At 62.9% G+C, this 52594-nt stretch carries 68 protein-coding genes and 1 pseudogene (2 of these 69 running past the window's edge); 33 read left to right on the top strand and 36 right to left on the bottom strand.

Annotated features, from left to right (window positions below; all coding sequences use genetic code 11):
• A protein-coding gene (locus NKJ28_RS06325) for a N,N-dimethylformamidase beta subunit family domain-containing protein (protein WP_023676192.1) crosses the window boundary here: on the bottom strand, positions 1–12 show its start. It extends 2055 nt beyond the left edge of the window; only the first 12 of its 2067 coding nucleotides appear in the window; it begins with the start codon at positions 10–12; the stop codon falls past the left edge of the window.
• A gap of 198 nt (positions 13–210) precedes the next feature.
• On the opposite strand from NKJ28_RS06325, the gene NKJ28_RS06320 reads away from it, so the two are divergent.
• From NKJ28_RS06320 to NKJ28_RS06280, 9 genes are all read left to right on the top strand, one after another.
• Positions 211–984 carry an SDR family NAD(P)-dependent oxidoreductase gene (locus NKJ28_RS06320; RefSeq protein WP_023676191.1) on the top strand — a complete coding sequence of 258 codons (774 nt, stop codon included), beginning with the start codon at positions 211–213 and terminating at the stop codon, positions 982–984.
• An 80-nt stretch (positions 985–1064) separates the two neighbouring features.
• Positions 1065–2387 carry a histidinol dehydrogenase gene (gene hisD / locus NKJ28_RS06315; protein WP_352569218.1) on the top strand — a complete coding sequence of 441 codons (1323 nt, stop codon included), beginning with the start codon at positions 1065–1067 and terminating at the stop codon, positions 2385–2387.
• Between the two features lie 15 nt (positions 2388–2402).
• Complete coding sequence (locus NKJ28_RS06310) at positions 2403–3425, top strand: zinc-dependent alcohol dehydrogenase (RefSeq protein WP_352634585.1); 1023 nt, start codon at positions 2403–2405, stop codon at positions 3423–3425.
• 31 nt (positions 3426–3456) lie between these two features.
• On the top strand, positions 3457–4188 hold the full coding sequence (gene hutC, locus NKJ28_RS06305) for a histidine utilization transcriptional repressor HutC (protein ID WP_023676188.1): 732 nt from the start codon (positions 3457–3459) through the stop codon (positions 4186–4188).
• Between the two features lie 225 nt (positions 4189–4413).
• A complete protein-coding gene (locus tag NKJ28_RS06300) occupies positions 4414–5415 on the top strand; it encodes an ABC transporter substrate-binding protein (RefSeq protein ID WP_502896457.1) in 1002 nt (333 codons plus the stop codon).
• Between the two features lie 97 nt (positions 5416–5512).
• Positions 5513–6310, top strand: coding sequence for an ABC transporter permease (locus tag NKJ28_RS06295; protein WP_352634742.1), 798 nt, complete (start codon positions 5513–5515; stop codon positions 6308–6310).
• A gap of 10 nt (positions 6311–6320) precedes the next feature.
• Positions 6321–7103 carry an ABC transporter ATP-binding protein gene (locus NKJ28_RS06290; RefSeq protein WP_352634583.1) on the top strand — a complete coding sequence of 261 codons (783 nt, stop codon included), beginning with the start codon at positions 6321–6323 and terminating at the stop codon, positions 7101–7103.
• A 204-nt stretch (positions 7104–7307) separates the two neighbouring features.
• Entirely contained in the window at positions 7308–7709 is a 402-nt protein-coding gene (locus tag NKJ28_RS06285) for a YciI family protein (protein WP_352578795.1), read from the top strand.
• Between the two features lie 86 nt (positions 7710–7795).
• Positions 7796–9052, top strand: a complete 1257-nt coding sequence (locus tag NKJ28_RS06280; protein WP_352634581.1) for an RNA polymerase sigma factor — start codon at positions 7796–7798, stop codon at positions 9050–9052.
• A gap of 87 nt (positions 9053–9139) precedes the next feature.
• Here NKJ28_RS06280 and NKJ28_RS06275 read toward each other — a convergent pair whose 3' ends face one another.
• The 4 genes from NKJ28_RS06275 to NKJ28_RS06260 form a co-directional block, all read right to left on the bottom strand.
• Positions 9140–9547, bottom strand: coding sequence for a PIN domain-containing protein (locus NKJ28_RS06275; RefSeq protein ID WP_352578797.1), 408 nt, complete (start codon positions 9545–9547; stop codon positions 9140–9142).
• Positions 9537–9767 carry an AbrB/MazE/SpoVT family DNA-binding domain-containing protein gene (locus NKJ28_RS06270; protein WP_023676182.1) on the bottom strand — a complete coding sequence of 77 codons (231 nt, stop codon included), beginning with the start codon at positions 9765–9767 and terminating at the stop codon, positions 9537–9539. The genes NKJ28_RS06275 and NKJ28_RS06270 overlap by 11 nt, the downstream gene beginning before the upstream one ends.
• 107 nt (positions 9768–9874) lie before the next feature.
• A complete protein-coding gene (locus NKJ28_RS06265; protein WP_352634579.1) occupies positions 9875–10303 on the bottom strand; it encodes a type II toxin-antitoxin system VapC family toxin in 429 nt (142 codons plus the stop codon).
• Positions 10300–10542, bottom strand: a complete 243-nt coding sequence (locus NKJ28_RS06260; RefSeq protein ID WP_352468031.1) for a type II toxin-antitoxin system Phd/YefM family antitoxin — start codon at positions 10540–10542, stop codon at positions 10300–10302. Before NKJ28_RS06260 ends, NKJ28_RS06265 begins: the two co-directional genes overlap by 4 nt.
• Positions 10543–10736: 194 nt before the next feature.
• Here NKJ28_RS06260 and NKJ28_RS06255 point away from each other — a divergent pair, with 194 nt between their 5' ends.
• The 6 genes from NKJ28_RS06255 to NKJ28_RS06230 all read left to right on the top strand — a co-directional run bounded on the left by NKJ28_RS06255 (position 10737) and on the right by NKJ28_RS06230 (position 13209).
• The gene (locus tag NKJ28_RS06255; RefSeq protein WP_023716560.1) at positions 10737–11060 is read left to right on the top strand and encodes an ArsR/SmtB family transcription factor; all 324 of its coding nucleotides are present in this window, start codon (positions 10737–10739) and stop codon (positions 11058–11060) included.
• Complete coding sequence (locus tag NKJ28_RS06250; protein WP_023676179.1) at positions 11057–11467, top strand: SRPBCC family protein; 411 nt, start codon at positions 11057–11059, stop codon at positions 11465–11467. The genes NKJ28_RS06255 and NKJ28_RS06250 overlap by 4 nt, the downstream gene beginning before the upstream one ends.
• A 71-nt stretch (positions 11468–11538) precedes the next feature.
• Positions 11539–11931 carry a VOC family protein gene (locus tag NKJ28_RS06245; RefSeq protein ID WP_023676178.1) on the top strand — a complete coding sequence of 131 codons (393 nt, stop codon included), beginning with the start codon at positions 11539–11541 and terminating at the stop codon, positions 11929–11931.
• A gap of 82 nt (positions 11932–12013) precedes the next feature.
• Entirely contained in the window at positions 12014–12244 is a 231-nt protein-coding gene (locus NKJ28_RS06240; RefSeq protein ID WP_352547400.1) for a hypothetical protein, read from the top strand.
• Positions 12245–12248: 4 nt separating this feature from the next.
• Entirely contained in the window at positions 12249–12719 is a 471-nt protein-coding gene (locus NKJ28_RS06235) for a DUF1801 domain-containing protein (protein WP_352634576.1), read from the top strand.
• Between the two features lie 91 nt (positions 12720–12810).
• Complete coding sequence (locus NKJ28_RS06230) at positions 12811–13209, top strand: DUF1801 domain-containing protein (protein ID WP_352634740.1); 399 nt, start codon at positions 12811–12813, stop codon at positions 13207–13209.
• Here the strand turns inward: NKJ28_RS06230 and NKJ28_RS06225 are convergent, their stop codons facing one another.
• Complete coding sequence (locus tag NKJ28_RS06225) at positions 13210–14118, bottom strand: dihydrodipicolinate synthase family protein (protein WP_352634574.1); 909 nt, start codon at positions 14116–14118, stop codon at positions 13210–13212.
• Between the two features lie 240 nt (positions 14119–14358).
• Between NKJ28_RS06225 and NKJ28_RS06220 the strand changes: the two genes are divergently transcribed.
• The 6 genes from NKJ28_RS06220 (at position 14359) to NKJ28_RS06195 (ending at position 20100) form a co-directional block, all read left to right on the top strand.
• Positions 14359–15456 carry a Gfo/Idh/MocA family protein gene (locus NKJ28_RS06220; RefSeq protein WP_352634572.1) on the top strand — a complete coding sequence of 366 codons (1098 nt, stop codon included), beginning with the start codon at positions 14359–14361 and terminating at the stop codon, positions 15454–15456.
• Between the two features lie 11 nt (positions 15457–15467).
• Positions 15468–16127 (top strand): ThuA domain-containing protein, encoded by a 660-nt coding sequence (locus tag NKJ28_RS06215; protein ID WP_352634570.1) that lies wholly within the window; start codon positions 15468–15470, stop codon positions 16125–16127.
• A gap of 148 nt (positions 16128–16275) precedes the next feature.
• Positions 16276–17475: a mannonate dehydratase gene (uxuA, locus tag NKJ28_RS06210; RefSeq protein ID WP_352634568.1), complete on the top strand. Its 1200-nt coding sequence runs from the start codon at positions 16276–16278 to the stop codon at positions 17473–17475.
• The gene (locus tag NKJ28_RS06205) at positions 17472–18386 is read left to right on the top strand and encodes a PfkB family carbohydrate kinase (RefSeq protein ID WP_352634566.1); all 915 of its coding nucleotides are present in this window, start codon (positions 17472–17474) and stop codon (positions 18384–18386) included. The genes uxuA and NKJ28_RS06205 overlap by 4 nt, the downstream gene beginning before the upstream one ends.
• Positions 18387–18485: 99 nt before the next feature.
• Positions 18486–19268: an SDR family NAD(P)-dependent oxidoreductase gene (locus tag NKJ28_RS06200; RefSeq protein WP_023676169.1), complete on the top strand. Its 783-nt coding sequence runs from the start codon at positions 18486–18488 to the stop codon at positions 19266–19268.
• Positions 19269–19338: 70 nt separating this feature from the next.
• Entirely contained in the window at positions 19339–20100 is a 762-nt protein-coding gene (locus NKJ28_RS06195; protein WP_084641055.1) for a GntR family transcriptional regulator, read from the top strand.
• On the opposite strand, the gene NKJ28_RS06190 is transcribed toward NKJ28_RS06195, so the two are convergent.
• From NKJ28_RS06190 to NKJ28_RS06180, 3 genes are read right to left on the bottom strand one after another with little or no spacing between them, the layout of a single operon-like run.
• Positions 20086–20274, bottom strand: a complete 189-nt coding sequence (locus NKJ28_RS06190) for a hypothetical protein (RefSeq protein ID WP_352457405.1) — start codon at positions 20272–20274, stop codon at positions 20086–20088. The genes NKJ28_RS06195 and NKJ28_RS06190 overlap by 15 nt on opposite strands.
• 4 nt (positions 20275–20278) lie before the next feature.
• Positions 20279–20407 (bottom strand): hypothetical protein, encoded by a 129-nt coding sequence (locus NKJ28_RS06185; protein ID WP_280952094.1) that lies wholly within the window; start codon positions 20405–20407, stop codon positions 20279–20281.
• A gap of 5 nt (positions 20408–20412) precedes the next feature.
• Entirely contained in the window at positions 20413–20628 is a 216-nt protein-coding gene (locus tag NKJ28_RS06180; protein WP_023676165.1) for a DUF2934 domain-containing protein, read from the bottom strand.
• A gap of 219 nt (positions 20629–20847) precedes the next feature.
• Here NKJ28_RS06180 and NKJ28_RS06175 point away from each other — a divergent pair, with 219 nt between their 5' ends.
• The 6 genes from NKJ28_RS06175 to NKJ28_RS06150 are packed head-to-tail and all read left to right on the top strand — an operon-like array spanning position 20848 to position 24954.
• The gene (locus tag NKJ28_RS06175) at positions 20848–21246 is read left to right on the top strand and encodes a hypothetical protein (RefSeq protein ID WP_352634563.1); all 399 of its coding nucleotides are present in this window, start codon (positions 20848–20850) and stop codon (positions 21244–21246) included.
• On the top strand, positions 21243–22463 hold the full coding sequence (locus tag NKJ28_RS06170) for an NRAMP family divalent metal transporter (RefSeq protein ID WP_352634561.1): 1221 nt from the start codon (positions 21243–21245) through the stop codon (positions 22461–22463). The genes NKJ28_RS06175 and NKJ28_RS06170 overlap by 4 nt, the downstream gene beginning before the upstream one ends.
• The gene (locus tag NKJ28_RS06165) at positions 22463–22825 is read left to right on the top strand and encodes a hypothetical protein (protein WP_023676162.1); all 363 of its coding nucleotides are present in this window, start codon (positions 22463–22465) and stop codon (positions 22823–22825) included. The genes NKJ28_RS06170 and NKJ28_RS06165 overlap by 1 nt, the downstream gene beginning before the upstream one ends.
• A complete protein-coding gene (locus NKJ28_RS06160; RefSeq protein WP_023676161.1) occupies positions 22825–23160 on the top strand; it encodes a hypothetical protein in 336 nt (111 codons plus the stop codon). Before NKJ28_RS06165 ends, NKJ28_RS06160 begins: the two co-directional genes overlap by 1 nt.
• Before the next feature lie 34 nt (positions 23161–23194).
• Entirely contained in the window at positions 23195–24481 is a 1287-nt protein-coding gene (locus tag NKJ28_RS06155; RefSeq protein ID WP_352634559.1) for an SDR family oxidoreductase, read from the top strand.
• Positions 24481–24954 (top strand): DUF2269 family protein, encoded by a 474-nt coding sequence (locus NKJ28_RS06150; protein ID WP_023676159.1) that lies wholly within the window; start codon positions 24481–24483, stop codon positions 24952–24954. The genes NKJ28_RS06155 and NKJ28_RS06150 overlap by 1 nt, the downstream gene beginning before the upstream one ends.
• A gap of 39 nt (positions 24955–24993) precedes the next feature.
• Here NKJ28_RS06150 and NKJ28_RS06145 read toward each other — a convergent pair whose 3' ends face one another.
• From NKJ28_RS06145 to NKJ28_RS06105, 9 genes are read right to left on the bottom strand one after another with little or no spacing between them, the layout of a single operon-like run.
• Positions 24994–25563 (bottom strand): c-type cytochrome, encoded by a 570-nt coding sequence (locus tag NKJ28_RS06145; protein WP_023676158.1) that lies wholly within the window; start codon positions 25561–25563, stop codon positions 24994–24996.
• Entirely contained in the window at positions 25544–26428 is an 885-nt protein-coding gene (locus NKJ28_RS06140) for a cytochrome c oxidase assembly protein (protein ID WP_023676157.1), read from the bottom strand. Before NKJ28_RS06140 ends, NKJ28_RS06145 begins: the two co-directional genes overlap by 20 nt.
• Positions 26425–26766, bottom strand: coding sequence for a hypothetical protein (locus tag NKJ28_RS06135; protein WP_023676156.1), 342 nt, complete (start codon positions 26764–26766; stop codon positions 26425–26427). The genes NKJ28_RS06140 and NKJ28_RS06135 overlap by 4 nt, the downstream gene beginning before the upstream one ends.
• A 1-nt stretch (position 26767) precedes the next feature.
• Positions 26768–27373, bottom strand: coding sequence for a cytochrome c oxidase subunit 3 (locus NKJ28_RS06130; RefSeq protein WP_023676155.1), 606 nt, complete (start codon positions 27371–27373; stop codon positions 26768–26770).
• Positions 27370–29346: a cytochrome c oxidase subunit I gene (gene ctaD, locus NKJ28_RS06125; protein ID WP_352634556.1), complete on the bottom strand. Its 1977-nt coding sequence runs from the start codon at positions 29344–29346 to the stop codon at positions 27370–27372. The genes NKJ28_RS06130 and ctaD overlap by 4 nt, the downstream gene beginning before the upstream one ends.
• The gene (gene coxB / locus NKJ28_RS06120; RefSeq protein WP_023676153.1) at positions 29343–30338 is read right to left on the bottom strand and encodes a cytochrome c oxidase subunit II; all 996 of its coding nucleotides are present in this window, start codon (positions 30336–30338) and stop codon (positions 29343–29345) included. The genes ctaD and coxB overlap by 4 nt, the downstream gene beginning before the upstream one ends.
• Before the next feature lie 17 nt (positions 30339–30355).
• Positions 30356–30889, bottom strand: a complete 534-nt coding sequence (locus NKJ28_RS06115) for a c-type cytochrome (protein ID WP_023676152.1) — start codon at positions 30887–30889, stop codon at positions 30356–30358.
• Positions 30886–31755: a substrate-binding domain-containing protein gene (locus NKJ28_RS06110; RefSeq protein ID WP_023676151.1), complete on the bottom strand. Its 870-nt coding sequence runs from the start codon at positions 31753–31755 to the stop codon at positions 30886–30888. Before NKJ28_RS06110 ends, NKJ28_RS06115 begins: the two co-directional genes overlap by 4 nt.
• Positions 31736–33529 carry a methanol/ethanol family PQQ-dependent dehydrogenase gene (locus NKJ28_RS06105; RefSeq protein ID WP_352634738.1) on the bottom strand — a complete coding sequence of 598 codons (1794 nt, stop codon included), beginning with the start codon at positions 33527–33529 and terminating at the stop codon, positions 31736–31738. The genes NKJ28_RS06110 and NKJ28_RS06105 overlap by 20 nt, the downstream gene beginning before the upstream one ends.
• Positions 33530–33843: 314 nt before the next feature.
• On the opposite strand from NKJ28_RS06105, the gene NKJ28_RS06100 reads away from it, so the two are divergent.
• From NKJ28_RS06100 to NKJ28_RS06090, 3 genes are all read left to right on the top strand, one after another.
• Positions 33844–34674 carry an SIR2 family NAD-dependent protein deacylase gene (locus NKJ28_RS06100; protein WP_502899027.1) on the top strand — a complete coding sequence of 277 codons (831 nt, stop codon included), beginning with the start codon at positions 33844–33846 and terminating at the stop codon, positions 34672–34674.
• Positions 34675–34758: 84 nt separating this feature from the next.
• Positions 34759–34944 (top strand): hypothetical protein, encoded by a 186-nt coding sequence (locus NKJ28_RS06095; protein ID WP_352451523.1) that lies wholly within the window; start codon positions 34759–34761, stop codon positions 34942–34944.
• Positions 34945–35134: 190 nt separating this feature from the next.
• Complete coding sequence (locus NKJ28_RS06090) at positions 35135–35629, top strand: hypothetical protein (RefSeq protein ID WP_352634554.1); 495 nt, start codon at positions 35135–35137, stop codon at positions 35627–35629.
• Between the two features lie 32 nt (positions 35630–35661).
• On the opposite strand, the gene NKJ28_RS06085 is transcribed toward NKJ28_RS06090, so the two are convergent.
• The 3 genes from NKJ28_RS06085 to NKJ28_RS06075 form a co-directional block, all read right to left on the bottom strand.
• Positions 35662–35961 carry a DUF982 domain-containing protein gene (locus tag NKJ28_RS06085; protein WP_023676146.1) on the bottom strand — a complete coding sequence of 100 codons (300 nt, stop codon included), beginning with the start codon at positions 35959–35961 and terminating at the stop codon, positions 35662–35664.
• 70 nt (positions 35962–36031) lie between these two features.
• Positions 36032–36325 (bottom strand): DUF982 domain-containing protein, encoded by a 294-nt coding sequence (locus tag NKJ28_RS06080; protein WP_023676145.1) that lies wholly within the window; start codon positions 36323–36325, stop codon positions 36032–36034.
• A 125-nt stretch (positions 36326–36450) separates the two neighbouring features.
• Positions 36451–36654: a hypothetical protein gene (locus tag NKJ28_RS06075; RefSeq protein ID WP_023676144.1), complete on the bottom strand. Its 204-nt coding sequence runs from the start codon at positions 36652–36654 to the stop codon at positions 36451–36453.
• Between the two features lie 311 nt (positions 36655–36965).
• Between NKJ28_RS06075 and NKJ28_RS06070 the strand changes: the two genes are divergently transcribed.
• Both NKJ28_RS06070 and NKJ28_RS06065 read left to right on the top strand, forming a co-directional pair.
• Positions 36966–37529: a sigma-70 family RNA polymerase sigma factor gene (locus tag NKJ28_RS06070; protein WP_352634736.1), complete on the top strand. Its 564-nt coding sequence runs from the start codon at positions 36966–36968 to the stop codon at positions 37527–37529.
• A 50-nt stretch (positions 37530–37579) separates the two neighbouring features.
• Positions 37580–37708 carry a hypothetical protein gene (locus NKJ28_RS06065; protein ID WP_352634551.1) on the top strand — a complete coding sequence of 43 codons (129 nt, stop codon included), beginning with the start codon at positions 37580–37582 and terminating at the stop codon, positions 37706–37708.
• Between the two features lie 188 nt (positions 37709–37896).
• Here the strand turns inward: NKJ28_RS06065 and NKJ28_RS06060 are convergent, their stop codons facing one another.
• The 10 genes and pseudogenes from NKJ28_RS06060 to NKJ28_RS06015 form a co-directional block, all read right to left on the bottom strand.
• Positions 37897–38115, bottom strand: coding sequence for a hypothetical protein (locus tag NKJ28_RS06060; protein ID WP_023676213.1), 219 nt, complete (start codon positions 38113–38115; stop codon positions 37897–37899).
• A gap of 225 nt (positions 38116–38340) precedes the next feature.
• A pseudogene (locus NKJ28_RS06055) lies at positions 38341–39042 on the bottom strand (class I SAM-dependent methyltransferase); the annotation flags it as partial.
• 59 nt (positions 39043–39101) lie between these two features.
• On the bottom strand, positions 39102–40091 hold the full coding sequence (locus NKJ28_RS06050; RefSeq protein WP_031211613.1) for a GNAT family N-acetyltransferase: 990 nt from the start codon (positions 40089–40091) through the stop codon (positions 39102–39104).
• A 7-nt stretch (positions 40092–40098) separates the two neighbouring features.
• Positions 40099–41163 (bottom strand): glycosyltransferase family 4 protein, encoded by a 1065-nt coding sequence (locus NKJ28_RS06045; protein ID WP_352634549.1) that lies wholly within the window; start codon positions 41161–41163, stop codon positions 40099–40101.
• Between the two features lie 22 nt (positions 41164–41185).
• Positions 41186–42118: a glycoside hydrolase 5 family protein gene (locus NKJ28_RS06040; protein ID WP_352634547.1), complete on the bottom strand. Its 933-nt coding sequence runs from the start codon at positions 42116–42118 to the stop codon at positions 41186–41188.
• Complete coding sequence (locus NKJ28_RS06035; RefSeq protein ID WP_352634545.1) at positions 42111–42872, bottom strand: TIGR04290 family methyltransferase; 762 nt, start codon at positions 42870–42872, stop codon at positions 42111–42113. Before NKJ28_RS06035 ends, NKJ28_RS06040 begins: the two co-directional genes overlap by 8 nt.
• Positions 42873–42874: 2 nt before the next feature.
• Positions 42875–43675 carry a nucleotidyltransferase family protein gene (locus NKJ28_RS06030; RefSeq protein WP_352634543.1) on the bottom strand — a complete coding sequence of 267 codons (801 nt, stop codon included), beginning with the start codon at positions 43673–43675 and terminating at the stop codon, positions 42875–42877.
• Positions 43675–44778, bottom strand: a complete 1104-nt coding sequence (locus NKJ28_RS06025) for a CgeB family protein (protein ID WP_352634541.1) — start codon at positions 44776–44778, stop codon at positions 43675–43677. The genes NKJ28_RS06030 and NKJ28_RS06025 overlap by 1 nt, the downstream gene beginning before the upstream one ends.
• Before the next feature lie 14 nt (positions 44779–44792).
• Entirely contained in the window at positions 44793–45389 is a 597-nt protein-coding gene (locus NKJ28_RS06020) for a histidine phosphatase family protein (protein ID WP_352457423.1), read from the bottom strand.
• Entirely contained in the window at positions 45386–46489 is a 1104-nt protein-coding gene (locus tag NKJ28_RS06015; protein WP_352634539.1) for an inositol-3-phosphate synthase, read from the bottom strand. The genes NKJ28_RS06020 and NKJ28_RS06015 overlap by 4 nt, the downstream gene beginning before the upstream one ends.
• A 151-nt stretch (positions 46490–46640) precedes the next feature.
• Here NKJ28_RS06015 and NKJ28_RS06010 point away from each other — a divergent pair, with 151 nt between their 5' ends.
• A complete protein-coding gene (locus tag NKJ28_RS06010) occupies positions 46641–48473 on the top strand; it encodes a hypothetical protein (protein ID WP_352634537.1) in 1833 nt (610 codons plus the stop codon).
• Here NKJ28_RS06010 and NKJ28_RS06005 read toward each other — a convergent pair.
• The 5 genes in view from NKJ28_RS06005 to NKJ28_RS05985 are tightly spaced (at most 24 nt apart) and all read right to left on the bottom strand, a layout consistent with a single transcriptional unit that may run on beyond the window.
• On the bottom strand, positions 48410–48703 hold the full coding sequence (locus NKJ28_RS06005; RefSeq protein WP_352634535.1) for a hypothetical protein: 294 nt from the start codon (positions 48701–48703) through the stop codon (positions 48410–48412). The two genes, NKJ28_RS06010 and NKJ28_RS06005, sit on opposite strands and share 64 nt — an antisense overlap.
• 24 nt (positions 48704–48727) lie before the next feature.
• Positions 48728–49774: a UDP-glucuronic acid decarboxylase family protein gene (locus NKJ28_RS06000; RefSeq protein WP_352634533.1), complete on the bottom strand. Its 1047-nt coding sequence runs from the start codon at positions 49772–49774 to the stop codon at positions 48728–48730.
• Between the two features lie 23 nt (positions 49775–49797).
• Complete coding sequence (locus tag NKJ28_RS05995; protein ID WP_352634531.1) at positions 49798–50907, bottom strand: CgeB family protein; 1110 nt, start codon at positions 50905–50907, stop codon at positions 49798–49800.
• Positions 50904–51998, bottom strand: a complete 1095-nt coding sequence (locus NKJ28_RS05990) for a CgeB family protein (RefSeq protein ID WP_352634529.1) — start codon at positions 51996–51998, stop codon at positions 50904–50906. The genes NKJ28_RS05995 and NKJ28_RS05990 overlap by 4 nt, the downstream gene beginning before the upstream one ends.
• Positions 51995–52594, bottom strand: partial view of a CgeB family protein gene (locus NKJ28_RS05985; protein ID WP_352634527.1) — the 3' portion only. 531 nt of this gene lie beyond the right edge of the window; 600 of the gene's 1131 nt are visible here — the last part of the coding sequence; its start codon lies beyond the right edge, outside the window — the gene reads right to left on this strand; it ends in the stop codon at positions 51995–51997. The genes NKJ28_RS05990 and NKJ28_RS05985 overlap by 4 nt, the downstream gene beginning before the upstream one ends.

The raw sequence follows: 52594 nt of genomic DNA, 5'->3' as shown, positions 1-52594 counted from the left end.
TGCGCGCTTCATCTATCCCTCCCGATGAACTCCAGATGGGCTGGGGCGAACCGCGTAGTCCGGTCCGATGTCGGCCAATGCGCTGCCGCTCTGACAAGCAAAGTTCCGCATGGCGCACTACAGCCATGATGTACATGCTTGTATAGATAAGCTGCATTCGGATAGTCTCGACGCGATCGGTCCAAGCGCGACATTACCAAGGAGGATGACATGCGCAACGCATCTCTCTTCGATCTGTCAGGCAGGAAGGCGCTTGTAACCGGCGCAAGCCGTGGCATCGGGCGCAGCATCGCCGAGGCGCTCAGCGCGGCCGGCGCCGACGTCGCGGTCACGGCGCGCAGCGTGGCCTCGCTCGAGAAGACGATGGCCGCCATCCGCACCGCCGGCGGGGTCGCGCACGCCATCGCCCTGGACGTCACCGATGTCGACCGCTGCCTGGCGGCGACAGCCGAGGCCGGCAGCCTGCTCGGAGGTCTCGATATTCTCGTCAACAATGCAGGTACGGAAGAGGTCCGGCCTTCACTCGATGTCGACGAGGTCTTGTGGGACAGGATTGTCGATACGAATCTCAAAGGCGCCTTCTTCTGCGCCCAAGCCGCCGCGCGGCAGATGAGAGACGCCGGACGGCCCGGCGTCATTATCAATCTCTGCTCGCTGACCTCCGAGGTTGGGGTTCCCACGGCGGTGCCGTACGGCTCGTCGAAATCAGGCCTCCTCGGCATGACGCGGGCGCTTGCAGCGGAGTGGGCCGATCTCGGGATCCGGGTCAACGCCATTGCGCCTGGCTATTTCAGGACAGCGATGACAGACGTGTTCTACAGCAACGAGGCATGGCAGCAATCGATGCTCGCCAAGATTCCGCAGCGCCGTTTTGGTGATCTCTCGGACCTGCACGGAATCGCGGTGTTCCTCGCTTCGGATGCGGCAGCCTACATAACCGGCCAGTCCATTCCCGTGGATGGAGGCTTTCTCGCATCGATTTGAAGGCTTCAGGGGCCGGAGACGTGTCCCAGAAGTGATCGACAAGCGCTAATCGTAATTGCGTTCTAAGAAAAGGAGCCGCCATGTCTGACGTCAGCTTCCACCGCCTGTCATCCCTCAGTGTCGATCAGCGGGCCAGTTTACTGAAACGCGCCGAAGGAGATCTGTCTTCCTTCATCGAAAAGGTCCGTCCAATCATCCAGGCCGTCAAGGATGAAGGTGACGCGGCATTGCTCCGGTTTGCACGCGAACTCGACAAAGCCGATGTTGCCGACGGTGGACTGAAAGTTTCGGAAGCGGAGTTCGACGCGGCATTCGACAAGGTCGAGAAGGATGTCGTGGAGAGTATCCGGTTCGGCATCGAGAACATAAGGCATTTCCACGAGGAGCAGCGCCCGGAAACGATGTGGCTCAAGGAAGTTCGGCCGGGCGCCTATGCGGGCGACCGATACACACCGATTGCTTCCGTTGCGCTTTATGTTCCGCGCGGCAAAGGCGCCTTTCCCTCGGTGACGATGATGACCTCGGTTCCGGCGGTGATTGCCGGGGTTCCCCAGATCGCGATCGTGACGCCTGCGACTTCGGATGGTTCCGTCGACGCCGCGACGCTGGTTGCTGCCCGCCTCGCCGGCGTGGAGACCGTGTACAAGTGCGGCGGCGCCCATGCGGTCGCCGCCGTCGCCTATGGAACCGAGACCGTGAAGCCTGCCGTCAAGATCGTCGGGCCGGGGAGCCCGTGGGTGGTGGCGGCAAAGAGCGTGTTGTCCCCGATCATCAACACAGGTCTGCCCGCCGGTCCTTCCGAAGCGATCATTTTTGCCGATCACAGCGTCGACGGCGGCCTGGCTGCTCTTGACCTGTTGATCGAGGCCGAGCACGGGCCGGATTCCTCGGCCTACCTGGTGACGCACAGCCGCAAGGTCGCCGAAGCCGCGTTGATTGCGATACCGGAACACTGGTCCCGGATGAGCGAACAGCGTGTGGAGTTCTCACGCGCGGTGCTGACTGGGAAGCGCGGCGGCATCGTGCTGACCGAGTCGCTGGAGGACAGCTACCGCTTCATCAACGACTATGCGCCGGAGCACCTCGAGATTCTGTCAACGGAGCCATTTGCGCATCTCGGACGTATCACGGAAGCTGCCGAGATCCTCATGGGTCCGCATACGCCGGTGACCCTCGCCAACTTCGTCCTGGGACCCAATGCGGTGCTGCCGACCAGCCGGTGGGCGCGAACCTTTGGACCGCTTTCCGTGACGGATTTCGTCAAGAGATCGTCGGTCGGCTATGTGACCTCGGCGGCCTATCCGGAACTCGCCCTGCATGCCCGCAGGCTCGCCCGCTACGAAGGATTCAGCTCGCATGAGAACGCGGTTTCGGAGATCCGCGATCGCTATCTCGCCGGCTGAGCGGAAACGATGACGATGAGGGCGGCGCGACTCCATGGACCCGGCGACTTGCGCGTCGAGGATATCGCCGCGCCAGGCGCTCCCGAGCCGGGCTGGGTGAAGCTGAGGGTCGATGCCGCAGGCATTTGCGGTTCCGATCTCCACAACTTCCGCACGGGCCAATGGATAAGCCGATCGCCTTCGACGGCTGGCCATGAGCTGACAGGCACGGTGATCGCCATCGGCGAGGGCGTGGACACCGTCGCTGTTGGCGACCGCGTGGTCGCCGATTCCCGTTTCTGGTGTGGAGAATGCGCGCAATGCCATGCAGGCAGGCGGCATCTTTGCACGTCGCTGGGCTTTGTCGGCGAGATATGCGACGGCGGATTTGCCGAACAGGCGGTCCTGCCCGCACGCCTGCTGCACGTCGTCGATGCCGCGCTTGACGAACGGGTCGCGGCGATGGCCGAGCCGCTGGCTGTAGCGTTGCACGCAGTGCGGCGTCTGCCGAAAACGGCCGGCTCCGTTCTTGTCGTCGGCTGCGGGACTATCGGCGGGCTTGCCGCACTGCTGCTTTCCCGGACATTCGCAGATACCGTGCTCGTCGCCGATCGCAACCCTGGCCGCTGCGCCCGCGTGGCGCGTGTGACCGGCGCCAGCATCGTCGATTTGAACCGGGACGCCATTGCCGCCGCCACCGCGGATGCCCCCTTGCTCGCTGCCGTCGAAGCAACCGGCAGCGTCGCAGCACTCGGCCAGTTGCTCGGCGTTCTCGATGCCGGCGGCACCGTTGCGATGGTCGGCATATTCCATGGCCGCCTCGATATCGATCCCAACATCCTGGTTGAACGCGAAATAGCATTGCTGGGATGCCACGCCTTTGCGGATGAGCTTCCCGACGCCATCCGGATGCTCGGCGAATTGACCGAGCCCATGGTCGAACTGATCGACCGCGAGATTGGTCTGGATGATGTTCCCGCAGCCTATGAGCGGCTGTTGGCGGGGCAGGGCGATGGCTTGAAAACGATCATCCGGATGCGGTGTGCCGGGCGCGTGTGATTTCCGAACCTTGCCGGAAAGGATTTTTGAAATGATAACTTTGCCCGACACCGCCAGCCCTCTTTACGAGAAGGTCAAGGACTACATCCTGACGAACATCGGAACGGGGCGATGGAGCAAGGACCGCAAGCTGCCGTCCGAAAATGAATTCGTGGCGACACTCGGCGTGTCTCGGATGACGGTCCATCGTGCCTTGCGGGAGTTGACCTCTGCGGGTTTTCTGATCCGGCTCCAGGGCGTCGGCACATTCATCGCGCCACCTCGACCGCAATCCGCACTGATCGAGATCAACAACATCGCGGCGGAAATTGTCGCGCGGGGAAACCGGCATCGCTCCGAGGTTATCGTCCTCGAAAAGATCATGCCGACAAAGGAGCTCGCGCTTTCGTTCGAGTTTGCAAAGCGCGTGTCGGTCTATCATTCCATCGTCGTCAACTTCGAGAACGACCTGCCTGTGCAACTGGAAGAGCGCTTCGTCAACCCGGGCCTGATACCCGACTATGACAAGCAGGATTTTTCCAGGACAGCGACCTACGACTATCTCATGCAGAAAACCCCGGTGACGGAGGTCGAGCACATCATCTCGGCGACCCCTGCCGATGCCGAGACGGCGCGGTATCTGGGCATCGACGTCGGCAGCTGCTGCCTGTTTCTGCATCGCCGGACATGGACGGGCGCCGTCGTTGCCACGATCAGCAAGCTGACTTACGTTGGCAGCCGCTACTCGCTTGGCAGTCGATATTCTCCATCCAAAAAAACCTGATCGCAGTGAAGCGAATCAGAGTCGGAAGGAGGGGGCTAACTTGTATATGCATGTATGTATTTAGCCTTGACATCCGCTGTTGCTGACGTTGAAGTGTCGTCGCACTTTCGTTGAACGAACAGCTAAGATGCCGAGGCACGGTGCCGCAAGGGCAGAAGCCCGCATTCTCACCAGGCCGGATGTTTGGTTCAAAAAAGCGGCCTGATCATCAAGGGGAACAAGATGATGCGTAACCTAGCAGGACAATTTCGGGCACTCGTTATGGCTGCTGCCGTCGGGTTTGCCCCGGCGGTCTACGCGGCCGACACGACAATTCCGGCGACGCCTGAGGCAGGAACATTCAAGATCGGCATCGAGCCATGGCTTGGCTACGGCCAGTGGCACGTCGCCGAAGCCAAGGGTCTGTTCAAGGCAAACGGGCTGTCCGACGTACAGATCGTGAACTTCGCCGAGGACAAGGACATCAACGCCGCCCTGGCGAGCGGCCAGCTCGATGCCGCCAACATCGCGACCCACACGGCTATGGGCATGGTAGCGGCCGGCCTGCCGGTGAAGATCGTGCTTCTGCTCGACGTCAGCATGACGGCGGACGCCATGATCGCCGGCAAGGACATCGCCTCCGTCGCCGACCTCAAGGGCAAACAGGTCGCTTTTGAGGAAGGCACGACGAGCGACATCCTGCTCAAATACGCGCTCGCCAAGAATGGCATGTCCATCGCCGATGTCCAGCCGGTTCCAATGCCGGCGGCGGATGCCGGCAGTGCGTTGATCGCCGGCCAGGTCCCGGTGGCGGTGACCTATGAGCCCTATCTCACCGCGGCCAGGGCACAGAACAAGGACGTCAAGCTGCTCTTCACCGCAGGCGAAGATCCCGGCCTGATCAGCGACGTGTTCGTGGTGCGCGATGAGGTGATCAAGTCGCGTCCCGGCCAGGTGCTTGCCATGATCAAAACCTGGGATGCGGCCCTGAAGGCTTATAATGCCGACACGCCCGACGGCCGGGCGATCATCTCCAAGGCAGTCGGTTCGAGCGTCGAAGACCTCAACACCGCCTTTGATGGCGTGCGTTACTATACTCTCGCCGAAAACAAGGATGCGCTGACGGGCGAATTTTCCACCAAGACATTCGCCGATGTCGAGGCAGCCGCCAAGAACGCCGGGCTGCTTCAGGCGGACGTGACGCCGGAGCAGATGATCGACCCGTCATTCGTCAAGGCCGCGAAATGACGAGGGCCGGCTCGCGGTGGTGACGCAAATGTCCGAGCAGCGTGCGACCAAGCCAAGCCCGTCTCACGCAGCGCCGGGGCCGGTGATCAAACAGCCGATGCGCCGTCGCCGATCCTCCGGGATCAGCGCGCCCATCGCACGCTCGCGCTTCCTGATGATAGCAGTGGCGGTTTTTGCCGGCCTCGGTCTCGCCTGGTGGGCGGCAACGGGGCTGGGGCTGGTAAAGCCGATTTTCCTGCCCTCGCCGGGGAGCGTGGTGACCCAGCTCGGCAAGCTCTCGGGTGACGGCACGCTGTGGCTGGATCTCAGAGCCTCGATATACCGTATTTCCATTGGCTTCCTCATCGCCTCGGCATTGGCGATTCCGATTGGCGTGCTGATCGGCAGCTTCAGGACCTGGGAAGCGGCGATCGAGCCGCTTGTGGATTTTATCCGCTACATGCCGGTGGTCGCTTTCGTGCCCCTCTCCATCCTGTGGTCGGGGACCGGCGATGCCCAGAAGTTCCTGATCATCTTCATCGGCACCTTCTTTCAGCAGGTGCTGATGATCATGGACAATGTGAAGCGGGTTCCCGCTGATTTCATTGGCCTTGGCAGGACACTCGGCCTGCCGGATCGCAGGATCCTGACGCGCATTGTGGTTCCCAGCGCCTTGCCAGGCATCTGGGATACGTTACGCATCAGTCTCGGCTGGGCATGGACCTGGCTGGTGTTGGCGGAACTTGTCGCGGCGACATCAGGCCTCGGCTACCGCATCACCGTGTCCCAACGCTATTTCCAGACAAACACCATCATCGGCTACATCCTGCTGCTGGGCGTGCTTGGCCTCATTACCGACCAGGTCATGAAGGCACTGGGAAAAGTGCTGTTCCGGCAGGAGGGCCACGTGCAATGAGGCCGGGCCGATGAGTTTGCCCAAACTGCGGATCGAGGGTCTCCACAAGAGCTTCGGCACGGGCGCGCGGCGCACGGAAGTGCTGCGCGATATCAACCTCGATCTTGCCGACAACGAGTTCGTCTCGCTGGTGGGCACGTCGGGTTGCGGCAAGAGCACGCTGCTGTCGATCGTTGCCGGACTGCAGGATTTCGACGCGGGAGATATTGCCATCGATGGCGCGCCGATCCTGCAGCCGGGCCTCGACCGCGGCGTCGTCTTCCAGTCCTACACCCTGCTTCCCTGGCTGACGGCGCAGCAGAATATCGAGTTCGCCCTCAAGGCCGCGGGTCATGATCGCGCGACCTGCCGCAGGATAGCACGCGAGCATCTCGATCTGGTCAAGCTCCCGCACAGCGCCAATCGTTATCCGTCTGAGCTTTCGGGCGGCATGAAGCAACGGGTGGCCATAGCGCGTGCTCTTTCCTATCGACCCAAAATGCTTCTGATGGACGAGCCCTTTGGCGCGCTCGATGCCCTGACCAGGCATCAGATGCAGGAACTCCTGACGCAGATCTGGGAGGAGCACAGGCTCACCGTGCTCTTCGTCACCCATGATGTGGAAGAAGCCGTCTACCTGTCGGACCGCATCGTCGTGATGGGGATCGGCCCGGGACGCATCATGCAGACCTTCAATGTCGACATCGAGCGCCCGCGCCGGGAAGAGGTCATGGAAACCCCGGCCTTCATGGATTTGCAGCGCAGCGTACACAAGGCGATCCGCGAGGCTTCAAAACGTCCCGAAATGGTTTAGGCGGGCCACTCAATTACTTACAATCGGCGACCACCGTTGCGCCCAATCTCGATATCGCGCCATCGCGATTCCTGACCAGGGGAGCCGCGATCGGCGGCTTTCTCCTCAACCTCGAAAAAAATTTGCAGGACAATGTCGATTTCCTAAACTCCGTTCGTCGTTTCGATGCCGGCCGGTGAGTCCGGCTCAACAAGGAGACAGACGATGCGTGTGATGGTGCTCGTGAAGGCTACCGAAGACAGCGAAAAGGGCTTTGTCCCCACGCCCGAGGCGAAGGAGGCGATGGAGGCGATGGGCAGGTTCAACGACGAGCTGCGCAATGCCGGCATCTTGCTCGACGCCGATGGCCTCAAGCCCTCCTCGCAGGGCAAGCGCGTTGCGTTCGATGGTCCCCGCCGGACGGTCATCGACGGGCCTTTCGCCGAGACCCGAGAACTGGTCGCCGGTTTTTGGCTCTGGGAAGTCAAGGACATGGACGAGGCGGTCGCCTGGGTGAAGCGCTGCCCCAATCCCATGCCGGGACCGAGCGAGATTGAAATCCGGCCGCTGTACGAGATGGCTGATTGGCAATGGGAATCTGACGCCGGAGGTCACGCAAATCCATGACCGGACGCGCGAGAAGCTCAGCGGCAACTGAACCTGTTGGCCGCAACCTGTTTTGCCTTCGTTATGGCTTTGGCCGATAAGGCAGCATGACGGCAGGCGAGACGCAGCAGGCGATCGAGGCGATTTTTCGCATTGAACGTGCCCGGCTCATCGCGGGCCTGGCCCGCCTCGTGCGCAATGTCGATCTTGCAGAGGAACTGGTGCAGGACGCCCTCGTCATAGCCCTATCCGAATGGTCCAGGACCGGCGTTCCGGCCAATCCCGGCGCTTGGCTGATGACGGTCGCCAAACGCCGCGCCATCGACGCGATCCGTCACGACAAGATGCGCGAGCGCAAGCATGAGGAGATCGCGCGGGAGCTGGACGGCGAGTGCGATGGTACGGCCGAGGGAAACGAAATGGCCATGAACGACGATCTTGGCGACGAGCTGCTGGGCCTCATCTTCACAGCCTGCCACCCCATACTTTCGGCCGACGCCCGCGCGGCCCTCACGCTGCGTGTCATCGGCGGCCTGACGACGGACGAGATCGCCCGTGCTTTCCTGTCGAGCGAGGTGACGATCGCCCAGCGCATCGTCCGCGCAAAGAGGACGATCGGAAAGGCCGGGCTCAGCTTCGAGGTGCCGCGCGGCGCCGAGCGTGCGGCGCGTCTGTCCTCGGTGCTGGAGGTCATCTACCTCATCTTCAATGAAGGCTATGCTGCCACGGCAGGCGACGACCTTGTCCGGCCGAGCCTGTGCCTGGAGGCACAACGGCTCGGCCGCATGCTGGCGGGGTTGATGGCCGAGGATGCCGAGGTGTTCGGCCTGCTGGCTCTGATGGAAATCCAGGCATCGCGCCTGCCGGCACGCATCGGGCCGGACGGCGCCCTCTTGACCCTGACCGAGCAAAACCGCGCGCGCTGGGACCAGCTGCTGATCCGCCGAGGCCTTGACGCGCTGGCCCGTGCCGAAGCCCTCGGGGGCGATGGCCCCTATGTGTTGCAGGCCGCGCTTGCAGCCTGTCACGCGCGGGCGCGCAGTCCGGCCGATACCGACTGGCCCCGTATCGCAGCGCTCTACGACCGGCTGCGTGCAGTGATGCCCTCGCCGGTGGTCGATCTCAATCGAGCGGTCGCCCACAGCATGGCCTTCGGGCCCGAAGCGGGCCTGCGGCTGGTAGACGAGATTGCCGACGCCGCCGCCTTGCGCAATTATGCGCCATTGCCGGCGGCGAGGGGCGATTTTCTGTTTCGGGCCGGCCGGCTGGCCGAGGCCCGCGCCGAATTCGAGGCTGCGGCCAAGCTCACCCGCAACGTGCGCGAAGCGGCCTTTCTCCTCGCCCGCGCAGACGCTTGTGGTTGACAGCATCGCTCTCCGTGCCCGACGCGCCGCTCGGCAACATCGAAAGCCGCCAGTTCGCTCCCGGCCAGCTCCCTTCAATGAGCGTGATCAGCTCGCAACGCGAAAGGGATTAACGATGCGCAAGCCTTCGTCGAGCGCCATTCCGTGCTGCATGTCCTCCGACCAAAGTGTATCGCAGCCAGCGTGAACCGCCGCGGAGGCGATCATCGCGTCATAGGTGGAAAGGCCGTACCGCTCGGCGAGCCTCAATCCTGTTTCGTGGGTCTCGAGCGTGAGCGGATGAACCGTCAACAGGCCGCGCAGCGTGGTCAGCAGCGCATGCGTGTCGTCCCATGACATTTGCATCTTCCGACGCGCGACATTGGTGAGTTCATTGAGAACCTGCACGCTGATCGCCCCGCCATCGGCGATGACCGCCTCGGCCCGATCCGCCTTCGCCGTGTCGCCTGACGCGATATAAAGAAGGACATTGGTATCGAAAAAACTAACGGGCATTTGCCTCGTCCCGATCGAATTTGAAGTCAGCGGGAAGCCGACCGCGGAAGGCGCGGAGACGCTTCAGCAACTCCTCACGCCCGGGCTTCCGCGCGACGCCAAGCTGGCGGGCGTCAGCGACATGGATTTCGATCTCATCGCCTTCCCTGAGTTCAAGCGCTTCGACCACAGCGGCGGGAAGGCGGACCGCAAGACTGTTTCCCCATTTGGCGACCTGCATGCCACTTCCTCTCTTAGATATACGCTGGAAGAAATGTATATCCACAAGTCGTCAAGGTCAAGAATTGCAGCCAATCGGTTTATTCATTTTGGAGGAGAGGGCCTCGATCATGCCAGCAACTGCGTCGGCACGCCGAGAATCGGTCCTGCCTCGGCGAGCCGCTGGTCGAGGGTCCACACCGTGGCGCCATGCTCCGATGCCGTCGCGAGGTGCAGGGCGTCGCCAGCACGAAGCCCGAGCATATGCTGATCGGCGAATTTCGCGGCGACCCGAAAATGCCCGCCCGTCACCGGCAGCACGGTGAAGCTCTCAGCGACAAGCCTATTGAACATCGCGAGCGCTGCCGCGCGTTGCTCCAGGTCGATCTGTCCGGTCCGAAGCTTGATCGCCATGGCGGAGGACATCTCGGTGATGGTCCAGTCGCTGATCACAAGTTGCGCTGGGTCCTGCTCCGCCAGCCAGCCCTGAACGCGCGCGGTCATGGCTTCGTTGGATAGCGCCGCGATGATCAGCGAAGTATCGAGATAGGACGTCAATAGCGATCGCCATCTCGCATCGATCGCACCAGATCGGCGGCAGCCTGAGCCTGCAGAGGCATGGTTGCGGTCAGGGATTGGAGCAGGACGGCGTCGATCCGTTTGCGAGGGCGGGCCACGGCCGTGAGCCTGGCGACCGGCTTGCCACGCCGGGTTATGTCGATCGAGTCTCCAGCTTCAACCCGGTCGACGAGCTCACTCAGATGTGCCTTGGCGTCCGCCAGATTGACCGCGTCCATGTCACGCTCCTGACCATGTAGATGGTCATGTAGCGTATAACGCGTGACAATTCCAGTGCAGAGCACGGCGAATAAGCAACTGGCTGCGTGAGCGAAGCAGGTGACCTGCAACGAGAAACATGCCCCTTCCCACTTGACTCATACATATCCCGGTGGTTATACATCGACCAATAGCCGAAGGGTTATCGATCCCAATGCCAAACGCTCACGATGTGCTCTTCAGAACGCTTGCCGATCCGACTCGGCGCGCTATTTTTGAGCGGCTGTGTCGCGAAGGAGAGCAGACGGTCGGGGCTCTGACGGCTCAGGCCGGGATCTCGCAACCGGCCGTGTCAAAACATCTCGGCGTTTTGAGGCAGGCCGGGCTCGTGCGCGACCGCCATGCAGGGCGACAGACCCATTATAGCGCGCAGCTTGCTGCGCTTGCCCCCCTGATTGACTGGACAAGCCAGATGACCGGGTTCTGGCAGAGCCGGTTCGACGACCTCGAAGACCTGCTCAAAAGGATGGACCAGTGAACCGAACGTCGACCGAAACACTCTCCGTCATTGTTGAACGGGAAATCGCTTATCCGCCCGAGAAGATCTGGCGCGCGCTCACGCAACCACACTTGATCGAGGAGTGGCTCATGAAAAATGACTTCAAACCTGTCGCGAACCACCGCTTCAATCTTCACGCAGACTGGGGCTCTGTCGAGTGTCAGGTGCAGACGGTCGAGCCGAACAGAACACTGACTTACACGTGGGATACCAAGGATCTCAAGAGTGTCGTCTCCTGGACCCTCACCCCCACGAGCACCGGAGCCCGCTTGCGCATGGAACAGTCGGGCTTCCGGCCGGATCAGCAGCCTTACTTCCGGGGTGCCAAAGTCGGCTGGCCGAGGTTCTTTGACGATCTGGAGCAGGTTCTGGCGCGGACGGACTGAGATCCGCTGGGCTATCCAAGCAAGGGCTCTGTTACAGAGCGACATCACGAGGCGATAATGGAGGCAAGCCAATGAAGATCAAGTTGGCCAAAGTATACGTGGACGACCAGGAAAAGGCACTGGGCTTTTACACCGAAACGCTCGGCTTTACCAAGAAGGCCGATTTCAGCAATGGGCCGTTTCGCTGGCTGACCGTTGGATCACCCGACGAGCCGGACGGTGCCGAGCTGCAACTCGCGCTCAATGACAACCCGGCTGCAAAGACCTACCAGCAAGCCATTTTCCAGCAGGGCCAGCCCGCGGTCATGTTCTTCACCGATAACGTCAAGGGCGACTACGAGCGCATAAAAGCGCGCGGCGCCGAGTTCACGATGCCGCCGACCGAAGTAACCGGCTCGACCATCGCCCAGCTGAACGACAACTGCGGCAACCTCGTTCAAATCACCCAACTGGCGCGCTGGTAAAGCATGCGCTCAGTGGCGTGGCTGCCCGGCGGGAGTCGCCAAACGGGCCGCCCGATCCGCTTCGTCTTCAGAGGAGGTCTCAATGGATTGGAACAAATGGGTTCGGCAGATCCACCGCTGGCTGTCGATTATCTTTGCGGCGGTCGTCGCCGCCATCTTCATCAGCCTGGGAGTAGGCAAGGAACCCGCCTACTGGGTATACCTCTTGCCGCTGTTTCCACTCGGCTTGCTCCTGCTTACCGGTCTGTACATGTTCGTGCTGCCTTACGCGCCCAAGTGGCGCAACGCAGGGGGCACCGGCGCATTGGAGTGAACGCATGGCCGACAAGACGTCCATCAAGTCAGCGGCGGTCGCGAAGAAGCCCGCCGCCAAGCCTGCAGCCGCCAAGCCGGTCCTCCTCGCAGGCGGCAACCCGCAGATCCCGAAGGGTGTTGGTGACGCTCCTGTGCAGGCCTACATCGCGGCCATGCCGGGCTGGAAACGCGACGTCGGCCGCCGCCTCGACGCACTCATCGAGCGCAACGTTCCCAACCTGCGCAAGGCCGTCAAATGGAACTCGCCCTTCTATGGCGTAGAGGGTCAAGGCTGGTTCCTCAACTTCCATTGCTTCACAAAGTACATCAAGCTGGCTTTCTTCCGCGGCACGTCGCTGCATCCTGTCCCTCCAGGCGAGTCCAAGCACAAGGACGTGCGCTACCTCGACATCCGCGAGGACGACCAGCTCGACGAAGCTCAACTCACCGACTGGGTAAAGCAAGCCAGCCAGTTGCCTGGCGAGCGAATGTGAGTGGAATGCCAGTCATTCCCGCAAACCCGGTGCCGACTAGCGGTATTCATGTGACGGGCGAGCGGCAACAACCCTAGGGAAAGCGACAATGATGATGAAGAGTGGCTCTATGGAAGGAAATGCAGAGAGATCCCCCTCTCAGCTGATAGATGCGAGGATCAGTGAGCTGGGCGATTGGCGAGGCAAGACGCTTTCCCATGTCCGCGCTCTCGTCAAGCAGGCTGACCCGGAAGTGGTCGAGGAGTGGAAGTGGCGAGGCGTTCCGGTGTGGTCGCACGCCGGAATAATCTGCACCGGCGAGACCTACAAGAACGTCGTGAAGGTGACCTTCGCAAAGGGCGCCTCCCTGCCGGATCCTTCAGGCCTGTTCAACTCCAGTCTCGAAGGCAACACCAGGCGCGCCATCGATATCCGTGAGGGCGAAGATATAGATGAGAATGCGTTCAAGGCGCTGATACGCGCTGCTGCCGCCCTGAACGCGGCCCGATAGTCAGCTCCGGCCGATATGGTCGGCTAGCGGGCCGAGAGCGGCGAGCAAAGCTTCGCCGGTGGCTTGCGTCGCGTTCTCATGCGGCGCGCGCAGGTTCAGCCAGCGTCTGTCGCCGGACCGTACCGCCAGCACTGCCTTCATCGCGGAGATGAGGCCGGCGTCCTGGATGATTTTGCGGAACGCCTTGATGGTGGCATCCGCGTCAGTAATGTCCTCTCCCGCCAGTGCTGCGTCGTAGAGGGCCCGGATCGCTGGGGCATTCAGATTGACCGTCGCCGAGATGCATCCCGCAGCACCGTTGGCGAGGCCTTTCGTCAGCTGTGCTTCCGAGCTCGGGAACACCGCGACCCTTGGGGCTGCCGCAATGACTGCCGCGGTGTTGTTCCAATCGCCGGCGCTGTCCTTGTAAGCCACCACGACATCCGGAAACGCTTGGCTCAAGCGGGCGGTCAGCGCCGGGCTCACCGGTACGCCGGAATTCTGCGGGATGTGGTAGAGGATCATCCTCATCGCCGGGTTCGCCACCCGTTCGATCAGCTCGCCATAGTAGCGGGCCTGTCCGTTGTCGCCGGCGGCCGTATAGAAGAACGACGGCAGCACCATCACCCCGGCACAGCCGAGCCCGACGGCATGCGCCGTCAGCTCGACGGTCTCGGCAAGTGCTGTGACACCGGTGCCGGGCATCAGATGGCTTGGCGAAATGCCGGCCTCGACCAGCCACTCCAGCGCTTGCATGCGCTCGCGCAACGAGACGGACAAGGCCTCGCCCGTGGTGCCGAACGGCGACAGGAAATGCGCTCCCTGATCCAGCACCCATTTGGCGTGGGATATCCAGAGATCGCGGGCGATGCGGCCGTCGTTTTCGAACGGCGTCAGGATCGGTGCGATGGTTCCTTGTGGGCGGATCATGTGCGTCCTTCTAAAGCCGGCATCAAAAATGTCGAGCAAGCTACATGAAGCAATGTTGCTGAGTACCGGCCGTTCGACCTCGAAAGCAAGCGGCTCGCGCATAGGCGCGCGATTGTGATCGGGCGGCGGTTCTGAGGCTCTCGAGGTATATCCTTGTCACGGGATAACGTCGTCTGGCCGAAAGGGGGGTGACAAACGAGTTCTGCTGTTTCATCAATGCCGCCTTTTGAGGAGAAGCCCATGCGGAGGATCGGTGTCGGCATTATCGGCTGCGGCAACATTTCGGATGCCTATCTGAAGGCATCGCCACAATTCCCGGTGCTCGACATTGTCGGCGTCGCCGACATCAACCGGGCGGCGGCCGAGGCGAAGGCAGCGGCCTACGGCCTGGCTGCCATGCCGGTCGACGCGCTGTTGGCCGATCCGCGCGTCGAGATCGTGCTCAATCTGACGACGCCGCAGCATCATGTGCCGGTCGGCCTGCAGGCTGTCGGGCAAGGCAAGCACGTCTATTCCGAGAAGCCGCTGGCAACGACGCTCAGCGACGCCGAGCGGCTGGTCGCGGCCGCGCGCGAACAGGGCGTGCGCGTCGGCTGCGCACCCGACACCTTTCTTGGCGGCTCCCACCAGACGGCGCGGCGGCTGGTCGATGAGGATACGGCTGGGACCATTGTCGCCGGCTCTGCCTTCATGCAGGTGCCCGGCCACGAGCTCTGGCATCCCAATCCGGATTTCTACTATCAGCCCGGCGGTGGGCCGATGCTCGACATGGGACCGTACTATCTGACCTGCCTGGTCAATCTCCTGGGTCCGGTAAAATCCGTGACCGGGCAGGCGAAGTCTTCCTACGCCACCCGCACCATCGGTTCTGGACCGCGCCAGGGCGAAACCATCCGGGTCGAGGTGCCGACCCATATTTCCGGCCTGCTCGCATTCGAGAATGGCGCCGCGGTCTCGATCACCACCAGCTTCGACGTCTGGAAGCATGAACACAATCACATCGAACTTTACGGAACCAAGGGCTCGATGATCGTCTCCGATCCCAACCAGTTCCAGGGCGACATCAGGACCAGCCAGCGCAAGGGCGACTGGACGGTGGCCGATCAGATCCATTCGTATGGCGACGGCAATTACCGGGGCCTCGGCCTTGCCGACATGGCGCAGGCGGTCGTCTCGGGCAGACAACACCGCGCCAGTCTCGATCTTTCCCTCCATGTCCTGGAAATCATGGAATCGATCATCTCTTCAGCAGAGATAGGGCAGGGTATCGATCTCAGATATCGCTGCGCCCGGCCGGTGCCGATGCAGGCCGACCTGCCTTTCGGAATTCTGGAATAGGGAATAATGCGATGAGCAAGACGGCACTGATTTTCTGGGGCGGCTGGGAAGGTCACACCCCGGCCCGAAGCGCCGAAATCGTCAAGGAGATGCTGGCCGGCAACGGCTTCGACGTGCAGCTGGAGCAGGGGACTTCGGCACTTGCCGATCCGCAGCTGGGCAAGCTCGATCTCATTGTCCCGGTAATCACCATGTCGACAATCGAAAAGCCGGAGCTGCAAAACCTGACCAGCGCCGTCGGGGCCGGCACCGGCCTTGCGGGCTTTCACGGCACTATGTGCGACAGCTTCCGCAACGAGCCGGAATACCAGTTCATGACCGGCGGCCAGTGGGTCGCCCATCCCGGCAACATCATCGACTATCACGTCGACATCACCAGGCCAGGCGATCCGGTCATGCAGGGCATCGACGGCTTCGCCTACCGTTCAGAGCAGTATTACATGCATGTCGATCCGACCAACGAGGTGCTGGCGACGACTACTTTCACCGGCGAGCATCTCGATTTCATCGCCGGCGTCGTCATGCCGGTTGTCTGGAAGCGCCGCTACGGCAGGGGCCGCGTCTTCTACAGCGCGCTCGGGCACACCGCCGACGAGTTCGCCGTGCCGCAAATGCGCACGATGTTCGAACGCGGCGCGATTTGGGCCAGCCGAAACTCGGACCTTGGATAGCCGTTCAATCTGAACGCCACGTATCGTTGTAATCTCTCATAGGGCGGCCGCCCGAACGCGGACACAGGCACTGGACTGCGGCAATTGACTGCCATGGTAGCATCCAATACACCAGCGGTCATCGGGAAATTCCGTAGCTGGAGGTCGAATGAAGCAGACGTGGCGATGGTTTGGTCCGAGTGACGCGGCAACGCTTGCCCATGCCAGGCAGGCCGGCGCAACCGGCATCGTGACGGCATTGCACGACATCCCTTACGGCGAAGTCTGGCCGATCCACGCTATCAGGCAGCGCCAGGGGCTTATCGAGGCGGATCCGGCGATGGGCCTCAAATGGAGCGTCGTCGAGAGTGTGCCCGTGCACGAGGACATCAAGCTCGGCCGCGGCGATCTCGACCGGCTCTACGACAATTTCAAGCAGACCTTACGCAATCTCGGCGCCTGCGGTGTGCGCACGGTCTGCTATAACTTCATGCTGATCCTCGACTGGACTCGGACCGACCTGGCTGCGCCGCTGCCGGGCGGCGGACGGGCGCTCCGCATGAACATGCACGAGCTTGCCGCGTTCGATTGCTACATGCTGCAGCGCAAGGGATCTGAGCGCGACTATGCGTCCGATGTTCTCCAGCGGGCGAGCGAATGGTTCGAGGCGACGCCGGATGCGTCAAAAGAGCGTCTGCTTGCCAACATCATGGCCGGCCTGCCGGGCGCCTTCAAGCGCTATGACATAGCGGAATTGCGCGAAGTGGTGGCCGAGCAGTCGAGCCTGTCGCACGACCGGCTGCGCGAGAATCTCGTCCGGTTTCTCGAAAACGTGCTGCCGGCGGCCGAAGAGGCGGGCGTCACGTTGGCGATCCACCCGGACGATCCGCCGCGCGATCTCGTCGGCCTGTGCCGGATCGTCAAGAACGCCGACGACATCGCCCTTATCCTGGACGCCGTGCCATCGGCCCATAGCGGCCTCACCTTGTGCACGGGGTCGCTGGGCGCCAACCCGGCCAATCACGTGCCCGCCATCGCCAGGCGCTTTGCGCACAAGATAAACTTCGTGCATCTGCGCAACGTCAGCAAGGACCCGGACGGCTCGTTCATGGAATCCGAGCATCTGAGCGGCGATGTCGACATGGTGTCGGTGGTTTCGATCTTGCTCGACGAGCAGCAACGCCGCCGCGACGCCGGGGAACCGGCGGCGCTGCTGCCGTTTCGCCCGGATCATGGCCACGAGCTGATCGATGACGCCGCGCGGCACACCCATCCCGGCTACCCCGTGATCGGCCGTCTTCGCGGCCTTGCCGAATTGAGAGGCGTGATGACGGCGATTGCCCATCAGCGCGGCTACCGGCTGCAATGACGGCGCCCCGCCTGCTCTGCGTCGGCGCGCTCACCTACGACACGATCTTGCGCCTCGATGTCCTGCCCTCCGGCGCCGGCAAGTTCCTGCCAAGCGAGGCCGTGCAGATCGCGGCCGGCATGGCAGCAAGCGCGGCCGCGTCGGCCAGCCGCCAGGGCGGGCAGGTCTGGCTATGGGCAAGCGTCGGCGACGATGCTTTCGGCCGCGATGTCATCGGCCAGATGGAGGCGGAGCGGGTCGACTGTTCGTTGGTGCGCAGGGTTGAAGGTGGCCGCTCGGCCATTGCCACCATCCTGGTCGATGCCGCCGGCGAGCGTATGATTGTGCCCTTCTACGATGCAGTCACGCAAGCCGATCCTGACCGTCTTCCGCCCGCGGATTTTTCCCACTTCGACGCCGTGCTGGTTGATGTCCGCTGGCCCGGAGCCGCGGCCCTGGCGCTGGCGAAGGCTCGCGAGTGCGGCATCCCGGCGATCCTTGACGCCGATGTCGCGTCGCGACCGGTGCTCGACCGGCTGCTGCCGCTCGCCTCGCACGTCGTTGCTTCGCTGCCGGCGGCACGCATCCTTTGCGGTCCGGAGATATCCGCCGGTTCTGCCGTCGCCATTCTCGGCGAACGGACCGGCGCCTTCGTGGCGGTCACCGATGGCGCGAACGGCACCGTGTTCCGCTACTCGGGCAGCAATGACGTCCGTCATCTGCCGTCGCCGCGGGTCGAAGCCGTCGACACCCTGGCGGCAGGCGACGTGTTCCACGGCACCTTCGCTCTCGGCCTGGCCGAAGGTTGGGACGAAGAGCGGGCGATAGCAGTGGCCAGCGCCGCCGCCGCCCTGAAATGCCTGCGCTTTGGCGGACGTCTTGGAGCACCGACGCGCGCGGAAACGCTGGCTTTCATGCAAGGATCGACATGACGCCGAACACGGTTGGGCCGGTTCGGCAAAGAAGGGCACGTCAAGTGGCGCCGATCGACTACCATGGTAGTCACTGCGCAACTATTCGAGGGAGGATAAATGGCTGAGTTCAAAAAACGCGCACTGGTAACCGGGGCAGCCATGGGCATTGGCCGTGCTGTCGCCGAAAGACTGGCCGAGCAAGGCGTCGACCTGATCCTGTTCGACCGGGCGGGCGATCAGTTGGATGAGGTAGCGGCGCAGCTTTCGGCGCGCGGCGTGACCGTGCACACCGTGCTTGGCTCGACCGCCGACACTGAGGCCTGTGGCCGCGCCGTCGAGCTTGCCCGGTCCGCGTTCGGCGGGCTCGACATGCTCTCCCACAATGCCGGCATCCAGCGTTACGGAACGGTGGAGACCACGGACGAGGCGCTTTGGGACGAGGTGATGAACGTCAACCTCAAGGCTGCCTACCTGCTCTCCCGCGCGGCGATGCCGCTGCTGCGGCAAAGCCGCGGCGCCATCGTCCATATGAGCTCGGTGCAGGGTCTGGCCAGCCAGGAAGGGGTTCTGGCCTACAGCACGGCCAAGCACGGCCTGATCGGCCTGGTCAAATCGATGGCCGTCGACTATGCGCCGCTCGGCGTGCGCGTCAATGCCGTCGCTCCGGGTGCGGTCGACACGCCGATGCTGCGGGATGCGGTGAAACTCAACGATAAGCCCGACGAGATCCTGCGCATCCTCGACAATATGCATCCGCTCGGCCGTACCGCCCGGCCGCAAGAGATTGCCGCAGTCGTCGCCTTCCTGCTGTCCGACGATGCCTCCTTCGTCACCGGCGAGGTCGTACGCGTCGATGGCGGCCTGCTGGCGCGCATCGGCGGTTCTCCGCGCAAGGAATAACGTCGGCGCTGCTGCTTGCGCAGGCATTTCATGAACGGCTTGAAGCTGCAGAGCCTATAAGGGGTCGCCGATGGCAGGGCTTTTGGGAATGCGGACCATCACCGAGGGGCGGCTCGGCGAAACCGCCCCTGGCGCTTCGGTTGCGGCTAGGACGTTCGAGGTTTTGCTCGACCAGATCCTGACCTTCCGCCTGAAGCCGCACGAGCTGATTTCTGAAAAGGCGATGTCGGAAGCCCTCGGCGTGAGCCGCACGCCGGTCAGGGAGGCGCTCGCCCGGCTGGCCGGTCTTGGCTTGATCGACATTTATCCGCAGCGCGGCAGCATGGTGGCACCGCTGCGGATTGCCGATCTCGAGAAATCGCAGTTTCTGCGCGAAGCGCTCGAAGTCGGCCTGATCAAGCGCGCGGTCGAGAGCCCGCGCCGTGCCGACCTGCTTGCCGTGCTCAAAGGCGAACTGGCGGTCCAGGAGACGTTCGCCTCCATCGCGGACGACAGGCGCTTCTTCAAGTCGGACGAGCTGTTCCATCAGCACATCGCCAGCCATGCCGGCTTCCCCGGAATCTGGGCCGATATCAGCGCGGCGAAGCTGCACATGGACCGCTTCCGCTTCCTGTCTTTCCCGCGCCTCGACAGCATGTCGGTGGTTCTCGGCCAACATCGGCGGATCGTCGATGCGCTCGAGCAGGCCGACGCCCTTGCCGCGGAAGAGGCGATGCGAACGCATCTTCGCCGCATCTTCGAGGTGCTCGAAATCGTCCGGGAGCGCTATCCCCATTATTTCGAGGCAAACGGCAGTGTGAGCCCGCTTTCGGCCGGCTCAATCCAAGCCTGAGCCTTTCTTGCGCGCTTCCGAAGGCGTCTTGGTCTTGCTGCCGGATTTGTCGGAAGCTGGCTCGGCTTTGCGATCTTGACCCTCGCCGCCTTGCTCCTTGCGGAGCTGCTTTTCCACTATCGATCGCGATCCTTCCGCCGGGTCTTGTTCAGGATGAGTATCGGTTCCCGTCATGCTCCTATCCATTTTGATCAATTGCGTGCGGCGTGGGCTGACCTCCGCCGCCGGTTCTGTCGCGCCCGATCATCAGCCAGGCGGCGAACAGCACGACCAGTACGACCACGATCCAGGCGACGAAACGAGGCATCGGCCTCATGTCCCTCGCCGCCGCTTGCTGCCGCGTGCCTCCGGATCGGAGCCGGCCTCGACCGTTGGATCGGGCACGACCGGGCCGCGTTCGGCCTCGGAACCCTCAGCTTCGATCTCCTGCACGGCCTGATCCCAGTGCTCGCGCTCACGTCCTTGCGGACGGCCTTCGCGCTCCCAGATCTCATGGGCTCGCTGCCGGATACGCTCTTCCCTGTCCATGGCCTTTGCCTCCTCATCCCCTAATCCGGCGATCGCTGGTTTGTTCCGCGGTGCCAGCGCCGTTCATCGCGGTTCAGTTGACCTGATCACCCGGCGCTCTAGATCAAACTTCGCGCCGAAGTCGCTTGGTGCGGGGAGAACAATCGTGTGGCAGCAACGCTACAAGCACGTATTGTAAATGCCGTTACAGCCGTCGGTCTTCGACCAGACCGCCCGTGCTTGCTGCTGATAATATTTGTATTGACGGCATGCTCGCCTTCCGACCAGGTCGAGCAGCAGTCGAAAACCGCGGCTTCCGCCACACAGACTGCATCGCTGGTCCTGGAGAGCTGGATCGCTGGGGGAGCCCCGTCGGAATACACGTCGCGCACTTTGCAATCGGTCGGCAAGGCGCTCGCCGATGCCGGTGCGCAAATCCAGTCCGCCAAGTCGCCTGAGCCCAGCGGGCAAGCCGGTCTGACGATGGCGGTTGGACGGCTTTCCGCAACGGCAATGCGCGCGGCGACGGCCGTGCAGAACGGCAACCGCTCGGAAGTGGAACACGCGCAGCAGGATCTGCGGGCCGCCGCCGCCGATCTGAGCACGTCCTACGCGAAATATTTCGCGCCGAAATCATGAAGAAGCTGCTCGAAATATCGCTCGGCGTCGTCACCAGCGTTGGCGGCTTTCTTGAGGTCGGATCAGTGGCGACCGCCGCTCAGGCCGGCGCGGCGTTCAGGTTTCAGCTGATATGGGCCGTCGTCCTGGGCACGATCTGCATCATCTTCCTGGTCGAAATGGCCGGACGCTTCGCCGCAGTTAGCCATCACACCATCGCCGACGGGATCCGGGAACGGTTTGGCTTCAACGCCTTTCTGTGGCCGTTGCTTGCGACCTTGCTGGTCAACTTCCTGGTCATGGCAGCCGAAATCGGCGGTGTTGCCATTGCGCTCGAGCTCGCCACCGGCATCGGCTTTCAGTCGTGGGCGCTGCCGGTCGCTTTTCTGGCATGGCTGTTCCTTTGGAAAGGCACGTTCGGATTCATCGAAAAAGGCGTCGCGATCCTCGGGCTGGTCACGCTGTGCTTCGTGGTTGGCGCAGTCATGCTGAAGCCCGATTGGGAGCAGGTCGCGGCCGGGGCCGTGCCCACACTGCCGGATCACGACGCGGCCAACTACTGGTTCATGGCGGTCAGCATTCTTGGTGCGTCGATCTCGCCCTATCTGTTCATGTTCTATTCGTCGGGAGCGATCGAGGACGAGTGGGACAAGAGCTATCTCGGAGCCAATCGGGCCATTGCCGGCCTGGGCATGAGTTTTGGCGGCACAATCGCTATCGGTGTGCTGATTGTGGCGGCGCTCGTGCTGGCCGCGCACGGCATAGAGCAGGTCGATGACTACCACCAACTGCCACTGATGCTGATTCCGATCTTCGGTTTCTGGGGATTTGTCCTGTTCGTTGCTTCACTAGGCATTGCCTGCTTCGGTGCCGCGCTCGAAATCGGCCTGCAGCAAGCCTACCTTGTGGCGCAGGGTTTCGGCTGGACTTGGGGCGAGAACCTGAAACCGCGCGACGACCCGGGTTTCAGCACCGTCTATACGATCTTGTTGGTTCTCGCCGCCATTCCGATCGCACTGGGCCTCGATCCGCTGAAGCTCACCATCTTTTCCATGGCGCTGACGGCCGCCAGCCTGCCGCTGACCGTGGTGCCGTTCCTCTTCCTGCTGAATGACGAGCGTTATGTCGGCGAGCACCGCAATGGCATGATAGCGAATGCCGCGGTCATCTTCATCATCGCGCTCGGTTTCGTGCTCGCGATCGTGACCATTCCTTTGCAGATATTCGGAGGCACGTGATGAAGTTGCTGCGCGACATCCTGGACAAGCAAGTAGTCGACCGCGAGCAGGTCAAGATCGGCAAGGTCGACGGGCTGGTGGCCGAGCTCAGGCCAGGCGAGCCGCCTAAAATCGTTGCGGTCGAGCTCGGCTCGATCACGCTGGGGCGTCGGCTTGGCGAGCGACCCGGGCGCTGGATGGCGCGGGTTGCGGCAAGGCTCGGCGGCAAGCGCCATGCCGAGCCGCACCGCATCGCCTGGAACAAGGTGCGCGACATCGGCGTCGACATCGAGTTCGATATCGACGTCCGCGAAACGGCGATTTTCGACTGGCAGGACTGGCTGCGCGATCATGTCATTGGGCGTATTCCGGGAGCTGGATGATGGCCACCGTCAATCTTGAGCAATTGGCTGGCAGGAATGTGCTTTCGCACGGCAAAAGCATCGGCCGTATCGAGGAGATACGCGCCGAACCGGATGGCGACGACCTGGTGGTTACCGAGTACCATGTCGGCATCTACGCGGCCTTCGAGCGTCTGTCCGCTTCGGCTATCGGCATTGCGGTCCTCGACGTCTTTCGATTGCGCAGTCGCGACAGCGTGTACCGCATTCCCTGGGACAAGCTCGACATCTCCGACCCGGCGCGGCCGCGGTTGTTATGCACGACGGAAGAACTTTCCGGTATGAAGGGGAGTATCGAGGGCGATAAACCGGAATGAACGATACTTTCCCGCCGTCGGAGAATGGGGTCCAGTGAAAGTCCTGGTTACCGGCGCCACCGGCCTGATCGGTGCCTCCGTCGTGGCACGCCTTCTTTCCGAAAGGCATGAGGTGATCGGATTGGTCCGCAGCCCCGGCGCAAACCGGGCCGGCAATTATCAATTGCTGGTGCTGGACATGGCGGCGGCGCTGCAGCCCGAAGACTGGCTACCGCATCTCAGGGGTGTCGACGCCGTCGTGAATTGTGCCGGCGTCCTGCAGGACAGCCCTCGCGAAAAGACGCGCGAAGTCCATCGCGATGCGGCGGCAGCACTCTTCCTCGCCTGTGCGCGGGCAGGGGTTGCCCGGGTAATCCACTTCTCGGCGATAGGCGTCGATCGGGCGCAGCCTTCGGCATTCTCGGCGACGAAACTGGCCGGCGACCAAGCGCTTATGGCGCTTGATCTGGATTGGGTGATCCTGCGCCCGTCCGTGGTGCTCGGCCGGCCGGTGTTTGGGGCCAGCGCATTGTTTAGGGGTCTCGCCTCGCTGCCGGTGCTACCGTCCATGCCCGGCACCGGCCGGCTCCAGGTGGTACTACTCGACGATGTGGTCTCAACAGTCGTCTTCCTTCTCGATCCCGACAGTCCGTCTCGCGTCGTGTTGGAACTTGTCGGTCCCGAACAGCTGAGCATGGACGAGGTCGTCGGCAGCTATCGCCGATGGCTCGGCTGGGCTCCTGCAGCCAGGTTTGTCTTGCCGGCGGCTGTTGCAAGGCTTCTCTACCGCCTCGGCGACCTTGCCGCGATGTTCGGCTGGCGTCCACCGATGCGCACCAACGCGGCCAGAGAGATCGCCCGAGGAGCGGTTGGAGATCCCTCGGACTGGACCGCCGCGACCGGCATACGCCCGCAAACCCTGGCGGGCTTCCTCGCGCTCAATCCGGCAACGGTGCAGGAAAAATGGTTTGCCCGGCTGTATTTCATCAAGCCTGCGATCTTCGTCGTCCTGCCCTTCTTCTGGATCGTGACGGGTATTGTGTCGCTGACCACCGGCTATAACGGTGGCATCGAGCTGATGCAAAGCACGGGGGCTGGCATCTTGTCGGCGCCGACCGTGATAGCCGGTGCTCTTGCCGACATCGCCGTCGGCGCGCTCCTAGCCTGGCGGCCAGCGACGCGAAAAGGCCTCTATGGCGGCATCGCGCTCTCGCTCTTCTACCTGGTCGTCGGAAGCCTCCTGAGCCCCGATCTGTGGAACGACCCGCTTGGGCCGTTCCTCAAGGTGTTGCCGATCCTGGTGCTGCACTTTGTGGCCTTGGCAGTGCTGGAGGAGCGTTGATGCTCTATTTCCTGCTGAAATTTCTGCATGTCATCGGCGCATCCGTGCTGCTTGGTACCGGCGCCGGTATCGCTTTCTTCATGCTGCTCGCCCACAGGACCGGCAATGCCGCGACGGTTGCGGCCGTGGCGCGTATCGTCGTCGTCGCCGACTTCCTTTTCACCGCGACGGCCGTGGTCGCGCAGCCTTTGACCGGAGCCGCGCTCGCCTGGCAGGCAGGCTACTCGCTGTCGGAGGGCTGGATCGTACTTTCGATCGCGCTCTATATCTTCACCGGAATGTTCTGGCTCCCGGTCGTCTGGATGCAAATGCAGATGCGCAAGCTGGCATCGCAAGCCGCCGCTGCAGGCGCGCCGTTGCCGCCGCGCTATCATCGGCTCTTCTGGCTGTGGTTCGCCTTCGGCTTCCCCGCCTTCGCCGCGGTACTCGGGATTTTCTGGCTGATGATCACTCGGCCTGCGATCGACTGGTGAAGACAGGCCGCGTGCAGCTGCCGGGATGAGCGATGACTTTCATTTCAGCGAATAGAGATAGGCCGCGATATCCCGCGCCTCCTGCTCGGAAATTCTGGTCGAAGGCATTGCCGTGTGCGGATTGATCTCTCTTGCGGCGCGTATCCAACGGACCATGTTTCGCGGGTTGTTGGACAATACGCCGCCGATATAGACCCGGGTGGCCAAGCTGGCGTCGAGGCGTGGACCGACCAGTCCCTGCGCGCCGGGCACGCCGGTGATCGTGTGGCATCCGGCACAGCCATTGGCCATGATGATTGGTATGGCGCGGGCGCCAACACCGCCGGTTGCATTGTCGGCCTTCTGCTCCACTCGACGGCTTTGCTCGAAGTACAACGCGATCCCGGCCAGGGCTGCAACAAGCACGACAATTGCCGCGGCGCCGAGGATGGGTCCGGACGGAGTGAAGCGCGATGTTGCGCGCACGCCGATGCTGCCAGGGGCATTGTCCGTCTTATGCGCGACCCTGACGAGCCGCTCCGGCCACAACGTCAGCGCCGCCCAAGCTGCGGCCAGCACGGCAATTGCCGTCCCGGCACCAATGACCAGCTTAGACAGCCTGGAGCGCATGCGACGCCTCCCATCTTCTCTGTCCACTTGAGCGAATCCACAGACCGGCCAGCAGCAACGCGGCTCCGCCATAAATCAGGCCGGCCGGAACCCACATCACCAAGCCGGCGAGCTGCTGGTCCTCGAGCGGGCTAAGGCTCCACAATTCCGCGCCGGCTGCGTTTACCGGGTACCACAGCCTTGGCGAGACCAGCAGCAGCACCCCGAGCAGGCCGGTGTGCAGCGAGGTGAAAAAGAGGTGCATGACTGCGCTGCCGTAGGCTTGTTCGCGGCCTGAACGCGGCAGCAGCACCCACCAGAACAGCAGCCCCGTACCAAAGAAGCTGGCATGTTGCGCATAATGCAGGACACCCTGTGCAAGCGCCGCCTCGAACAGCGCCGGAACGTGCCACGCCCAAATCGCGACGCCGTGCAGGAAGGTCGCGGCTAGAGGGCGGCTGACGGCGGCCCAAACGGTTCGAAGCACCTTCGCCTGCCCGGCTGCGCCAAATGCCAGCCGCAGCTTGGTCGGCAATGCCCACATCATCGCCGCCGCCGGACGGGAGGCGACCAGCAGGGGTGCCGCCACCGCCATCAACAGCTCGTGCTCGATCATGTGGGCGGTGAAAACGCGCTCACCCAATGCATGGAGCGGACTGACCAGTGCTGCCGCCAAAATGGCCCAGCCGGTCGCAAACAGCAGGGCTTGCCGCAACCGCAACGGGCGGCTGCGGGCACTCCGCCGCCACAGCCGAAAGGCGCCTGCCGCGTAAAGCAGTGCGACCATGGTTAGCGGCAGCGTGATCGGCAACGCCAGCGTCCAGCCGGCCTGCGGGGCGCCGGCACCGTAGCAGATCGAGGTCGAGAAGAGCGCGTCGAAGCTCATCGTAGGCAGCCGTCAACAATGAGCGAAGCCGCGCCTTGCATGACGATTACCAGCGCAAACAGCACCGCGCTGAGAATGCCGATATTGGCGACGAAATGCTCGGTGCCGCGCGTACGATCCGGTTTAAAGGCGGCGCCACCTTGCTGTCGCGCCCGCCACGAAAGCACGCCGCCGAGCAAGGCCAGCACTGTCAGCACCAGCGCAATGACCGGTATGACGGGAATATCGTGGGCGCACTGCCACTCCACGAACGCATAATTCAGCTGCGTCGACATCGCCCAGGCCAAAGGCCCGGACAACAGCCCGCCCCATGATGTGCCCAAGCGAAGCGCACGCATCTCAGTCAAGCCTCGGCATCCAGTAGATCAACAGGTAGATCGGGATCCAGGTCGCGACCACGAAATCCCAGTAGAAGACGTTGTCGCCAACGTCCCCGAAACGCCGGCCGCTATAGCCATGGCGCGTGAACATCAGGACCGTCAGCACCATCGTGTCGCCGACGTCGGTAATCAGGTGCGTTGTGTGAAGGCCGAGCAGGACCCACAGCATCGAGCCGTACGCATTGGTATCCCAATAAATGTTGAGGGCCGGAAATTCGAACCACCGCACGACAAGCGGTGCGATGCCGAGCAGCGACATGACGATCAGGCCGATGCGCACGGGCACCATGGCACAGGCTTCGGCGTAGCGGTTCAGTATGTGATTGGGCACCACGCTGGCGAGCAGCAACAGCGTGACGATGGTGCCCGGCCAATGGTTGGGCGGCGGCACGCCCAATGGCCATTTGGGCGACAGATAGGCGAGGTAAAGATAGGTGCCTGCGGCGAGCGCGAAGCCGGTGCCTTCCAGCGCCATGAAGGCGAGAGTGCCCCACCAGGTCGGGCTGCGCGGTCCGATCCCGAAGGTCGGGAGTTTGGAAAGATCGGCGACAGGACGCTGTTTCATTCCTCATCCTCCGGATCGCCTTTCGGCCAGAACCAACCGATCAAAGTGATGGCGATCGGCCCGGCTCCCCAGACCACCGCCCACGGGCTGAAGATCGAATAGAGAAAGGTGGCGCCGATGGCGAGCGCGGCGAACAATGGCCAGATCGACGGCGTCGCCGACTTCTCGCGCACATCTGGATGCGCCTCTGCCACGGTCGAAATGACAAGTTCGCGCGCGTCGACGCGAAGCCCGGTCGCGACAGGCAGCGTGTCACGTTCGGCCCAGAGCGGCTCGGCGTGGGTAACCACCGGGATCCGAGCGAAATTATAGCTCGGCGGTGGAGAGCTCGTCGCCCATTCCAGCGTGCCGGCATTCCAGGGATTGTCCCCGGCCGGGGCGCCCCTCGAGGCGCTGTACACCAGGTTTATAGTGAACAGAACGAAGCTTAGGAACAGGATGACCGCGCCGGCTGTGATGAACAGGTTGATGTTGCCCCAGCCGAGTTCCACCGGATAGGTGTAGACCCGCCGCGGCATGCCCCACAGGCCGACAATGTGCATCGGAAAGAACGCCGCATTGAAGCCCAGGAAGGCAAGCCAGAAGTGCCAGCGCCCGAGACGTTCGCTCATCATCCGGCCGGTGATCTTGGGGAACCAGAAATAGGTCGCGCCGAGCAGCGGGAACACCGACCCGCCGATCAGCACGTAATGGAAATGCGCGACCACGAAATAGGTGTCGTGCACTTGCAGGTCCAATGGCACCGACGCCAGCATCACCCCAGTCAGGCCGCCCGCGACGAACGTGAAGAAGAAGCCGAACACGAACAGCAGCGGCGTTCTGATTATCGGGCGTCCGTCCCACAATGTCGCCAGCCAGCAGAAGATCTGCAGCCCGTTCGGGATGGCGATCAGCATGCTCGAGGCGGTGAAGAAGCTCGCGCCGAGCTTGGGCAGACCGGTTGCGAACATGTGGTGAACCCACAGGCCGAACGACAGCAAGCCGACTGCGATCAAGGCCAGTACCATGCCCAGATAGCCGAATACCGGACGCCGGGCGAAAGCGGCGATGATCGAGGACACCATGCCGGTAGCCGGCAGGAATATGATGTAGACTTCGGGGTGGCCGAAGAACCAGAACAGGTGCTGGAACAGCAATACGTCGCCGCCCTCGGCGGGATTGAAGATATGGGTGCCGACCAGGCGGTCGAGGATCAGGAACGTCGACGTGATCATGACCGCCGGCATGGCGAACACGATCACGAAGGAGGTGACCAGCATCGCCCAGACATAGAGCGGAATCTTGTCCAGCGACATGCCCGGCGCACGCTGCTTCAGCACGGTGACGATGGTGGCAACCGCGACCGCCAACGATGACACTTCGGTATAGGTGATCATCTGCGCCCACACGTCGGAACGCTTGCCTGGCCCGAATTCAGGACCGGACAGCGGCACGTAGGAGAACCAGCCGACGTCGGGCGCCATGTCGAGTGCAAACGAGACCCAGGCGAAGAGGCCACCGGAGAGATAAATCCAGAAGCTGAATGCATTGAGGCGCGGAAAGGCGATGTTGCGGGTGCCGACCATCAGCGGCACGAGGTAGATGCCGGTCGCCTGAACGATCGGCACCGCAAACAGGAACATCATCGTCACGCCATGCATGGTGAACAGCTGGTTGTAGCGGTCGGGCCCGATCAGCCCGCGCTCCGGCCCCGACAGTTGGATGCGCATGGCAACGGCGCTGAGGCCACCGAGGCACAGGAAGGCGAAAGCGGTGATCAGGTAGCGCCGCGCGACAATCTTGTGGTCGACGCTCGAGAGCGCACCGATGATGCCCGGCGCCGTCTGCCATGTCCGCGCCAGCCAGCGGTCAAGGCTGGAATCGTCGAGGCCGGTATCGCGAGGACCGTCGCGCTCGGGGGCCAGGTCTCCTTTGCCGGCCGTTGCTCGCTCGCCGGCGAGCCGACGCTCACGGGCCACGTCGGCGCTGCTCATTTCAGGCCCTCGAGATAGGCGACGATCGCATTCAGTTCGTCCCCGTCCAGTCGCACCACGGGCATGTGGGCGCCTGGCTTGATCCCCTGCGGATTGGCTATCCAGGCTGCGAGATTGCCGCGGCTCATTGTCAGCGTGCCGGCAGCGAGCGTTTGCCGGCTTGCGATATGGGTGAGGTTTGGGGCGACCGTGCCGCCGGCGATGGTGCCGCCGATCTTGTGGCACATCACGCATGGCCGTTTGAGGAACAGGTCGTGGCCGGTTTTGGCCTCGGCCGACACGGGGGCGGCCGCCGGCCGCAGCTGATCGTTCAGCCAGGCATCGAAGACGGGCCGAGGTTCGGCGATGATGAAGGTGCTCATATTGGCATGCTGTGCGCCACAGAACTCGGCGCATTGCCCGCGATAGACGCCGGGCTTGTCCGCCTTCAGATCGAGAACGTTCTCGTGGCCTGGAATGACGTCCAGCTTGCCCGAGAGGTTCGGCACCCAGAAGGAATGGATAACGTCGGTCGAGGTCACCACAAGCCGCACCGGCTCGCCCGCCGGGATGTGGATTTCATTGGCGGTCGTCAGGATGCGGTTCGGCTGGTCGTTTTCGTAGCGCACCTCCCACCACCATTGATGCCCGGTCACCCGGATCGTCAGCGCCGCATCCGAGCCGATAGCAGCGAGCGTCCGGTTAGCGAAGTAGCTCAGCAGCGTAAGGCCGACCAGGATCAGGGCGGTAGCGGCGAGTGCGGCGACGACAATTCGCATCTTGCTGCGCTCGGCGGCAGCGTCGAGGACAAGCGGATCGCCGACCGGCGCCGGGCGCCGGGCCAATGGCACGATCAGCACGGCCATCACCAGAAGCCAGACCACCGTGCAGAGTGCTGTGAAGAACCAGATCAGCCATGCGAGCTCGTTCGCGGCCGGGCCCTTTGGGTCGAGCGCGGATTGCCAGCCGCTGCATCCTGCGAGGAGCAGGATGCAGGCCGTGCACCAGCACATCGTCCAGACACCGCGGCTCACGGCGACTTCCCCAGCGTCGCGGCGTCCGGCAGGCGATTCTCGGATGGATGGGGCATCATGTCGTCGTCGCGGCCCGGCGCGGCGGAGGACGGTGCGTTGCCGCTCAGTGCCCGGACGAAGGCAGCAAGCTCCCATATCTGGTCATCCGGGATCGTGTCGCGGAAGCTCGGCATGCCGTTTGGCCGGCCGTCCCTGATCGTGGCGTGGATGCTTTCGATCGAGCTGCCATAGAGCCACTTCTGGTCCATGAGGGCCGGGCCCATGCCGCCGCCGCCATTGGCATGGCAGCCGGAACAGTTGAACCAGTTGAACAGACGCTTGCCCTCGCTGAGGTGGAAGGCGTTGGCCTCGAACACGCCGGCCTTGTTGTCGGACGAGGTCGGCCGTTGGCCGCCCGGCTCGAGGGCCGTCACGGCTGCCGGTTGATCGCCCGAGCCGAGCGCCGACTGTGGACGCGTTTCGCGTTCCTCACGCTGGCAAGCGGCAAGGACGAGCATCGCCGACAGCAAGCATGGAAGGCAGCGGTTCATCGCACTGCCGCCCCGGCGACGTCGAGGCGAGGCACGCCATATTCCGCCAGGATTGCATCGATCTCGGCGCGGTGCTTGGCGAGCGCTGCGTCTACCTCGCTGCGCAGCGCATCGTCGTCGTGGCGCACACCCATCGAGATGTCGTAGATCATCGGCAGCAGCGGACCGTCGATGCGCGGCGCAACCGGCGTAATCCGCAACGGCATTTTTTGCCTGGCACCGAAGTAGCCGGCCAACGGTCCCCAGACGACGGCCATATCGATGTCGCCATTCGCGACCGCCTCAATGATGCGTGCTGGCGGGTTCGGCGCCGAATAGTCGCCATAGACGGGGAAACCGATGAGATGGCCGACGATGCCACGACGGCCAAGCGCCTGGACGGGGGGCGAGTTGGCGCCATCATCGCCTATCAGCTGGACGCCGATGTGCAGATCGCGCAGGCGAGGATCGTTGAAGGACGTGATTTCGGGCACATCTTGGCGTGTCACGAACACATAAGAAGACCGGTAGTAGGGCGCGGTCGTGCGCAGCATCTCGAGATTGGCGGGCGTGCCGGGCACAAGATCGCACAAGCCGGCTTTCAACGTGTTGCGGACGAAGCCGCGCCGCTGTGCCCACCACGTGTAGGAAACAGTCGCACCAAGCTCCCGGGCGATGAGTTCGGCGATCTTGTTTTCAAAGCCCCGCCTGGCGGCATTGGAGAACGGCATGTTGTTGGGATCGGCGCAGATCCTCAATTCGCGCGCATCGGCAACGGCGGCGACGAGCGAGAGTGCCAGTGCGCCGACCGCGGCGCCAAACCGCCGGGAAGATTTTCTCCGTGCGCGCGCAACTCGACCGGTCGTCTCAAGGGAGCCGGAACACATACAGCGTACCTCCCGGCGTGGTTACATCCTTCAGATCCTTCATGACGTTGACGAAGCCGAGCGCGGCGGTGGCGTCGCGCGGATCGAGATCGCCGGATACGATCGCGCCGGCCCAGCCGCCGACGCCCGAAAGAATCGCGACATATTGGTGCCCGTCCGGGCCGCGATAGGTGATCGGCTGGCCGATGATGCCGGACGACGTCTTGAACTGCCAAAGCAGTTCGCCGGTCCTGGCGCTGACCGCCTTGAACCAGCCTTCCATAGTGCCATAGAACACGACGTTGCCGGCGGTGGCGACGGCGCCGCTCCACACCGGAAAGTTCTCCTTCAGGCTCCACGCCGGCTTGGCGGCGGCGACATCCCAGGCGGTGAAAGCACCGCGATTGCCGCCCGGCCCGGGGATCATGCGCACGTTCATGCCGACATAGGGCGTGCCGGCGATGTAATTCACCTCGACGCCCTCTTCGTCCATGCAGAGATTGTTGTGCGGGATGTAGAGCAGACCAGTCTTGGGCGAGAATGCCGAAGGCTGCCAGTCCTTGAGGCCCGATGCGGTCGGGCAGATGTCGCGCACGACCTTGCCGGTGCCGGTCTTCTTGTCCGGATTTACAATCAGCCGGCCGGTCTTGAGGTCGACGCCCGTGCTGGAATTGACTGGCCCGAAGGGGACTGCCGACAGGACCTCGCCTGTGGTGCGATCCAACAGATAGACGTAGCCGTTGCGTTCCGGTCGGACCAGCACCTTGCGGGGCTTGCCCTGCCAGGTCATGTCGAGCAGCACCTGTTCGTTGATGCCGTCGTAGTCGTGCAAATCGTGCGGGGTCCATTGATAGAACCATTTGGCTGCGCCGGTGTCGGGATCGCGGGCAAAGATGCCGGCGGTCCATTTGTTGTCGCCGGGCCGCAGATCCGGATTCCACGGACCGGGATTTCCGGTGCCATGGAAGATCAGGTTTAGGTCCGGGTCATAGGAGATCCAGCCCCACACATTGCCGCCGCCGATCTTCCAGGCGTCGGGCGGCCACGACGTCACGCCGAGATCCTTGCCCTTGTCCATGTCGTAATGCGGCTTGAAATCGGGGCCGATCAGCACCTCGGCGTCCGGTCCGGTATTGTAGGCCGTCCAGACGACGTGCCCGTCGCCGGCGTCGAGCGCCTTGATCCAGCCGCGTACGCCCATTTCGCCGCCGGAATTGCCGACCAGCACTTTGCCCTTCACCACCAGCGGCGCCATGGTGATGGTCTCGCCGATGTTGATGTTGCCGATGTGGGTGTTCCAGACCGGTTTGCCGGTGGCCGCATCGACGGCGATCGTGTGGCCATCGAGCGTGTTGAAATAGATGCGCCCTTCGAAGAAGGCTGCACCGCGGTTGACCACGTCGCAACAGGCAACGCCCTGCGCCGCAGGCTCGGGATTGGGCTCGAACTTCCACTTCATCGGCGCGCCGGGCTTGGTAAGGTCAAGCGCGTAGAGAATGTTGGGAAACGGTGTCACGATGTACATCGTGTTGCCGACCACCAGGGGCGCAGCCTCCTGACCCTTGTTGACGCCGGTCGAGAAGGTGAAGGCCACCTGCAGGTTTTTGACGTTGTCTTCGGTGATCTCCGCAAGTTCGCTGTAGCGAGTCGAGGCGTAGTTCTTTGCCGGCATCGCCCATTGGCCGTCGTCGGGCGGAGCAGCTGCGGCAGGCGGATTTATCGCAAAGCTTGACGTTGACTGAGCAACCGCCGCGGTAGTCAGCGCGAAGCTTGCCAGCAGCGTCCATCCCAGCATCGCAGCCAATGGCCTCTTTCCCCTTTTTTTCGCCGCCACCAGTCGCGCTTGCCTCATTGGCTGTCGAGTTTGCCGACGTTGGCGCAGAGCTCCATTAGCTGCAGCTGCGCCGTGTTTGTTGAACACTCTCCAACGCGTGAGCGGCGCAGAAGTGCCAAATGCAACGAAATAAATGTCGGATTCGGTTGGCCAAAGTCGGCGGCCGGGCGCTCGGGACAGCCGATCCGAATGTTAGCACTCAAGTCGGAAGTAAATCTATTCCCGGTGGTCCGGGCTCGGCTGGAACGGAGCGGCACCTATCGCAGTTGTGTCGAATGCTGTCTGCAGTCGAGCAACTGGCTCAATCGGTGAAAGAGCGACGAGCTATCTTGTTCGTTGGAGCCGGGGTGTCGATGAGCGTCGGCTTGCCGTCCTGGCAAAAGCTCATCGAACACATGCAAAAAGAGCTCGGTCTGGACGAGGATACGATCGGTGCGCCGGAGGCCAGCTATCAGGCGCTTGCCGAATACTACCGGCTGAAGCAGGGGAGCCTCGGCCCTTTGCGCAGCTGGATGGATCGTGAATGGAGCGTCTCGCGGGAGAAAGTGCAGGGCTCGGCGATCCACAAACTCATCGTGTCGCTCGATTTTCCGATCATCTACACGACAAACTACGACCGAAATCTCGAAGTTGCCTTCGAGATCCATAGCCGGCCCTTTGTGAAAGTGGCCAATGCGAAGGATTTGCCCAAGGCCACTGGCGAGGTGACGCAGATCATCAAATTCCACGGCGATTTCGACGACGACAAATCTTTGGTCCTGGCGGAGACCGACTATTTCGACCGGCTGTCGTTCGATTCGCCGCTCGACGTGAAATTTCGGGCCGACGCGCTCGGGCGCACCATCCTGTTCATCGGCTACAGCATGTCCGACATGAACATCCGTCTGCTGCTGCACCGGCTTTGGCAGACCTGGCGCCGCTCCGGCTATGACAAGAATCGCCCGAAATCCTTCATCTTCATGTCGCAGCCGAGCATCGTCCAGGAGGCTGTCCTCGGCCGCTGGGGCATCGATATGCTGACCGAAGCGGCCGACGATCCTGAGGACGCGCTGCTCGCATTCCTGAACGAACTCAAGGACAAGGTCGGCCGGCCCGACGGCGCCTGAAAAGCCTGCGCAGCGACGAAGCAGTGGGGAACCGGTTGGCCCGATGTGAGTTGGGGAGGCTAAGTCTCACGGGATCAAGCCTGTATGAGCGGACGCAAACACAAGCGCAGAGTGCATGCCAAAGACGGCCTATCGGCCGAGCAGGCCTATGAGGTCAATTTCTTTGCCCGCAGGTGCGGCCTGACCAGGGACGAAGCACTCAAGATGATGCGAAATGCCGGCAGGTCCAACGATGGCACCAAGGCATCTGGCGAATCCGGGCCGAAGTAGCCGCATGGGTTCTACATAGCGGGCGGCCGGGACGGTCATCCGGCACAGCTGCTTCGTCGTCGGTCTCGGTATCCGCATGTCAGTCGGTGGTGGCGCGCACCGCTGAGGATCAAGCGATGCACCGGCCACCACCGATGGAACATCCGCCGACAATTTTCGTTGACATGCTCCACAAGGCGAGAGGTCGAGCATGTCGAAGTTCCAAGCCGCTACCCCCGAGCGTTTGCAGCAGCTCAGGCTCGAGGCGACATCGCACTTTGCGCCGCTCATACTGCGCGAGGCGCTGGTGCGTCTCTGCCGAGCGTGTGGAAGCGAGAGCCTCGAACGGTTCGAGAAGACCATGGTTGACCAAATCGAGGCATCGCGTGACGAAAAGGCCGATTTCGACACAATGAAGGAATTTGCCATCGAACAGCTCTATGGCTGGATTCGAGAAGTCAGGTCTTCACCGGACATGACACAGCCGCTGGAGAATGTAGACACCCGAAGGACCCCTGGCCGCTCGGAAGAGCCGCAGACGCTGGAAGACCAGCTGCAGGCGGGTCTGGAGGATTCTTTCCCCGCAAGCGACCCGCCGGCTGTTGTTTCCACCGCGATCCCCGGCGGATCGAAGAAGCTGGTCGGAACCGACGAGGTCCTCAGGCAGCAGCGGGAGAAAAAGGCCGAGGAAGCCAGCCATTCGTGATAAACGGCTCTGCGGGGAAGCAGCCTGCCGGTTCACCCGCCGTCCGGCATGAAGGCTGTCCGGGCATGTGTGTCATGCGGCTCGCCTTCGACAAGAATCTTCGCTTCCAAAGCCGCGTCGATAAACGCTTCGCGGGCTTCCGCTGCCGTAATCTGGCCGATCTGGGCGCCATCCAATGCATCCCCCGCCATCAGCGACAACGGGGCATTGCGGGCAGGCCATTTCTCGCTTTTGAGGCAGTAAGAAGCCTCGAAAACGGAGCTGACCATTCGCGATCGTCCCGGCTTGCCGAAGTAGATGCAAACCGGAGCATCGAACTTTATCTCCAGCATGGCGGTCCTCCCGATTTAACCACCCTTGATATAAATTAGCCTCAGCGGGTCACATGGCCTGCTGGGCATTTTAGCCGACGTCGCGAACCGCAGTGGGATTGGTGCCTGCTGGTATTTCGGCGGCGACATCGTGCGCCAGAATGCCCGCCTTGCGGGCGAATGCTTCGAACGCCGCGCGCACGGTCTCGGCATCGACCTCGTCAGCCAGCCCGGCGCGACAGGCGTCGAACGCCGCCTTGTGCGCCGGGCCGCGGCTCGGCCATTCGTTCAAGACGTCATAGGCCTGCCAGATATTTTCGACATGGCGAGGGAAACCAAGGCCGACGAGAATTGGAACGGGGCGGCCAAACGATTTTTTTGTCATCTGTGTCTCCGCGAAAGAGCCTGCCGCATCAACGCTGGGCGGACGCGAGGCCCATGCCCTTTAACGCGGGATTGCTGCACGGGTTGCAGCGGGTTTGTTCGATCGTGCGCCGGCCGATGCTGGCGTCACTTGTTGGTCCGCATCTTTTGCCGGGGATTGATACCGCCTTGAGGCGTGGTGTCGTTCTCGACATCGCCTTCGAACGTGTTGTCGCCCTGATCGAGCCGGTCGCCCTCCTTGATCGTGCCCTTGGAACTGCCGATGCCGGGATCGTTGGCAAGGTCGCTATCGGCCGGCGTTTTGCCTTTGGCGTGCTTGTTTCCTGTCATGGTTCCTCCTGTTTTGAGGTGGCGGACTGTCCTTGAGGTGGCGGCCCAGGCTCGCTGCGAAAATCGCGTTTCGACACGCCAATGGCGGCGCCCCGGATTTTCGGACGGCCTGGATTCCAACTCCGCGATACCGGTGGTTGTTCCGTCAAAAATATCACCGCCGGCTGGGTTGCCCAGCCAAGCCGCTCCGGTTCCCGATCCGGGTGATTTTCGCCAGCCGGAACGATCTTTCGCCCAATGCATTTAACTGGTCTGCGCTCACGAACTCATTCTGGACGGGAGCTGGACCATTGCCACCTACAGCCTACGCCTTGGCGACTCGCGAAACCGAAGAAGTTTCCATCGTCGACCTCATACCCGCTTTGAGGGCTTTCGCCCGCACCTTCTGCCGCACTCCCGATGATGCCGACGACCTGGTCCAGGAGACGCTGACCAAGGGCTTGGCCAACATTGACAAGTTCGAAGCTGGAACGCGCATGAAGTCATGGCTCTTCACGATCATGCGCAACACCTACTACACGCGTGTCAGGGCCGCGGTGAGGGAAGCGCCCGGCCTGCTCGACTGCGCTTCGCTGCGGCCGATCTCGGAAGCGACGCAGGAATGGTCCGTACAGGGCAAGGAGGTCCACCAGGCCATCCAGAGCCTTCCCGAGCACCAGCGCGAGGTTCTGATGTTGATAGGCGTTCTGGGCGTCAGCTACGAGGAAACCGCCGAAATATGCGGTTGCGCGGTGGGAACCGTGAAGAGCCGGCTCAACAGGGCACGCGCCGGCGTGCTGGAATACCTTGGCGAAAGTTCCTCGCGAACCCTGATGGAAAGGCGCAGCTATCTGTCCGAAGGACAGCTGGACTTCGAAGCCGAGAGGCGCCGCTAATACACGTCACGTTAGTTGCTGGTCTCGCGCAAGCGCCTTTCGATAAGCGCATGCTGCAACTCGATCGCAAGTTTGGTCAGCCGGTCAGGAACCCTTTCCTGTTCGATGGCCGCAAGCAAGGAAGCGATTTCCCGATCTATCGTCAGATCGGCACGCCTGCTGCCGGAATCTTCCCTTGAGCGAGACATCGCGTTCTCTTGGCAAATGTTGGTTCCTTCACCTCACTCTGGTGGCAACAGTGCGAGTTTGCAAGAATTTGCAGGGCGTCCATGCGACCGGCATCGGTCCTTGCACAGCTTCGTCAGCGGTTGGGCTCTCGCTGCGTTTCAATTGCTCGCCGGCTGCAAGCCATATGCTGCCGCAACGATCAGTCTTCAGGCCGCCGATCCGCTGAATGATCCTGGTACTGCTCGGACTTGACCCGATTGCCGTCGAGCCCACGCTCCTTGGTGTGCTGCTTCTTGTCTCTGTTGGACAGAACGGCGTTCTCTCCGATCTTGTCCTTGGGAAGATCGGTCATCGCGCCAGCGCCAGCGCCTTTGCCGTGACTGCCGCGACCGATGTGCTTCTTGCTGCCGGACGCCATCTTGTTCTCCTTCATACTGTCGAATAGCGGCTTTTCCCGTTCGGCATCCGAACCAGCGTTGGGCCGCAATGTTCCGATGGAAATCGTAAGCAGGAAGGCATCGCCGTCCCAGTGCCGGAAAGGCTTTTCGCCGTCGACGAGGACTTGCATGCCATTTGCGTTGGCGAAGTTATGGACATCGGCGCGATCCAGCGCCGGCGATCCGCGATATGAATAATTCAAAAGCGCGGCCATGCCCGGCCTCTTCAGCACGCGCGCGATTTCCACGAAATGTCGCTCCGCAAGGCCGGCCAGCACCAGATAGGGAAAGCTGTCGACGGCCAGCACGCGGTCGAAGCTGGCATCGCAAAAATCGGCAAGATCGAAACCGCGCGTAGGGCGGAATTCTACATTGCCGAGCCCGGCGCATCGCCGGCGGGCGATCGAGATCATCGCTGGGGATATATCGCTGCCGACGATCCGGCGCGACAGAGCGGAGAGCGCCTGTTCGAACCGACCGATACCACAGCCGATATCCAGTATGTCGCGGTCAGTGCCGGTAAAGCCTCGCCTCTCCAGCCATGCAACGATCTCAGCCGTAGCGGCAGAGAGCTTTTCCTCATTGCCCAGCGATGACAGCTGGACGCTCGCCGCCGGGGAGATCGCCGCCGCCGCGTCAAACCCGGCCGCCAGCCGCTTGACGACCGCATCGTCGGTCTCGTCCTCGCCACGCTCGTGCCGAACGGCACCACCTGTTTTGCGCAGCGTGGCGAATATCTCGGGCCTGCGCCGCAGCAGGTCGGCAATCCGTTGCAGTTTTGCCGTGTTTCGCGGGTCAGCCGAGTGCGTGTTTTGCGCAATCTTCGCCAATTCTGCAGCATCGATTCCTGTCTCGAAACGGAGAGCCAGCCTTGCGATGACGGCTTCGACGCCGGCACCGTCTGCCATGCAATCCTCCAGCACCCGCCTTGCTGATGTCGACCGCCGAGATTCCGGCTGGGTCGCGCTCATCGCCCTTTGCTCCGCGTCCAGATCTTGCGCATCGTCCACCGGTCTACGGCGCCCCAGCTGTACTTGTAGGCCTCTTGTCCGCGCAGAAAATCGAACTCTTCCGCGCCTTCGCAGATCGCCTGCCTTATCGCTTGGCCGATGAGCAGCGCGCCGGGACTTTCCTCGGCATAGGCCGGATCGAAGCCACCGAGGTAAGCGCAAGCGCGGCCCCGATGATGGAACCCGTAATAGGCGCCCACGATCGCGTTACCGATCGTGATAAGCCAGCATCGGGCAAGTACCTGTGCGACCAGCTGCGGCAGCGCCTGACGGTGGAATGCTTCCACGCGGGAATCGGACAGAACGCCGTCGCCGTGTCCGGCCCAGCGCGCGCGGTGAAGGCGGATCAGGTGGTCGAGGAATGTCTGCGGATCGGACAAAGCGGGTTCGATGGAGACACTGCCGCGTCTCGACGCGGCCCTGTGGGCGCGGCGCAATTGGCGCCTCCGCCGCGCCGGAACGCAGCCTTGAAGCGTCTGGTCGCCGGCGAGGGCGAGCACCGGGCAAGCGGCGTGACCGACGGCTTGGCACGATTCGAGCGCGGCATGCCTGATGGCAAGGCCGGCGCCGCCGGGAGGCAGGTCCTGCAAGATCCACTGTGACCAGCCGACGGAAAGAACGGCGCCACCGATGACTGCGCCGACCGGTTCGGCGATCTCGGGAAGACAAAGGACATCCAGATAGTCGCTCAACGAAATGCCGAGCGGAAGCAATCGCGCGCCGGCGTCGTGGCGTTCCAGATAGAGTGGCGCCAGGCCGACCAGATCGTCGCCACGCCAGATGGCGACCGTCGCTAGCTCGCCGGGAGCAAATGTCCGCCACCATGGCAGCAACCATGCGGGAGACTGGAACGGCGTCGCCGAGGGACTGCGCGACCAAAGTTCCCACCAGTGCGGCTCGAGGGCTTCGAGGTCCGCCGGATCGTCTATGATCTCACTGCGGAGCATGTCGCGCTCACTTTGCCGTCGCGAGCTGCCCGCTGTCTGTGCCGAGCCGTGCCAGCGCCCGATAGGCGTCCATGTAGGAGGAAACCATGCGGTCGAGTGAAAAGCGCCGCCGCGCCTCGGCCCGGCACGTCTCGGGGTCCAGGCTGGGTGCGGCAGCGATGGCTTCGGCCATCTCGTCGACATCCCCGACCAGATACCCGGTCTTGCCGTGCTCGACCACATCCGGCAGTGCGCCATTCGGGAAGGCCACCACGGGGGTGCCGCAGGCGAGCGCCTCCATGGCGACGAGCGAACTGGTTTCCGCGGCAAGGCTCGGGATGACTAGGCAGCGGGCTGTGTTCAGCAGGCGCCGCTTGGCGACAAAGCCGAGCGGACCAAGGAAGCGGCGGCGGTCGTCCAGCCGGGGTTCGACCTCGTCGCGAAAATACGCTGTGTGCGTTTCATAGGGGTAGACCTTGCCACCGATGACCAGCGGCACGCTGGCCTTCTTGGCTGCGTCCAGCGCCAGATGGATGCCCTTTTCCGGGCAGACGCGGCTGAGCACGAGCGCAAAGTCGTGTTTGGCCTGCGGTTCGCTCAGCGCGTCGACGTCCACCCCGTTGGGGATCGGTTTGATCAGCCTGGCGCCGGGTGGTGCGGTTCTTTGCTGAGCCGCCGATACAGCATGCAGCCACAGATCGTTTCGCGTCGGACTAAGAGCGTCGGCCGGATACCAGTCGAGCGGCAAATGCAAGGTCACCAATGTCGGCCCGTCGCCCGGCAAATAGGCGTCGAAATCGATGCCGTGCAAATGGAACACGTCGATCGGCCAACGCGCGCGCGCGGTAGCAATTGCGGCGCAATGAGCACGCTGCGCCCGGTGCCTCGCCGCTTCATCGAGCACGCCCGGTTCGGCCGGCGTCTCGATGAGGACACCCGCAGCGCTCGAGCCCTGGCAGCCGATCACGATCGAGCGGTGTCCGGCCTGTACGAGCGCCTGGTCCAGCATCGACAGCACCTGCTCGGCACCACCGACCGCATCCGGCCCGACCGGGGCGAGGGGATAGGCGACGTTGAGGACGGTGAGCGTCATGGCTGGGCGGGGCCGAATCCCGTCACGCTGCGGAGGCGCGCAGCCTGCCGACCGAAGGGGCAGCGATGCTGCCGGCATATCGGCGCGTCATTGCCGCGCAGAAGTCGGCGAATTCCTCCGGCACCAGCGGCGGACTGCTGTGGTGCGGCATCATTCCGCGGTGTTCCGGCGTGAAGCAGAAAGTAACCGTCACGTCGAAGTCGGCCAAAGCCTCCATCTGCCGGTCGAACCAGTCAAGTGCGTTCGGCCTGAAGCTGTCGGCCCAGGAAAGCCCGGTGCGCAGATTGGTGACGCCGAGCCGTTTCATCCAGGCGACGGCGTCACCCAGCCGGTGATCTTCGAAATGGAACCACTGCACCAGTCCTAATGCCGGCGTGTGGTGCAGGAACTCCTCGAGCGCGGGCTTTGGCGTGCCGTCCTGGCGGAGCAGGCCCATGTAGAAATGGCGGTAGTAAGACGAGCCTTCCGCCTCGCGATGGCGCGTCGTCGCTTCCCACTCGCGCGGCAGGTCGTAGAGGCTGTACCATTGGATGCGCGGTGCGTTGCCGATCAGCAATTCCGCGGTCCGGCGCAGGCCCCAGACCTGTACCTCCTCGGCGCCGAAGGTCGACACGCCGACCTCGCTGACCCATACCGGAAGATCGGTGACAGCCGAAATCTCGCCGATCTTCTGCGGCCATTCGTGGATCTGCCAGAGGTTCCAGTCGAGCGGAAAGCCGTGCACGGCGACCGCGTCGACATGATCGAGCACGCCGAATTCCTTCATCCGTGTCATGAAGCCGGCATCGATTGGCGAGATGCCGCCAAGGACTTTGGTCAAGGCCGGATTCTCCAACGCGATCGCGTCGGCGGCCAGGATTGCCGTAGCGGCGAAGCGGCTCCAGTCGGGGTCGAGCTCGGGATTCCAGTGGGATTTGTTGTTGGGCTCGTTCCAGATCATCGCGGCTTCAATCATTTGTCGGTCCTTTCGACGGGTAGACGGCGCCGCCGCCGGCCGGTACGTCGGCGGTGCGGCAGAAATAGACCTCCTGCTCCGGTTGCAGCACGATCTCGAAGCCGGCGCTGCGCAGCATGGCTTCGGTGCAGGCGCGATTGGGAATCCACCAGTTGGTCGGGTCGTCGGCATAGCGATGCTCGATGAAATGCAGCTTTGGGAACTCCGGCCGGTCGAACAGATCGTGGGTCCAGAAATGATAATTCTGCTCGAGCGCCGGCACGTTGGTGCTGCCGCGCTGCATCGACTGGAAGATCATCAGGTCCCGGGCGACGTGCTCCCGGATCAGATCGAGTGCGAGCAAGGGATGGCGCAAATGGTAGAGCACCCCCATGAACAGCACGATGTCGAACCGCTCATGCAGGGCGCCAACGTCGTAGACCGAGATCTGCCGGAATTCGATGTCGCAGTCTGCTACCTCAGCGGCAAAGCGCGCCTGCGCCAGGTAAGCCTCATCGAAATCGATGCCAAGCACGCGGCCGGCGCCGCGGCGTTTCATCTCGATCGAATAGAAACCCGCATTGCAGCCTATGTCGAGCACCGCCTTGCCGGAAAGATCGGCGGGAATGGCGTCGGCGAATTTGCGCCATTTGATCAGTGGGTAATTGCCGAGGAAATGATCGGGAGCGGTTTCGACGCCGGCCAGTTCCATATTGTGGAACCATGGGCCGAGCGCATCGATACGGCGGCGGATTTCGGCATCGGAATGCAGCATGGCTAGCCTCCTTCGCCTGCGAGGACAGGGACGTGCTGGTGGCCGGGCCGCGTATTGGCGACTTGGTCGTCCTTGGTACCGCCGGCGCTTTCAAGCAGGCGAAGTGCGGTGCGGTAGCCGTTGAAGGTGCCGACGTCGACATAGGCGGTGCCAGCCTTGATGCCATAGGCATCGCCTCCGGCGGCGAGATAGGCATTGACCAGCGTGCCGATATATTCGTCGCACCGGTCCCGTTCCCGCCACAGCGCGGCGAGCTGGTGAAGGGTGCGGCCGGGCATCTTGAACGCACCCCAGATCCAGTTCGATTGGGCATTCTGCTGCTTGACCTGGATTTGCTTCACCCGGTCGTCCTGGTCGACAACGACGGCATCGAAGAACTCCGGCTGGTCCACCGGAAACAGCAGGAAGGACAGGCCGTCGTCCGGGAGGGCCAGGAAGCCGTCTTCGGGAAACCAGATTGTATCGGGCAACCCGACCAGAACGGTCTCATCGGCTGTGACGAGCGGTGCGGCACGGAAGATGGCGTCGCAAAGGCCGACCGGAGAGGGCTGCACCACAAACAGCGCAGTCGCGTCGGCATAGCCGGCAGAATAATATTCGAGGATATCCGACTTACCCGAGCCGATGACGAAGCAGATCTTGTCGGCCCCCGCGCGCACCATGCGGCGCACCAGGTATTCGCTGACCGCGCAAGGCCGCTCGGTGTTGCCGTCGATGCGGCTGCCGACCGGCAGAAGCTCCTTCGAAAAGCCGAGCGGCTGGATGCGGCTTCCCCGTCCGGCTGCGGGCACGATGCCCAACATCAAACTGCCTCCTTCAACGGCTCGCCATGCGTGGAGCCGTGCAGTGCATCGGACAGGATGCGGTCGAATTCCTTCGCGCGCCGCGCCGAGGTGTGTTCGTCGAGCACCCGCTCGCGCGCTCGGCGGCGGATCGCGTCAAGCTCGGCGTCGGACAGGTCGAGCGCGGCGACCACGTCGTCGGTGCTGTTCGCCACGACGATCTCTTCGCCGGGCCGGAAAAAGGCCTCCAGTCCCGGCCATGTGTCGCTCACCATCGCGGCACCGCAAGCGGCAGCCTCGAACAGCCGGCCGGATGGGCACCAGCCCCTTTCTGCCATCGCCTCGCGGGTCACGTTCAGGGTCAGCCGTGATGATGAAAAGAAGGCGGGGTGGTCGGCGGGCGGCAGATGCCGGACGAAGAAAATATTGTCGCTCCACGGGAATTCCTGCGGATATTGTGCGCCGCCAATGATGAAACGGCGCTCCGGCAGGCGCGCAGCCGGACTGACCAGCAGCCTCTCGACCCCGGCCTGGCGGTCTGCCGCATAGGTCCCGAGATAGGAAAGGTCGCCGGCAAACTCCGGCCTGGGCGGGGCGGGCCGGTGTCGCTCTGGATCGACATGGCCGTAGAGCGGCATGACGCGGCGCGCACCCAGCATCGACCTCAATGCGTCGATCGCGGTTCCTCCCGTGTAGCTCAGCACGAGATCGAAATCGCGAAGCCCTTCCGGCCCGAAATAGGCCGGAGGCTCACCTTGTTCGATCCGCGCCAGCGTCACCGGCGTATCCAGATCGTAGAACACCTTCAGCCCGCGACAGGCCTGGTGGGCAAGGCGCGACGCGCTCACGGCATCGGGGCAATAGGAGGTGACGATGACCACATCGGCCTCGTTCATCGCCTGCTCGGCAACGCGCTGGATGTCCTGCCAATCCGGGTAAAGGACGAGGTTGCCGCCATCCAACTGGTCGAGGTCGCGCGTCCCGGCATAATAGGGAGTGTTGCGTTCGAAGAAGGTGATAGACCAGCCCAGCCCGGCCATCGCCCGGATCAATCCGCGCCACAGCGTGGCGTGCCCATTGCCCCACGACGATGTCACGGTAAGACCGAAAATGACCATGCGCATCCGGCAATTCCTCGTCAGGCAGCTTCGTTGAGTCTGATCAGGTTCGACCCCCAGTCCCCCCAAACAACCGTGGTGATCGACGCTGGGTCGATATCGAAGCGAAAGCAGTTTCCCAGCGACAGGCCGAGCACCTTGCACACGGCGGCCTTGATGACGTCGGCATGGCTGACCAGTGCGACGCCCTGGTTCTGGTAGGTGCCGCGGACCTGCTCGATCAATGAGACGACGCGTTGCTGCACGTCCAGCATGGTCTCGCCGCTCGGTGTTCTCGCCTGCTGACGCCGGTCGTTCCACACCCGCCAGTCGGCATCCTGGTTCAGCTCTTCGAAGGTCTTTCCCGACCAGGTGCCGAAGTCGATCTCATCGAGTTCCTCGCGGATCACGATTTCACCGGCATTGCAGGCGAGCGCGATCGGATTGGCAGTCTCCTGCGTGCGTTCGCGCGGGCTGCAGAAGATTGCCGCTATCGCCTCGCGTGCCATGCGGTCTGCCAGATGCGAGGCCTGTGCCTTGCCGGCTTCGCCGAGGCAAACGCCGGCCATCCGTCCGGCAAGATAACAGCCGACATTGTCGTGCGCGGCGTGGCGCACCAGAAAGAACGTCGTCGTCATTCCGCCGCATCGAGCATCGGCTCGTCCTTGCCGGCGATGAAAGAGAGCGTGCGCTGGCGGGCTTCCGCGTCGGTGAACTGCTCGGGCGGCGATTTCATGAAATAGCTGCAGGGACCGGTCAGCGCGCCCGCGATACCGCGGTCGAGCGCCAGCTTGGCGCAACGCACCGCATCGATGACGACGCCGGCCGAATTGGGCGAATCCCACACTTCCAGCTTGAGCTCGGCATTCAGCGGCACACCGCCGAAGGTCGTACCTTCGACCCGGATATAGGCCCACTTGCGATCGGTCAGCCACGGCACATGGTCGCTCGGCCCGACGTGAATGTTGCCGGGCTCCAGGGGAACGTCGATCTGGCTGGTGACGGATTGCGTCTTTGAGATCTTCTTCGATTCCAGCCGCTCGCGTTCCAGCATGTTGAGGAAGTCGGTGTTGCCGCCGAAATTGAGCTGGTAGGTGCGATCGATGCGCACGCCGCGCTCGCGGAACAGGTTGGCGAGCAGCCGGTGGACGATCGTCGCACCGACCTGGCTCTTGATGTCGTCGCCGATCAGCGGCAGGCCGTGCTGCTCGAAGCGCCGGCGCCACTCCGGCCGCGAGGCGATGAAGACGGGTATGCAGTTGACGAAGGCACAGCCCGCCTCGAGCGCGCACTCGGCATAAAAGCGCGTTGCCTCCTCCGAACCGACAGGCAGATAGGACACCAGGATTTCGGCGCCGCTTTCGGCGAGGATCTTGCCGACGTCGGCGACCGGCTCGTCGGCCTCCGCGATCTCGTCGCGCAGATATTTGCCGATGCCGTCCAGTGTCGGCCCGCGTTCGACGCGAACGCCGGTAGCCGCCACATCGGCAAAGCGGAAAGTATTGTTCGGCGCGCTGTAGATCGCGTCTGCCACATCGCATCCGACTTTGCCCTTGGCGACATCGAAAGCGCAGACCACCTCGATGTCTTTGACATGGTAGCCGCCAAGATCGGCATGCATCAGCCCGGGGATGGGCTCATTGCTCCTTGCGTCACGGTAATAGGTGATGCCCTGAATAAGGGAGGAGGCGCAGTTGCCGACGCCTACTATTCCGATCCGAACTTTCTTCGATCCCACGAAACCGCTGCCTATGCTGTTGAAGGTAAGTTCTTCGTGCCAAACCACCTGCCTCGCTGATTGTTCCTTGCCGGCTGCAAAAATCGTGCAACCGATGGTGGATCAAAGTAGCGCTCGCCGAGTTGTGCAGTGAGGCCAACCGGGACGGACAATGATCGTCTATGGCGACCACAAGCGAATGCAGAGCGCGCAACATGTTCGCGGCTCGGCCTGCAAAGCGGCCGAGCACATTGCGGACATGCCAAGTGGGATCGAACGCCACGCAGCCCTGGTCGGCCTGTTCATCAAGATCTCGGAATTGGTCCAGGGGCTTGCCGATGCTGAATTCGAGGCCAACGGCATGGACAGGAATTCCCGACAACGGATCGCGGGCGCAAATCTCCTGGTCGGCTTGGCCCGGGACGTGGGCAGATCGTGGGCGGCCGGATTCGCCATCGACGGCCCGGTCGATGCCGAAGTGCCGCGAATGCTGGCCGAACTCGATTGCGATGGCGAAATCCTCATCGGCACGGCCGAGGGCTACGCCCATTACGCGCTCTATCCGGAGAGCTATTTCGTCGCCGCACGGCAGTCGGGTCTCGATGCGAACACATGCGTAATCGGCATCCGCAGCATCGGCCTGGGGCTTGCAGCGATGGTGGCTGCAGCCATCGGCGCACCGGCACCCGTCAGCGTCCGTCCGACCGGTCATCCGTTTCGCAGGCGGCTTGCCGCCGATCCGGAACTGATCGGCGGCTGGAGGACAAGGCCATCGGCCCATTTCGCTGTCGTCGATGAGGGCCCGGGCCTGTCCGGCAGCTCGTTTCACGCAGTCGTCGCATGGCTGCAAAGGCTGGGCATCGATGCCAGGCGCATCCATCTGTTCCCAAGCCATTCGGCTGGCCCGGGCCCCGAGGCATCGACGAACAGTCGGGAGGCATGGACGGTTTGCCAAAAACACAGCGTGGATTTCGAACGGACTTTCCCCGCTGGATCCGCTGTCCCGACGTTGCGGGATTGGGTGGCCAGGACGATCGGCAGCACAGCGGTCAACTTGACCGAAATATCTGGCGGAGAGTGGCGTCGCTTTCGAGACAGGACGGAGGAACATTGGCCACCTGTTCACCGCGGCTTCGAGCGGCGAAAGTTTCTTGCTTCTGCGGGCCGGGAAAAATGGTCGGTCAAATTCGTCGGCCTCGGTGAAATCGGAATGCACAAGGCCGAGACTGCCAGGAGGCTGAATGACGCAGGCTTTGGCCCGGACATCGCCGGGCTGTGCCATGGCTTTCTCGTTGAACGCTGGATCGACGGTACAACGCTGGAGCGGGCAAGGCATTCGAAAGAAAAAATGGTCGCTCATCTCGCGCGCTATCTGTCCTGGCGCGCAGCCAATCTGCCCGCCTCCGAACAGGGCGCCTCGCTGGAGGCGCTTGCCGACATGGCCGTGCGGAATACAAGTGAGACGCTGGGCGAAAGCCGCGCGGCGGAGCTGCAGACCTGGTTCTCGAAACAGGCTCCGCCCAAGACCATGCAGCGGGTCGAGATCGACGGGCGGCTTCATCCGTGGGAGTTCATCCTTTCGCGCGGCGGAACGCTGGTCAAGACGGACGCCCTCGATCATTGCCGATCGCACGATCTGATCGGCTGCCAGGACATCGCCTGGGACATTGCCGGCGCCCGTGTCGAGTACAGCCTCTCCGACGCGGCGACTGCAGCGCTTTGCAAGGCTGTGGAAGCGAGAGCCTCCCGTCCCGTCGATGCCAATCTGGTCCACTACTACGAGCCCTGCTATCTCGCCTTCCAGCTTGGCTTGTGGAGCATGGCTGAGCGATCGGGCGATGATCGGGAACAGATCCGGCTGGCCGCCGCGGCAAGACGTTACGCTGCCGCGCTGCTTCGTTTCCTGGAAAGCCAAGGCGACCTGCCGCCGCTCGAGCGGGATCAGTCCAGCCGGCGCAGCATATCCGCTTCCTTTTCGAGGATGGCCGCTACCTCCTCGCGCTGAAGATGCGTCATCATCAGGCTCACACAACATTCCAGATAGGTGATGGAGGCGCGCCGCAGGAAGGCAGCCGTCTCCTTTGCGGCCATTTGTTCGATGTCTTTGGCGGATCGCTTCGGATGCACAATCGTCTCCATGCCGGTACCTTGGCAGAACCAGAAGCTGGACAGGTTGTTCCCGCGACGAGAAAAAGTGACCAAATCCGAGACGACGGCGCTTTCCGTCGTGACCAAGCAGCGGCCAGACGCTCCCCGCCTTCAGGCCGGCATGTTTTGCAGCCGGCCTGATGCAGAACGCACGGTGGCGGCAATTCGACGTCTTCTGTCGATCATCTGCGCCGTCTCAAGCTCGGCAAAATAGCCGATTGTGCGCACCAAACCCTGCCTGAGCGGCACTTTTGGCGACCAGCCGAGAAGCTTCCTTGCGCGGGAAATGTCGGGTTGCCGACGACGAGGATCGTCTTGCGGCAGCGGCAGGAATTTCAAGCCCGATTTGGTTGCGGTCATGTCTCTCACCAGGCTCGCCAGTTGCAGGATGGTGAACTCCCCCGGATTGCCCAGATTGACGGGCTGGCGCGGATTGGGATCGACCTCCATCAACCGGATCAAGCCGTCGACCAGATCGGAAACGTAGCAGAACGACCTGGTCTGCAGCCCGTCGCCGAATATCGTCAGCGGCCGTCTCTCGAGTGCCTGCATGATCAGATTGGAAACGATCCGTCCATCCGCAGGATCCATCCTGGGACCATAGGTGTTGAAGATGCGCGCTACACGGATATCGGCCTTTCCCATTCTCAAATAATCGAAGCACAAGGTTTCGGCGGTGCGCTTGCCTTCGTCATAGCAGGCGCGGGGACCGATGCAGTTCACGTGGCCGACATAGTCTTCCTTCTGCGGATGCTGTTCGGGATCGCCATAAATTTCGCTGGTGGACGCCTGCAGGAAGCGGGCGCCATTACGGGCGGCGAGCTCCAGCAGATTGAGCGTCCCGATGACACAAGTCCGCGTCGTGTGGACCGGGTCGGCCTGGTAACGCGGCGGCGAGGCCGCGCATGCCATGTTGAAGATGCGATCCACCGGTTCGCCAAGCTCCAACGGCCGGCAAATGTCTTGCTTGATCAGCCGAAAATCCGGACGATCGGCGATCGATGCTATGTTCTCCATGCGGCCGGTAAGGAAATTGTCGACGCAGATCACGCGCCAGCCGGCCTGGAGCATTGTCTCGCAAAGATGCGAACCGAGGAAACCTGCGCCGCCGGCGACAAGCACGGTCTTGGTCCGTTGCGCCTTTCTTGATAGCTGCATCTCTATCTTCTCCCGTCTGCGGGTCATGCTGCGCTCTCGACGTCCAGATCGAGAACAGAACGTGGCGATTTGGTCTGCGCCAGCAGCGAAACGAATTCGCGGGCTCTTGCGATGCTTGTGTGAGCTGCGAGGATGAGCACGCGCGCCTGCCTGGCCATGGCAAGCCGGGCGCCGTCGGATTCCCCAGACAGGATACCGATTACGTCCTCCGTCCTGCGCGCCGTGTGGATCGTCCGCTCTGGAAACAGGCTGTCCAGTCCGGCCCAGCTATCGCTGATGATCGCCGTGCCGCAGGCGGCTGCCTCGAAGAGGCGCACGCTGGGCGACCATCCGGCCGCGATCATGGAACTGCGCGTGACGTTCAACGTGTAGCGTTGGCGGCTGTAAAAGGCGGCGTGATCTGCCGGCGGCAGGTGTTCGATGCGATCCACATTGTCCGGCCAGGCGATTTCGCGCGGATATTGCGAGCCTGCCACGACGAAGCGGCGCTCCGGCATGCGACGCGCCGGTTCGAACAGCAGGGCTTCCAGCGTCGCCTGGCGGTCGGGGCTGTAGGTGCCGAGATAGCCGAGATCCCAGCGGATTGGATCACCGGTTCCGTGATGCCGTTCCGGGTCGACGGAGCAGTAGAGCGGCTCGGCCCGCCTCGCGCCGAATTCCGCCGTCAGACGGGCAAGCGTCGGCCCGCCGGTGAAGGAGAAGTAGACGTCGAAATACGGGACCTGCCGCCTGGCAATGTACTCGCAATCATCGGCCGAAAGCTTTGCCAGCGTGATCGGAGTGTCGATGTCGTAGAAGCAGAACTGACCCGTGCACAGCGATGCCACGACGTCGATGATTTCAGGGCCTTCGGGAACGAAGGAGCCGACGACCACGATATCGGCATCGCGCAGGCAGCGCGCAAAATTGCGGCGAAGATCATCGATCGTTTCATAGTAGCGCAAGGCGCAGAAATCGGGATCGCGCAGATCCCGGTGACTTGCGTACCACGGCACGTCGCGTTCGAGAAAGGTGACGCGGTGACCGAGTTCGTGGAGACCTTTAAGCAGCCCCCGAAAGGTGGTGGCGTGGCCGTTTCCCCAGGATGAGGAGAGCGACAGGCCAAGAAAGACGATGTCGAGCGGCTTTGTCATTCGGCCGCCTCCACGGTCGGACGCTCGAAATGGCGCCTGAAGATGGCGTCGGCTAAAACGGCACGTGTCGTATAGGTATGTTCGCCAAGCACGCGCCGAAGCGCCGATGTTCCGATCGCCTTAGCCCATTCGGCACTAAGGCTTTGCATGATCTCGGCGACGTCCTCGCCATCGCGCGCGACCAGGATTTCCTCGCCGGGTTTCAGGAACAGGTCGACGCCGAGCCAGGCGTCGGTGATGAGGCATGCGCCGGCGCCCGCCGCCTCAAAAACGCGCGTCGCAGGTGAAAAGCCATTGGCCGCCATGCTGTCGCGGCTGATGTTCAGCACCGCTTTGGCCGTGACGTTCAATGCATTGTGGTCGCGCGTGCCGACATGGCCGAGCCATCGGACATTGGCGGGCATCTGCTTGTCGCCCCAGCCCGATCCGCCGAGCAGGAAGCGCTGATCGGCCGAGCGGCCGGCCGGGTCGAGGAAGAAGGCCTCGACGCGCGCCTCGCGGTCCGGCAGCCGGTTGCCGAGAAAGGCGAGATCGCAGGCAAAGCGCATGTCCTTGCCGACCGGATGATGCGTTTCCGGATCGAGCGCGTTGTAGATCGGCACGCATTCGGCCGCCCCCATTGCCCGATAGGCCCAGACCACCGGGTCGCCGCCGCCATAGGTCAGCACCAGGTCGATTTCCTGCAGCGCGCGATGCAGCGGATGATCGGGCTCGTCGCGCAACTGGCCAAGCGTCGCCGGCGCATCGACATCCCAGAATACGGTGAGCGCATCGGCACGGGCGTGATCGAGCACCGCCCGCAACAGCGCGTCGTCGGCGAAACCGACGCCGCTTGCCTTGACGACGATATCTGCCTCCGCCGCCCGCGCCGCCACCTGCATCATGGCATGCGGAGTGGCCTCGTAGACGACGACGGCACACCAGTCCGGCGCCGCGATATCGCGGTTCTTCTGGCGATCGTAGACGTCCGGCTCGTAGAAGGTGATGTCATAGCCGAGCCTTGCCAGGGCCTTGAGCAGTCCGCGGTAATAGGTGGCCGCGCCGTTCCAATAGGACGACAGCAGGCTCGACCCGTAAAATGCGATCTTCATTCGGCGGCCTCCTTTGCAAGGATCGTGTCGGCGGCTTGGCGGTGCCCGCATTCGGCGAGCACGCCGAACAGCTCATTCGCCCGGTGCCGGCATGTGTGCCGCAAGCGGATGGTCTCGAGGCCCGAAGTCGCCAGAGAGGCGGCGAGATCCGCGTCGTGCAGCACGGCGCGAAGATGACGCCGCATCTCGGAACCGTTGTTTGCAAACAGAAAATCTACGCCGGGCCTGAACAGGCGTTCGACATCGGACCACGGCGCCGAAACCAGCGGGATGCCGCAGGCGAGCGCCTCGAACATACGGATGGTCGGGATGCCTGGCAGGCTTTCGCGGTATGGACGCCTGGGGATGTGCACTGTGATGCGGTTTGCTGCAAACGCCTTCGGCACGTCGGCGTTGGCGATCCAACCTTCGTAGTGCAGGCCGGCGGCCGCAAGGTCGGCGAGCGCTTGCCGTGGATAGCGAACGCCGTGGACAGTGCCGCTCAATCCGAGCTCACGCACCGGCTCGACCAGGAATTCCCTGATTTCGGCGCTGCGCTCGTCGTCGCCCCAATTGCCGATCCAGATCAGGTCGGCGCAGCGCTCGATTTCAGGATG

The organism is Mesorhizobium sp. M0145, assembly GCF_040322355.1.
GTDB lineage: Bacteria > Pseudomonadota > Alphaproteobacteria > Rhizobiales > Rhizobiaceae > Mesorhizobium.
This window is presented reverse-complemented; position numbering and strand designations above follow the sequence as displayed.

Coding starts and splice junctions, on each gene's coding strand:
- NKJ28_RS06115 (WP_023676152.1), bottom strand. CDS start 30,889: ATGAACCGCTGCCTTCCATGCTTGCTGTCGGCGATGCTCGTCCTTGCC.
- NKJ28_RS06200 (WP_023676169.1), top strand. CDS start 18,486: ATGGCTGAGTTCAAAAAACGCGCACTGGTAACCGGGGCAGCCATGGGC.
- NKJ28_RS06170 (WP_352634561.1), top strand. CDS start 21,243: ATGAAGAAGCTGCTCGAAATATCGCTCGGCGTCGTCACCAGCGTTGGC.
- NKJ28_RS05995 (WP_352634531.1), bottom strand. CDS start 50,907: ATGACAAAGCCGCTCGACATCGTCTTTCTTGGCCTGTCGCTCTCCTCA.
- NKJ28_RS06165 (WP_023676162.1), top strand. CDS start 22,463: ATGAAGTTGCTGCGCGACATCCTGGACAAGCAAGTAGTCGACCGCGAG.
- NKJ28_RS06285 (WP_352578795.1), top strand. CDS start 7,308: ATGCGTGTGATGGTGCTCGTGAAGGCTACCGAAGACAGCGAAAAGGGC.
- NKJ28_RS06090 (WP_352634554.1), top strand. CDS start 35,135: ATGTCGAAGTTCCAAGCCGCTACCCCCGAGCGTTTGCAGCAGCTCAGG.
- NKJ28_RS06295 (WP_352634742.1), top strand. CDS start 5,513: ATGCGCCGTCGCCGATCCTCCGGGATCAGCGCGCCCATCGCACGCTCG.
- ctaD (WP_352634556.1), bottom strand. CDS start 29,346: ATGAGCAGCGCCGACGTGGCCCGTGAGCGTCGGCTCGCCGGCGAGCGA.
- NKJ28_RS06110 (WP_023676151.1), bottom strand. CDS start 31,755: ATGTGTTCCGGCTCCCTTGAGACGACCGGTCGAGTTGCGCGCGCACGG.
- NKJ28_RS06180 (WP_023676165.1), bottom strand. CDS start 20,628: ATGGACAGGGAAGAGCGTATCCGGCAGCGAGCCCATGAGATCTGGGAG.
- NKJ28_RS06240 (WP_352547400.1), top strand. CDS start 12,014: ATGGATTGGAACAAATGGGTTCGGCAGATCCACCGCTGGCTGTCGATT.
- NKJ28_RS06080 (WP_023676145.1), bottom strand. CDS start 36,325: ATGACAAAAAAATCGTTTGGCCGCCCCGTTCCAATTCTCGTCGGCCTT.
- NKJ28_RS06220 (WP_352634572.1), top strand. CDS start 14,359: ATGCGGAGGATCGGTGTCGGCATTATCGGCTGCGGCAACATTTCGGAT.
- NKJ28_RS06245 (WP_023676178.1), top strand. CDS start 11,539: ATGAAGATCAAGTTGGCCAAAGTATACGTGGACGACCAGGAAAAGGCA.
- NKJ28_RS06150 (WP_023676159.1), top strand. CDS start 24,481: ATGCTCTATTTCCTGCTGAAATTTCTGCATGTCATCGGCGCATCCGTG.
- NKJ28_RS06255 (WP_023716560.1), top strand. CDS start 10,737: ATGCCAAACGCTCACGATGTGCTCTTCAGAACGCTTGCCGATCCGACT.
- NKJ28_RS06020 (WP_352457423.1), bottom strand. CDS start 45,389: ATGACGACGACGTTCTTTCTGGTGCGCCACGCCGCGCACGACAATGTC.
- uxuA (WP_352634568.1), top strand. CDS start 16,276: ATGAAGCAGACGTGGCGATGGTTTGGTCCGAGTGACGCGGCAACGCTT.
- NKJ28_RS06095 (WP_352451523.1), top strand. CDS start 34,759: ATGAGCGGACGCAAACACAAGCGCAGAGTGCATGCCAAAGACGGCCTA.
- NKJ28_RS06215 (WP_352634570.1), top strand. CDS start 15,468: ATGAGCAAGACGGCACTGATTTTCTGGGGCGGCTGGGAAGGTCACACC.
- NKJ28_RS06065 (WP_352634551.1), top strand. CDS start 37,580: ATGCTGCAACTCGATCGCAAGTTTGGTCAGCCGGTCAGGAACCCTTTC.
- NKJ28_RS06235 (WP_352634576.1), top strand. CDS start 12,249: ATGGCCGACAAGACGTCCATCAAGTCAGCGGCGGTCGCGAAGAAGCCC.
- NKJ28_RS06195 (WP_084641055.1), top strand. CDS start 19,339: ATGGCAGGGCTTTTGGGAATGCGGACCATCACCGAGGGGCGGCTCGGC.
- hisD (WP_352569218.1), top strand. CDS start 1,065: ATGTCTGACGTCAGCTTCCACCGCCTGTCATCCCTCAGTGTCGATCAG.
- NKJ28_RS06140 (WP_023676157.1), bottom strand. CDS start 26,428: ATGAGCTTCGACGCGCTCTTCTCGACCTCGATCTGCTACGGTGCCGGC.
- NKJ28_RS06320 (WP_023676191.1), top strand. CDS start 211: ATGCGCAACGCATCTCTCTTCGATCTGTCAGGCAGGAAGGCGCTTGTA.
- NKJ28_RS06230 (WP_352634740.1), top strand. CDS start 12,811: ATGATGAAGAGTGGCTCTATGGAAGGAAATGCAGAGAGATCCCCCTCT.
- NKJ28_RS06160 (WP_023676161.1), top strand. CDS start 22,825: ATGGCCACCGTCAATCTTGAGCAATTGGCTGGCAGGAATGTGCTTTCG.
- NKJ28_RS06145 (WP_023676158.1), bottom strand. CDS start 25,563: ATGCGCTCCAGGCTGTCTAAGCTGGTCATTGGTGCCGGGACGGCAATT.
- NKJ28_RS06310 (WP_352634585.1), top strand. CDS start 2,403: ATGAGGGCGGCGCGACTCCATGGACCCGGCGACTTGCGCGTCGAGGAT.
- NKJ28_RS06190 (WP_352457405.1), bottom strand. CDS start 20,274: ATGACGGGAACCGATACTCATCCTGAACAAGACCCGGCGGAAGGATCG.
- NKJ28_RS06135 (WP_023676156.1), bottom strand. CDS start 26,766: ATGCGTGCGCTTCGCTTGGGCACATCATGGGGCGGGCTGTTGTCCGGG.
- NKJ28_RS06290 (WP_352634583.1), top strand. CDS start 6,321: ATGAGTTTGCCCAAACTGCGGATCGAGGGTCTCCACAAGAGCTTCGGC.
- NKJ28_RS06025 (WP_352634541.1), bottom strand. CDS start 44,778: ATGCGCATGGTCATTTTCGGTCTTACCGTGACATCGTCGTGGGGCAAT.
- NKJ28_RS06280 (WP_352634581.1), top strand. CDS start 7,796: ATGACGGCAGGCGAGACGCAGCAGGCGATCGAGGCGATTTTTCGCATT.
- NKJ28_RS06275 (WP_352578797.1), bottom strand. CDS start 9,547: ATGCCCGTTAGTTTTTTCGATACCAATGTCCTTCTTTATATCGCGTCA.
- NKJ28_RS06100 (WP_502899027.1), top strand. CDS start 33,844: ATGCTGTCTGCAGTCGAGCAACTGGCTCAATCGGTGAAAGAGCGACGA.
- NKJ28_RS06260 (WP_352468031.1), bottom strand. CDS start 10,542: ATGGACGCGGTCAATCTGGCGGACGCCAAGGCACATCTGAGTGAGCTC.
- NKJ28_RS06105 (WP_352634738.1), bottom strand. CDS start 33,529: ATGCTGGGATGGACGCTGCTGGCAAGCTTCGCGCTGACTACCGCGGCG.
- NKJ28_RS06010 (WP_352634537.1), top strand. CDS start 46,641: ATGATCGTCTATGGCGACCACAAGCGAATGCAGAGCGCGCAACATGTT.
- NKJ28_RS06085 (WP_023676146.1), bottom strand. CDS start 35,961: ATGCTGGAGATAAAGTTCGATGCTCCGGTTTGCATCTACTTCGGCAAG.
- NKJ28_RS06270 (WP_023676182.1), bottom strand. CDS start 9,767: ATGCAGGTCGCCAAATGGGGAAACAGTCTTGCGGTCCGCCTTCCCGCC.
- NKJ28_RS06035 (WP_352634545.1), bottom strand. CDS start 42,872: ATGCTGCATTCCGATGCCGAAATCCGCCGCCGTATCGATGCGCTCGGC.
- NKJ28_RS06060 (WP_023676213.1), bottom strand. CDS start 38,115: ATGGCGTCCGGCAGCAAGAAGCACATCGGTCGCGGCAGTCACGGCAAA.
- NKJ28_RS06130 (WP_023676155.1), bottom strand. CDS start 27,373: ATGAAACAGCGTCCTGTCGCCGATCTTTCCAAACTCCCGACCTTCGGG.
- NKJ28_RS06030 (WP_352634543.1), bottom strand. CDS start 43,675: ATGTTGGGCATCGTGCCCGCAGCCGGACGGGGAAGCCGCATCCAGCCG.
- NKJ28_RS06300 (WP_502896457.1), top strand. CDS start 4,414: ATGCGTAACCTAGCAGGACAATTTCGGGCACTCGTTATGGCTGCTGCC.
- NKJ28_RS06075 (WP_023676144.1), bottom strand. CDS start 36,654: ATGACAGGAAACAAGCACGCCAAAGGCAAAACGCCGGCCGATAGCGAC.
- NKJ28_RS06050 (WP_031211613.1), bottom strand. CDS start 40,091: ATGCTCCGCAGTGAGATCATAGACGATCCGGCGGACCTCGAAGCCCTC.
- hutC (WP_023676188.1), top strand. CDS start 3,457: ATGATAACTTTGCCCGACACCGCCAGCCCTCTTTACGAGAAGGTCAAG.
- NKJ28_RS06205 (WP_352634566.1), top strand. CDS start 17,472: ATGACGGCGCCCCGCCTGCTCTGCGTCGGCGCGCTCACCTACGACACG.
- NKJ28_RS06225 (WP_352634574.1), bottom strand. CDS start 14,118: ATGATCCGCCCACAAGGAACCATCGCACCGATCCTGACGCCGTTCGAA.
- coxB (WP_023676153.1), bottom strand. CDS start 30,338: ATGTGCTGGTGCACGGCCTGCATCCTGCTCCTCGCAGGATGCAGCGGC.
- NKJ28_RS06040 (WP_352634547.1), bottom strand. CDS start 42,118: ATGATTGAAGCCGCGATGATCTGGAACGAGCCCAACAACAAATCCCAC.
- NKJ28_RS06045 (WP_352634549.1), bottom strand. CDS start 41,163: ATGACGCTCACCGTCCTCAACGTCGCCTATCCCCTCGCCCCGGTCGGG.
- NKJ28_RS06185 (WP_280952094.1), bottom strand. CDS start 20,407: ATGCCTCGTTTCGTCGCCTGGATCGTGGTCGTACTGGTCGTGCTGTTC.
- NKJ28_RS05990 (WP_352634529.1), bottom strand. CDS start 51,998: ATGAAGATCGCATTTTACGGGTCGAGCCTGCTGTCGTCCTATTGGAAC.
- NKJ28_RS06000 (WP_352634533.1), bottom strand. CDS start 49,774: ATGCAGCTATCAAGAAAGGCGCAACGGACCAAGACCGTGCTTGTCGCC.